Genomic DNA, 57,671 nt, shown 5'->3' on the forward strand with positions numbered 1-57,671 from the left:
TGGTGTATCCCGAGTATTCAGGGAATCGCCTCTTCCAAACATTGGGAAACATCAAGTCCGACCCTGTCGTGGGAATTACCTTTCCCGACTTCGAAACCGGCGACGTCCTCTACCTGACAGGACGGGCAGAGATCTTGGCCCGCGCCGACGCCACATCCGTGATCCCGCACAGCAAGCTCGCTGTCCGCGTACGGGTGGAGGCAGCTCGATTCGTGAAGGACGGGCTGCCGTTCCGTGGGCAACTGCTGGACCAGTCGCCCTACAACCCGCCGGTACGCAGGTTGGCTCACGAAATCAGCGGAGCGGAGTCTGGTTCAACCGACAACGTCGACGCGGACGGCCGACCGGTGGGGAAAGCGACGGCGACATTGATCCGCGCACACCATCTGACGCCGACGATCTCGCGATACACCTTCCGACTCGCCCCCGACCTGTCCACCCCACAGTCGAACGCAGAGTTCCAGCAGCTCGAACCATGGCGCGCAGGGCAACACGTCACCCTTGACTTCTCCGCCACGCTCGATCGCGGATGGTCACACATGCGCGACCACGACCCCCGGTCACTCAACGACGATTACATCAGGACCTTCACCATTTCGAGCCCAGCGCTTCCCACCCGTGAAGCACTTGAAGCCCTTGAAGAATGCACCGCAGGAACGGAACACCGTGGGCCGCTGAGCGAGGCCGAATTCGACGTCACTGTCCGGAGGAACGGGCCAGTCACGTCACTCCTGGCCAAATGGAATCCCGGTGCACCGCTTTCCGCCACCGTTTTGGGCTTCGGTGGCGAAGAAGAGGTGAGATACGCCGAGGCAGCCAACGGGTCGCGCACCGATGACGACATCATCGTGGTGGCTGCTGGAGTAGGAATCACACCTCTCATGGCGCAGGCGCAGCCCGTACTGGATTCCGGCCGGAGGGTGAGAATCCTCTGGAGCCTGAAAGCGGATGACCTGCCGCTAGCAGTCGACGTCCTGGAAAAAGTCGACGGTCTGGGAGCGGTAACGGAGCTGTTCGTGACCCGATCGGTCGACGGGAAACAAAATGCAGAAATCGACAGGATCCGCTGGCTCGGCACAGTGGTACGCACCCGACGCATCCAGAAGAACGACGTTCTGACCAAGACCACAGCGGGTCGGCGGCGGTTCTATGTGTGTACAGGTTCCGACCTGAGGAGGTCGGTCCTGGAATGGACGGCAGGAGAATACCTGCGGTTCGAGAAGTTCGACTACTGACACAGGCCCGGTCAACCTCCCCCGGAACCCGTCCACAGGGTGGGTGAGGCCAGTTGGCGCCTCGCCTTCGCCCATCCCGGGAAGACCGCAGGTGCCGTTCTCGAAACAGCAGAAAGGCAGGGTTGAGATGACTACGTCGTCGCCGCAGCCGGGCGCCCGAATCGTGGGTGTGGGCCACTTTCAGCCCCCGCGGGTGGTGAGCAACGACGAGATCGCGCGCATGGTCGATACCAACGACGAATGGATCAGACAGCGCGTCGGGATCGTCAGCCGGCGCTTCGCGGACACTGAGTCCGTCGCGGACATGGCGTCCGAGGCAGCCCGCGCCGCTCTCGCCGATGCCCGTGTCCATGCTGAAGAAGTCGACCTGGTGATCGTCGCGACCTGCTCGAATGTGAACCGCTCACCCAGTACGGCGGGGAGAGTCATCGAGTCCCTGGGCCTGACGGACGCAGCAGGGTTCGACGTCAATGCCGCCTGCTCCGGATTCGTCCACGCACTGGAGACTGCCCGGCAACTACTCGCCGGCGGCGCCACCCGCACCGCCATCGTAGTCGGCGCCGAGCGGATGACAGACGTCACCGACTTCACCGACCGCTCCACCTGCATCCTCGTCGGTGATGGCGCAGGTGCCGTTGTCCTCCGCGCGAGCGCGCACGACACATTCGGACCCATCGTCTGGGGCACCGTGCCCGGCCTCGCCGACGCGGCGCGCATTGAAGCCCCGGGAGGCACTTTCGCTCAGGAAGGCCGCAAGGTGTTCCGCTGGGCGATCACAGAAGCCGCCCCTCACGCCAGAAAAGCGCTGGAAGCCGCGAACCTCCGCCCCGACCAGCTCGCGGCGTTCATCCCGCATCAGGCAAATCTCCGCATCGTCGAGCACCTTGCCGACCAACTTCAGTTGACAGACGCGGTCATCGCAACCGATGTCCAGGAATCGGGTAACACGTCCGCAGCGAGTATCCCCCTGGCTCTGTCCAAACTACTCCACCAGCACTCGATCCCGCCCGGCGCGCCCCTTCTCCTCTTCGGCTTCGGCGGGGGCTTCTCCTACGCGGGCCTCGTCGTCGCCGCACCGCAACGTCCGTCCGAAGAGGGCAGCTCGTGACGGTTCTCCCCGTACTTGCTGCTCGTCGCTACCGCGGCCTCGTCGGCCCGCTCTGCTCTGCCGTCTTCTCCTGCGACGGCGTTTGTTGAGGACGAGTCCAGGACCTCGATGACGCCGCCGATCGGGTACCGGCTGCCGCTGCGCTGGAGGCCATCGATGAGGGCCTGGACGGCGACCGGGCACAGGCCGCGGTCGCCGCGCTGTACGTCGGGCCACAGCGGGCGGCACGTCGAGGTGACGGTCTGGAAGGGGTCGCACATGGACCAGAAGTACTTCCTGTGCAGCGACGTCAACTTCAACTGACACCAGCGGGACCCAGCTGAACGACACCACGGCACACCGGCCCCGCGAGGCACACACCTCGCGGGGCCTTCTCCCTCTCTCTCACCGGTCGGCTGCCGCGGCCGGACCGGTCGCCTACTGCCCACAACCGTGTCCATGCCGCTGCCGGGCACCGCGGAGCTCCTTCGAAACCGGGCCGTCGAGCACCGCAACTCGCCGCTATCGCAGCACCTTCAACACCGCCAGGGAGAGTCGCTCCGCGGTCGGCCGGGGGTCCCCGCCGGGGAGGATGAGGTGGCTGATGGTCATGCGTACGGCGATGTCCGCGGCCACGTCGACGAGTTCCTCGTCCCGCTCCGGGAAGCGTTCCGTGAGCCAGGCGCGGAGCAGGCTCTGAGCCGCGTCGAAGATGGGGTCCGCGCGTGCGGTGAGGTAGGGCAGCAGGCTGTCGGAGCCTTCCCGGGCGGCCATGACGACGGCGCTGACGAGCGGATTGCGATGGGCTTCGGTGAGGACGAAGTGGACAGCCGCCTCCAAGGAGGCACGGGTGTCCGGTTGCCCGGGGTTGAGCGCGCCGGCCACCCTCTCCAGGAACTCGTGGGTCTCCCTCACCACCAGGGCGCGCCCGAGACCGGCCCGGTTGCCGAACTCCTTGTAGACCGAGGGGCGGGAGACCTTGGCCGCCGCGGCGACGGCCGACAGGCTCACCTGGTCCCAACCCGAGGCACAGGTCAGGTCGCGTGCGGCGTCCAGTACGCGTTGTCTCATGTGCTTGCGCCATGCGACGCGCGGCGGATCGGGTACCACTGCACCGGTGTCAAGGGTCTTCGTCCTGTTCGTGTGCGCCGCCATGAGGCAAGTCTGGCAGGCTCGCGCGAGGTGGGGGCATGCCGGTGGGCGGGGGTCCGTTACCCGGCCGGCGTGAGGTCCGCTGCCCGGGCGGGGGGTGCCCGGGCAGCGGGGATCGGGTGGGGTCCGGAGGGGTCAGGCGCGCTTGCGGCGGATCAGGAGCATGATGCCTCCGCCGAGCGCGACCGCCGCTGCGCCCACCCCGAGGGGTACGGCCAGTTCAGCCCCGGTCTCGGCCAGCCCCTCGCTGTCGCCGGCGGCCCTGGCGTCGTTGCCCGTGCCGGTTTCCCTCGTCTCCTCCGCGGGGCTCGCCGCCTGCCCCTCGGACTGTTCGGTTGCCTGGTCTCCGGGCTCCTGCGCAGAGCCGTCGCCCTGGGCCGCCGCCGCGGGAGCGGTGCTGGGCGTCGCCCCCTTCGTGGTGGTGAAGGCGTAGGCGCCGCGGTCGGGTGCCGCCGAGGATCGGCGGGCGCCGGTGATGTCCGTGGTGACCTCGGGCAGCTGCTTGCCCGAGCCGATGGCGGGAGAGCCCTTGCTCAGCCGGAAGTCGGCTCCGGCGCCATGGCCGGGCTTGACGAACCGGGGGTCGGCGATGATGTCGTGCGGGCCCTTCACCTCGGGAGCCTTGCCGCCGTAGTAGACGTTGTAGTCGTAGGTGACGCCGACGTTCTTGCTCTTGGAGTTCGTCGCCTGGCCCGGTCGGCCGTAGGCCACGTTGTTCAGGATCCTGACGTCCTTGCTGTCGTGGGCGAAGATGTTGGCGTAGCTCTCCATGCGGGTGCTGCGGCCGTTCTGGTACGCCGTGTTGTGCAGGATGTCCACGTGCTGGCTCTTGAAGGAGTGGATGCCCGAGCCGCCGTTGTTGTAGGACACGTTGTTGGCGACCAGGACCCGTCCCTGGTAGTCGGGACCGCTCTCACCCGCCTTGGCCTTGTCCTTGAGGGTGTCGATGATGATGCCGTTACCGTCCGAGTAGCACTTGCAGCGCTCCCACTTCACCTTCGTCTCGTTGTCGTGGACGGTGTTGTTGGTTACGCGGATCTTGTACGTGCGGGAATCGCCCCGGTCGCTGTCGCGGGCGGCCAGGATCGAGATGCCGCTGGTGGCGAAGACGGTGTACCACGAGGTCGAGTAGACGTGGTTGCGGTCGATGGTCATGTGGTCGGCGCCGCGTGAGCCGATGCCCAGGCCAGGGCAGTGGTGGACGGTGTTGCCGACGATGTCGATGTGGTGGGGTCTGGCGCCCGACGACTTGTTCGGCTCGGCCCAGATGCAGTTGGTGTTGAACTTGCCGTTCTTGGTGCTCGCGCCGCGCTCGGCCTCCGCCGGCGAGATGTTGGCGCTGTTGCCCTTGACCTCCAGCCCGCGGACGACGATGTGCGAGGCTCCGCTGATGCGGATGCCGTTCCAGGCGGCGACGGGGTTGATGACCGGGCGGTGTCCGGGATGCGCCTGGAAGGTGATCGGTGCCCCGGCCTGTCCGGAGCGGGAGATCACCAAGACGTCCGCTCCGCCCGGGCGCTCCGTGTAGGTGCCGTTCATGAGGGAGACAGTGTCCCCGGGTGCCGTGCTGTCCGCGGCCTTCTGCGGGGTGCGGAAGGGTTCGGCCGGCGAGGTTCCCGAGTTCGAGTCGGAGCCGTTGGGGCTGACGTAGTACGTCCGGGAAGCGGCCTGCGCCGCCGGTGGACCGGCGAGACCCAGAGGGATCGCCGATCCGACGAGTAGCGCTGACATCGCGTATACGCCTGTGCGTTTCATTGCTGCCTTTTCTTCGAGGATTCTCGAGCGGACGCCACGGGGCCCCGTCCGGTCCCGATCGGAGCCGACGGGGAGCCGTTCGTGCGCACAAGACCTCACGAGCGGTCTTCGGGAGAGACACCGCTGCACGCGCCCGTGGCTCGCCGGAGAAGCTCCGGGAAGCCTCCCGCCCGGCGCTGCCTGGCGGTCGTTCTCCTGGGATCTCCTCCGCGCTGGGCTCGTCGGGGCGCGGTGCCGCGCGATCGTCGAGCCCGGCGGGCGCCGGTGCGCGGGATCGCGGAGCGCCGGCAGCGCGACGCGTCACGGCTGCCCACCCGCGGTGTCGCCCACCAAATGCGCTGCGTGGGGGGCGAGTTGCGTGAGTGACGGTGGCAGATCTCCACTTCGAACGCAAGACCGGTCAGGCTGTCAACGTTCTGACGGGACGTCAGCTAGCGGCTTTTTCACGAAGATGACACCAAGGGGTTGCATGCTGGCATCGTGGTATACCAGCATGCCGCTATGCCAAGCATCGAATATGAGACACCCGACGCGACGCCTCCCGCCCCCGCGGCGCTGCCTCCGCTGAGACAGCCGGCCTCCCGCACGGACCGGGTGCGCGACGCGCTGCGGCAAGCGATTCTCGACGGCGCGCTGCCTCCCGGGCGGGCGCTGGTCGAGCGTGAGCTCGCCGAGTCGTACGGCGTGTCGAAGACCCCGGTGCGTGAGGCGCTCAAGCAGTTGCAGTCGACCGGGCTGGTGGAGATCAACGCCTACCAGGGGGTGAGCGTCCGGCAACCCGACGAGAAGCTGGTGCGGGAGCTGTACGCCGCCCGGAGCGCGGCCGAACCGGAGGCGGTGCGGCTCGCCGCCGAGGAACACGGAGCCGTGGCGTACCCTGCCGCGCGGCGTGCGCTCGCCGAAGCGGCCGCGCTGATCGGTTCCGGGGAGACCCAGGGGCTCGGTGTCGCCAACCGGCGCTTCCACCGGGAGCTGTACACCGCGTGCGACAACAGCTTCCTGTGCGGGTTCCTGGACCAGTTGCAGGACCTGACCGCGTTCGTGGCGGGCCTGGGCTGGCGACTGCGGGCGACCTTCGAGGAGGAGGCGGCGGAACATGCCGCGATCCTGGCGGCCATGGAGCAGGGCGCCGCCGAGCGGGCCGAGCAGCTGACCCGGGCCCACATCCGCAAGGCTCAGCGGATCCTGTCCGGTGCGCTGGGAGACGAACGGTGATCACCGAGGTCTTCGCCCACCCGGTGTCGTTCCGCCGCGATCCGCGGGCGGAGGCCGAACGGCTGCGCGCCGCGGGCGTGGACCGGGTCCGCCTGGCCTACGCCTACCACGGAGGACGCTGGCTGCTGACGACCAGCGATCCCGCGGCCGTGGTGGACTTCCCCGCCGGCCGCTGGTTCTCCCGGCAGTTCTCCCGGCAGCGGAGGGCCGGGGACGACGAGCCCCGCCTGTCCCTGCCCGTCCTCGGCGACGAGGCGACCGCCGCGGCCGCGGCCCTGGTCGACTCCGGGGTCGGGGTGACCGGCTGGCTGGTGGGGCTCCACCAGTCACACCCGGCCACCGCCCGGCCGGGCCTGGCGCTGCGCAACGCGTTCGGCCACCCGTACCGGCACGCGCTGTGTCCCGCCCAGCCGGAGGTGGTTCACCACGCCCGCGACCTGGTCGCGGAGACCGCCGGGCAGCCGGGAGTGAGCGGCCTGGAGTTGGAGGCGTTCGGCTACCTGGGCTGGCAGCATCAAAGCGCGCACGACAAGTTCGGCGTGGCGCTGAGGCCGGTCGACCGCTGGCTTCTCTCCCTCTGCTTCTGTTCCGCCTGTGCCGCCCGGCTCCGCGAAGCGGGCGTCGACCACGCCGAGGCGGCCGCCAGAACACGGGCCACCGTGCTCGGGCAACTGGCCGATCCACGACCGGCCGGGAGCAGCATCGCCGAGGACGCCGGCACCGCGCTGGGCCAGGACCTGCACCACTCGATCGTCACCGTACGGGCCGACGTGACCACCGCTCTCGTACGGGCGGCGGCCGAGGCGGCGGCGGGGCTGCCGCTCTCCGTCCGGGCCACCGAAGACCGCTACGCGTGCGACGGAAAGTCCTCCGGCGACCTGCGGGCACTGGCCTCGGCCGCGGGCTCGCTCACGGTCACCAACCTGGCCGGCGACGGTTCGGGCCTGCTACGGGATCTCGCCGCGGCGGGCCGCACCGGGGCACGTGTCTCGGCCGGCTGGCACCTGGGCGCCGCGCAGACCCGCGGCGAGGAGGAACTCATGGACATCGCCCGGCAGGCCCGCTCGCACGGTGCGAGCGCCCTCGTCCTGTACGCCTACGACCTCTTTCCCGCACCGCGCCTGGACTGGCTCCGCCGCCTGCCGCGCGACCCGTCGGCCGGTGACACGGCCACGTTCCACAGCCCACACGACAGACAAACGGAGCCGGCAAGATGACCGGATACCTGATACGCCGCCTACTGCAACTGATACCCGTCGTCCTGGTCGTGTCGATGGTGCTGTTCCTCCTGCTGCGCCTGATGCCGGGAGACCCCACCCTGGACATCCTGGGCGAGGAGGCGAGCGCCGAGGACCGTGCGGCACTGCGTGCCGATCTCGGCCTGGACGCCCCCCTGTGGCGTCAGTTCGTCGACTGGATCGGCGGCACCGCCCGCGGAGACCTCGGCGCCTCCTGGCTCACCGGCGAGGAGGTCGGCGCCGTACTCGGCGAGCGGCTCGCCGCGACGGTGGAACTGGGCGTCATCGCCCTGCTCTTCGCCCTGTTCATCGGTATCCCCGCCGGTGTCCTCGCCGCCGTCAAGCGGCGCACGCCCACCGACACCGCGCTCAACTCGGCCGGTCTGCTGGCCCTGTCGGCACCCCACTTCTACCTGGCCGCGCTGCTCATCCTGGTCTTCGCGCTGTGGCTGGAAGTGCTGCCCCCGTCCGGGTTCGTGCCGTTCACCGAGGACCCGGTGGAAAACCTGCGGCACATGGCGCTGCCGGCGATCACCATCGGCTCCACCATCGCGGCCGTCACCATGCGCCAGACCCGCGCCGCGCTGCTGGCCGCGTTCAACGAGGACTACATCCGTACCGCGGAAGCCAGCGGCCTCTCCCGCCGCCGGATCGTCGGTGTCTACGCCCTGCGCAACGCCGTCGTGCCCGTCGTGACCGTCGTGGCCCTGCAGATCGGCGCCCTGATGAGCGCCACCGTGGTCACCGAGACCGTCTTCACCGTCCCCGGCATGGGCACCCTGATCGTCGACGGCATCTTCAGCCGGGACCTGCCCATCGTGCAGGGCGCCGTCCTGGTGGTCGTGGTCTTCGTCCTCCTGGTGAACCTGCTGGCCGACCTGATCTACGCGTGGCTCGACCCGCGCATCACGTACTGACAGGAGCGACGATGGCCACCGAAACCCTAGCGCCGGCCTCGCGCCGCCCGGTCCTCGACCGCCTGCGCCGCGACCGCCGCGCCCAACTCGCCCTGCCGATCCTGCTGTTGCTGGCCCTGGCCGCCGCGGCCCGGCCCTTCATGACCGAGCGCATGCGCGCCACCGACACCGACCGCCTCCTCACCGGGCCCAGTGCACGGCATCTGCTGGGCACCGACGAACTCGGCCGGGACGTACTGGCCCGCGTCACGGCGGGGGCACTCGTGACCGTCGAGGTCGCCACCGTCACCGTGGGCGCGGCCCTCGTGGCGGGCACCGTCCTCGGACTGCTGGCCGGATACCGCGGTGGATGGCTGGACGCCGTCATCATGCGGGTCTCCGACGGACTGCTCGCCTTCCCGCTGCTCGTGCTCGCGCTCACCGTGGTCGCCGCGCTCGGCCCGGGGCTGCGCAACGCGCTCATCGCCATCGCCGTGGTGACCACTCCCCGCTTCGCCCGGGTCGTGCGCGGGGAGGTGCTGTCCCTGCGGACCCGGGAATGGGTGTCCGCCGCCCGCATCGTGGGCGTACCGCAGTCCGCCATCATGCGCCGCCACCTGCTCCCGCATCTCGCCGGCACCCTGCTGGTCTTCGCCGCGCTCCAGGTCTCCACCGCCATCATGGCCGAGGCCGCCCTCAGCTTCCTCGGCCTGAGCGTCCAGCCCCCGCAGCCCAGCTGGGGTGCCATGGTGGCCAGCGGCACCGACCACCTCAGCGCCAGCTGGTCACTGAGCGTCTTCCCCGGCCTGGCCATCCTGCTCACGGTCGCCGCGTTCAACATGCTCGCCGACGCCCTGCGCGACGCCCTCGACACCCACCGGCCGCAGCTGACGCCGCCGCGCTGACCCACCGGGCCACGCCCTTCCCCGGCGGACTGTCTTCCCGGGCCCTCGACGGGCGGATCTCCCGCCGCCCCCCCTCCACCTCCAGCACCAGCACCCGCGATCCGCACAAGGAAGTAGCTCTGCCATGCCTTTTTCCTCCCTGCCACGCCGTGCCGTGCTGGCCGCGGCGGCCGCCACCACCGCCACCGCCGGCCTGTCCACCCTCACCGGATGCAGCAGCGGCTCCGGTTCGTCCGGCGCCTCCGCCGGCACACTGACCGCCGGGTTCGACAACGAACCGGTCACCCTCGACCCGGCGCTGAGCGCCGCCATCTCCTCCGACCGCAACGTCCTGAACCTCTTCTTCGACGCACTGCTGCGCCAGCGTCCGGACGGAACGTTCGAGCCGGCACTCGCCACCCGGTGGGAGGCCGGCGACTCCGCCGTCACCCTCACCCTGCGCCAGGGGGTGAAGTTCCACGACGGGACGGCCTGCGACGCCGAAGCCGTGGTCTTCAACCTGCGCCGGGTGATGGACCCGGCCACCCACTCCACCAAGGCCGCCGCGCTGGCCAAGGTGGCCTCCGTCGAGGCGCCGGACGCCAAGACCGTGAGGATCGCCCTCAAGTCGCCCGACCCGATCCTGCTCACCCACCTGGCACACGAGGCGGGGATGATCGCCTCTCCCGCCGCGCTGAAGAAGCACGGGGCGGACTTCGGACGGCGGCCGGTCGGCACCGGCCCCTTCACCTTCGACCAGTGGCGGTCCAAGGTGCGGCTGACCGCCGAGCGCCACGACGCCTACTGGGCGAAGGCCGCGGACGGCAGCAGCCTGCCGAAGCTGGACAAGGTCGTCCTGCGCTTCGTCACCGAGGCCAAGGTGCTGCGCGCCGAACTGTCCACCGGCGGCGTCCAACTGGTCCGCGCCCTGCCGCCGGAGGAGTACAAACAGCTCAGCGGCGACAAGCGCATCGTCATCGAGGACGGAGGGGTGCGCCGCTCCTACTACGTCGCCCTCAACGTCACGAAGGGCCCCTTCAAGGATCCCGAGGTGCGAGCCGCGTTCGCCCGGGCCGTCGACCGCCGCGCGGTGGGCAAGGCCGCCGCCGCCGGCGAGTACGACATCGCCCCGTCCTTCGCGACCTCGTCCGACTGGTTCTACGACGACTCCGTCGCGCCGCTCCCCCACGACCCCGGCAAGGCGCGCGACGCCCTGGAACAGGCCGGGCTGCGGGGCAAGGTACCCATCACCCTCGTCGCCCGCCGCCGCGCCCCCGACCCCACCATCGCGGAACTCCTGCAGAGCCAGCTCACCGAGGCCGGCTTCGCCCCCGAGGCCGAAGTGCTGGAGTTCCAGACGCAGCTGGACCGCATGAAGAACCGGGAGTTCGACGCGGCGCTGCTGGTGATCGACATCCCGCGCCTGGACCCGTCGCTGGCCTTCGACCCGTACTTCACCAGCGGCGGCCCGAACAACTGGTCCGGGCTGGACGACCGCACCCTCGACGCCCTGCTCGCGGACGCGGCCGACACCGGTGACAGACCGGCGCGGAAGAAGGCGTACGCCGACGCGCAGCGCCGCATCATCGACAAGAACTACTGGGTGTTCCTGCACCAGGCGAAGTCGCCCCTCATCCACAGCAGCAAGCTCAAGGGCGTCCAGCTCGACGTGGACGGCCAGTGGCGGCTCGCCGAAGCCCACCTGGGGGCGTGAGGAACCGCCATGTCACTCCTCGAGATCGAAGACCTGAGCGTCACCTTCAACGGCACCTCCTCCGGCCCGCCGGTACGCGCCGTGGACAGCGTCGACCTGCGTCTGGAGGCGGGTGAGACCCTCGCCGTCGTCGGCGAGTCGGGCTCCGGCAAGACCGTCACCGCGCTGAGTCTGCTCGGCCTCAACCCGGCCGAGCCCGTGAGCACCACCACCGGTTCCATCCGGCTGGACGGCACCGATCTGCGCACCCTGGACAGCAGGCAGTGGCGGGCCGTACGGGGCCGGCGCGTGGCCATGGTCTTCCAGGACCCCGGCTCCGCACTCAACCCGCTGCTCACCATCGGCACCCAGATCACGGACGCGGTGCGCGCCCACGAGCGGCTCACCCGCGAGCAGGCCCGGCGCCGGGCCGTCGAGGCCCTGGAACAGGCCCGGATGCCGGAGCCGAAGAGCAGGCTGCGGCAGTACCCGCACGAACTGTCCGGCGGGATGCGGCAGCGCGCCGCCATCGCCCTGGCCATCGCGGCCCGCCCCCGGCTGCTCATCGCCGACGAACCGACGACCGCCCTGGACGTCGCCGTGCAGGCGGAGATCATGGGGATGCTCCGCTCCCTGTGCGTCGACCTCGGCATGGGGCTGATCCTCATCACCCACGACCTCGGTGTGGTCGCCGAACAGGCCGACCGGGTGGCGGTGATGTACGCCGGCCGCGTCGTCGAGAGCGGCCCGGCCGCCCACGTCCTGAACCGGCCGAGGATGCCGTACACGCAGGCGCTGCTCGCGGCCACCCCGCGACTCGACGCCGCCGCCCGCACCCGGCTCGTGTCCATCGAGGGGCAGCCGCCGCGGCTGCGCGAGAGGCCCTCCGGGTGCTCCTTCGCTCCCCGGTGCCCGGTCGCCGTGGACGAGTGCGTCACCACCGCGCCGCCCCTGGCCGTCTTCGACGGCGACCACGCCGCCGCCTGTCTGTTCGCCGACGCCCCGGTGGAGCTGCCCGCCCCGATCCCCGCGCCGGCCACCGCGAGCGAGCCCGGTGCCGCCGCCGAGGCCGGACCCCCGCTCGTCGAGTTCGACGCGGTGGACCTGCGCTATCCGGTCCGCGGCGGGGCACTGCGCCGGGTGACCGGCCACGTCCACGCCGTCCAGGAGGTCAGCCTGCGCGTCGAGGCGGGCCGCACCCTGGCTCTGGTCGGGGAGTCGGGCTCCGGCAAGACCAGCCTGACGAAACTCCTGCTGCGTCTGGAGCGCCCGTCCGGCGGCACCGTCCGCTACGACGGCATCGACGTGACGCGTCCCGGCCCGGCCGGACTGCGCCGGCTCCAGCGGGAGGTGCAGGTGGTGTTCCAGAACCCGTACGCGAGCCTGGACCCACGGCTGACCGTCCGGCAGATCCTCGCCGAACCCCTGCGCGTGCACGGCCTGGACGCCGACGAGGGCACCCTCACCGGGCTGCTGCGGGACGTCGGCCTCGACGCCTTCGCCCTGGACCGCTTCCCCTCCGCCTTCTCCGGCGGCCAGCGTCAGCGCGTCGCCATCGCGCGGGCCCTGGCCCTGCGCCCTCGGCTGATCGTCTGCGACGAGGCGGTCAGCGCCCTGGACGTGTCGATCCAGGCGCAGGTGCTCAACCTGCTCGCCGACCTCCAGGCGGAACACGGCATGGCCTATCTCTTCATCACCCACGACCTGGCCGTGGTCCGCTCGGTCGCCCACCGCATCGCCGTGATGCGCCACGGCCGGATCGTCGAAGAGGGGACGGCGGAGGAGATCTACGCCGACCCCGCCCACGAGTACACCCGCGAGCTGCTGGCCAGCGCACCCGGCCGGCCCGCCGCACCGACCACGCAGCGCAACGAACGGAGCCCCCAGTGGCAAAGGTGACCAGGGTCGCCCTGACCTCGATCAACACACCCCGGCACAACAGCATCACCTGCGGCCACATCCTCGTCGAACTCCACACCGACGACGACTCCCTCGTCGGCGTCGGAGAGATGTCCGACCTCCAGCACCTGCCGCGCTTCCACTTCGACGTGCCGGAACTGGAAGCCACCCTCAACGAGATCCTGGTCGGCCTGGACGCTCTTCAGCTGACCGAGGTCGAGCGGCGCCTGGAGGCCAACTTCCCGCAGGCCGGGTACATCTACGACAAGAGCCGCGCCATCAAGTGCGGGATCGACATCGCCTTCTGGGACCTTGCGGCCAAGCAGCTCGGGGTCCGGGTGTGCGACCTGCTGGGCGGCGCGGTCCGCGAGTCCGTGCCCATCGCGTATCCGATATTCCGGCAGCAGCACGAGGACGACGTCGAGCGCAACCTCGCCATGGTGGAGCGGCGCGTCGGGGAGGGCTTCGAGTTCTTCCGCGTGTACGTGGGACGCCGGCCGGACCTGGACGAACGTTTCCTGCGCACCGCCCGCGAGCGCTTCGGCGACCGGATCACCATCAAGTCGCTGGACTTCTCGAACCTGCTGGACGCCAAGGCGGCCTGCGACTTCGCCGAGCGCGTCGCCGACGTGGGCTTCGACCTCGTGGAGGCGCCCGCGCCCGACCACGACGTGCGTGGGCTGGTGTACGCCCGCAACCGCCTGCCCGTACCGATCAGCGAGCACGTCTACGGGTTCCGGTGGGCGCTCGACCTGGTCGCCGCCGACGCGGTCGACGTCTTCAACGTCAGCGTCATCGCGATCGGCGGCATCACCCCGGCCCGGCGGATCTTCGCGATCGCCGAGGCCGCCGGAAAGTCGTGCCTGATCGGCACCACCCAGGAACTGTCCATCGGCACGGCCGCCGCCGCCCACGTCGCGATGGCGATGCCGCCGGTCACCGTGCCCAGCGATCCCGTGGGCCCCCTGCTCTACACCCGTGACGTGGTGACCGACCCGGTCCGCTACATCGGCGGCCGGCTGCACGTGCCGTCGGGCCCCGGCCTGGGCATGCGCCTCGATCCCGAGCTGGTGAAGGCGTCGGCGGGCCCGCTCACCTGGGCCGCCACCAGCGCCGCCGCCGTCGTCGACCGGCAGGAGGTCACGCGGTGACGGGACCCCTGGCCGACGGTGGAGCGGTGGCCGGACACTCCGGCGAGGGTCCCGCGGCGGGCGGACGGTTCGCCGGTCGGGTCGCCCTCGTCACGGGAGGCGCCCGCAACATCGGTCTCGCCATCGCCGTGAGACTGGCCGCCGAGGGCGCCGCCGTCGCCGTCAACGGCCCGGACGAGCAGGAGGCCGAAGCGGCGGCGGCGGCGCTGCGCGACGGTGGGGCACGGGCCGTCGCCTGCCCGGGAGACGTCTCCGACCCGGCGCAGGTCGACGCCTTCGTCGCCCGGGCGGTGGAGGCGCTGGGCCGCCTGGACGTCCTGGTCAACAACGCCGCGGCGGCGATGCTGGGACGCGGCGGCCTGCTCGACCTGGACCCCGCCGACTGGGACCGCAGCTTCGCGGTCAACGCCCGCGGCACGTTCCTGTGCACCGTCGCCGCGGCCCGCGTCATGCCGGCCGGCTCGGCGATCGTCAACATCTCCTCCGTCGGGGCGACCCGCGCCCACCGCTCCGCCGTCGCCTACGACGCCTCCAAGGGCGCCGTGGAGGCCACCACCCGGGCGACGGCCCTCGAACTCGCCCCACTGGGCATCCGCGTCAACGCCGTCGCCCCGGGCCCCGTCATCAACGACCGCTACGAACTGCTGGACGCCGCCCAGAAACGCGCCCGCGTCCAGCCGGTGCCCCTCGGCCGAATCGGCGACGGCTCCGACGTCGCCGCGGCCGTCACCTTCCTCGCCTCCTCGGCGGACGCCTCGTTCATCACGGGCCAGGTGCTCACCGTGGACGGCGGCCTGACGGCCCAGATCAGACCACCCGGCACCGATCCGACCCTCGACTCCCCCGCCACCTCCCCGGTGCCCGTCGGCACCGGTCAGCCCGAAGGACCCGCATCGTGACCGCAACGCCCCAGGCGCCGCTGAACCCCGACGACCTGGCCGCTCTCGGCGAGGCCGGCACCGCCACCATCACCACCCAGTTGTTCAAGCACGGCCTGCGCAACACCTTCCTCGCCGGGCTCACCCGCGTGACCCCCGACGCACCGCGCATGATCGGCGAGGCGTTCACCCTCCGGTACATCCCGGCACGCGAGGACATCGACACCCTCGACGTGTACGACGACTACGACCACCCCCAGCGCGCCGCCGTCGAACAGGTCGGCCCCGGACAGATCCTCGTCGTGGACTGCCGCGGCGAGGGACGCGCCGCCTCGGCGGGCAACATCCTCCTCACCCGCCTGTCGGTCCGGGGCGCCGCCGGACTCGTCACCGACGGCACGCTGCGGGACATCGAGGAGATCGGGCGCCTCCCGCTGCCCGTCTACGCCACCGGTGCGGCGGCGATGACCAACCTGGCCCTGCACCATGCCGTCGACCTCCAGGTCCCCGTCGGCTGCGCCGGGGTCGCGGTCTACCCGGGCGACGTACTGGTCGGCGACGCCGACGGCGTGGCCTGCGTCCCCCGCCACCTCGTCCCGGTGATCGCCCGTCAGGCGCGGGAGCAGGAGCGCCTGGAGACGTTCATCACCGAGCGCGTCGCCGCCGGCGCCCCGCTGCGCGGCACCTACCCGGCGGACGCCGAGACCCTGCGCGCCTACGAGAACAACCGGCTCTCCCCGTCCGTCAACAACTGACCACGAACTCCCGCGGCGGGGCGCACCCCCCGCCGCGGGCCGGCCACCCGGCCGCAACCAGCCTCCGAGGAAGAAGGCAGGACAGCATGGTCAACCTCTCCCCCACATCCGCCGGACGACCCTTCGCGCTGCTGATGGCCGGCGCACTCGTCGGCGGCCTGATCTCCGTCACCACCGCCGGCCCGGCCACCGCGGCGGACATCCCCGGCGACTTCGACACCACCGCGCCCGGCACCACGCCCTCCGGCTGGTCCGTCGCCGGGGCGGGCGGTGACGCCACCGCGCAGGACGTGCCCGGCACCGTCGACCGGAGCCTGCGGCTGCGGGACACCTCGACGAGCGCCCCGGTCACCGCGAGCACGTCCTTCGGCACCACCTCCTCGACCGTCGTCGCGGGCTTCCGGCTGCGCGCCGCCCAAACCTCGGCGACGGTCGGCGTCCACCTCGACGGCAGCGGGGGGCACAGCGTCACCGTCGCCATGGGCACCGACGGGCGCCTGTACACGTACAACGCGGCCCGGCGCGTCGACCTGGGCGCCTACACGGCGAACCGCTGGTACGACATCCGCGTCGTCGCCCACCCGTCCTCGGGAACCGCCGACGTGTACATCGACGGCGCCCGCAAGGCCAAGCGCCTGGCCTTCAGGACCACCACGAAGACCCTGGCCGGCATCCAGGCCGGCGTCTCCACGGCCACCACGGGCACCGCCTGGCTGGACGACGTCCGTACCACCACCGAGAGCGCCCCGCAGGGCTGGCCCCTCCTCGGCTCGGTCTCCCCGCGCACCGCCCACCAGGTCGGCACCTCGAAGCTGATCGTCGGCGCCGAGACACTGGACCGCGACTACACCGACTACCAGGCGTACTCCCCGTACCTGGGACGGCTCGGCGCGACCACCGCCCGGATCCAGGGCGGCTGGGCGAAGACGGAGAAGACGAAGGGGGTCTACGACTGGACCTGGCTCGACCGGATCGTCGACGACGCCCACCGGCAGGGCGTCAAGCCCTGGATCCAGCTCTCCTACGGCAACGGCGCCTACACCGGCGGAGGCGGCTCCGGACTCGGCGGCCACCTGCCCGACTCCCCCGAGGCCCTGGCCGCGTGGGACGCCTGGGTGACCGCCATGGTGAAGCGGTACAAGAACCGGGTCACCGAATGGGAGATCTGGAACGAACCCAACCTGGCCGGCATCCCGGTCGCCGACTACACCAACTTCTTCATCCGCACCGCCACCCGGGTCCGGGCCGAGCAGCCGAAGGCCGTCGTCTACGGCCAGGAAGCCGGCATCGACGTCCCGTATGCCAAGGACTTCCTGGCCGGGCTCGCCGGGAAGGGCAAGGCCGGCCTGCTGGGCGGCTTCAGCTACCACCCGTACAACCCCAACCCCGACGACGCGTGGACGTACGGGCAGGTGGAGAAGCTCAGGGCCCTGGTCGACCAGTACGCGCCCGGCGCCGTCGTGCGACAGGGGGAGAACGGCGCCCCCAGCAAGCCCGGCAGCTTCGGCGCCCTGGGAGAACTGGACTGGACGGAACTGAGTCAGTCCAAGTGGTTCCTGCGCCGCGTGCTCAACGACCTCGGGCGTGACATCAGCACCAGCGTCTTCGGCATCTCCGACATGCACTACCCCTGGGGCAGGACCAACACCAAGGGGCTGCTCCAGACCAACACCGACAAATCCATCCGCTACGCCAAGCCCTCGTACTACGCCGTCCAGACCGTGGCATCGATCTTCGACAGCACCGTGAAGCCGCTGCCCGGTTACCGATGGAGCGCGACGCCCGCCGCGTCCCTCAACGTGCAGGCGTTCGCGCACCGCACCACCGGTCGGCAGATCGTCGGTGTGTGGACCGGAGCGGCCAAGCCGAGCGAGAGCACCGCGCGCACCGCCACGGATCTCACCTTCACCGCCGGTGACTTCCGCGACCCGGTGTACGTCGACGTACGCACCGGGGCCGTCCACGACATCCCGGCCGCCAACTGGTCGGTTCAGGGTGGCACGTACACCTTCAAGGACATACCGGTGTACGACTCGCCCGTGCTCATCGCGGACCGTTCCACCATCAAGTTCTAGTGCCCGGCCGGTCCCCGCCCGCGCCGGGCGGGGTCCGGCCCAGGAGGCAACCGTGCAAGCCCCTGTCAGAGCCGCGCTGAGGTCGATCGTCGGCGACGCCCACTACCGCGAGGCGGACGGCGACCTCGTTCCCTTCAGCCGGGACGCCACCCCGCTGTTCACCGCCCGGCCCGACGCCGTGGTCTTCCCCGCCGACACGCGGGAGGTGTCGGCCGTCCTGGAACTCGCCACCCGGCACGGCGTTCCCGTCGTCCCGCGCGGCGCCGGTTCCAACCTGTGCGCCGCCACCGTCGCCCTGCGCGGCGGCATCGTCCTGGCCCTCACCCGCCTCGACCGCGTCCTCGAGATCGCCCCCGCCGAACTGCTCGCCCGGGTCCAGCCCGGCGTCACCAGCGCGACGCTCGCGGAAGCCGCCTCGCTCGACGGCCTTCTGTGGGCGCCCGACCCCGGCAGCCGTACCGTCGCGACGATCGGCGGCACCATCGCCACCAACGCGGGCGGACTGCGCGGTCTCAAGTACGGCGTGACCCGCGACTACGTCCTCGGCCTGGAAGCGGTCCTGCCCACCGGAGAAGTCGTCCGTACCGGCGGGCGCCTGCACAAGGACGTCGCCGGGTACGACCTCACCCGCCTGCTCACCGGCTCCGAGGGCACCCTCGCCGTCATCACCGAGGCCACCCTCGCGCTGCGGCCCGCGCCGCGGACGTCCGGCACCGGGGTCGCCTACTTCCCCGACCTCGCCGCCGCGGGCCGCGCCGTCACCGCGATCATCTCCGACGGCGTACTGCCCGCCACCCTCGAGTTCCTCGACCGGTCCTGTATCCAGGCGGTGGAGGCGTTCGCCGGACTCGGCCTGCGCACGGACGCCGGCGCGCTGCTCCTCTTCGGAGACGACGGCGAACGCGACGCCGTCGCGCGCGCCCTGGCCCGCATGGGCGACGCTTGTGTGTCGCACGGCGCGCTGGGAGTGACCACGGCCGCCCATGTCGCCGAGGCCGACGCCCTGCTCGCCGCACGCCGGTGCGCCCTGCCCGCGCTGTCCCGGCTCGGGGCGCTGACCATCCTGGAGGACGCGACCGTGCCCCGCCCGCGCATCGCCGAGATGGTGGAGCGCGTCGACGAGATCGCCCACCGGCACGACGTCACCATCGCCACCTTCGGACACGCCGGAGACGGCAACCTCCACCCCACGTGCGTGATCGGGCCCCGTGAGGACACCGAGGCCATCGCCCGGGCGGAACGCGCCTTCGGTGACATCTTCGCCGCCGCCATCGACCTCGGCGGCACCATCACCGGCGAGCACGGCGTGGGAGCGGCGAAACTCCCCTACCTGTCCACGCAGCTCGGCTCCGACCAGGTCGCGCTGCTGCGCCGCGTCAAGGGCGCCTTCGACCCGGCCGGCATCCTCAATCCCGGAAAGCTGGGTTCATGACCGACCCCGTCTTCGACCCCGACCTCCTCTCCCGGTGCATCTCCTGCGGCTTCTGCCTGCCCGCCTGCCCGACGTACGCCGCGACCGGGGACGAGGCGTCCTCACCCCGGGGCCGGATCAACCTCATGCGCGCCCTCCAGGACGGCGACCTCGACCCCTACGACCCGACCCTCCAGGAGCAGTCCTCGCAGTGTCTGGGCTGCCGCGCCTGCGAGCCGGTGTGCCCGGCGGGAGTGGAGTACGGGCAGCTTCTCGAACAGTGGCGCGATCACCAGTGGAAGGGCCGCAGGCAGCCCCTGCTCGCACGCGCCCTGATGCTGGCCGCAGGTATGCGCCGCGTCTTCCGGCCACTGGGAGCCCTGCGAAGAACCGCTGTCGGCGGCGGCCCGCGCGCCGCGCGCCAGGAGCCCGCACCTCGGGTGTCCCTCATGCTCGGCTGCTTCGAGCGGGTGCTGTTCCCCGGGGTGAGCCGGGCGGCCCGGAAACTGGTGCCCGAGCTGGAAATACCCACCGATCAGGGCTGCTGCGGCGCGCTGCACGCGCACAACGGAGACTCGGCGGCCGGTGAACGCCTCGCGCGCCGGCTGGGAGAGGATCTGCCCGGCACCATCGTGACCACGTCCGGAGGATGTGCCGCCCACCTGGCCTCGGTCCTCGGCCCGGACCGGGTACGCGAACTCTCCTCCCATCTGGCCGACCGGGGCGCGTCGGGGGAACTCCGCGTGGACGGACGTCGGGCGAGAGTCGCCCTCCAGGACTCCTGCCACCTGCGCAACGGGCTCGGTGTATGGAAGCAACCGCGCGACCTGATCGGCCAGGTCGCCGACTACGTGGAACTGCCCGCCGCCGCCACCTGCTGCGGCGCGGCCGGAACCTACTCGCTGCTCAGGCCACGCGAATCCCGCCGCATCCTCGACGCCAAGGTCCAGGAGATCGAGGCCGCCGGTGTCGACTACGTAGCCGCGGTGAACCCCGGCTGCCTGCGCCAGCTGCGCACCGGCCTGCGCCGCGCACGGTCGCGGGTGAAGGCCGTACACCTCGCCGAACTACTGGCGCGGGCAGCCGAACAGCGGCCCCAGTGACACCACCCACCGCAGTCCCCTCACCGAGAGGCAGAAAGATGTCCTCCCCCACCCCGGCTCCTCCCTCGCCACAGGGCTCCTCGGCCCCCGCCCCCACAGCCGCGGCCCGCGCCGCGGAACGAGCCCGCACGGCCGCACCGGCCTTCGGCGAACTACCCCTCCCGGAGCGCGCTTCGCTGCTGCGCGGCCTGTCACACGCGCTGGGCAAGAACGCCGCGCACCTGACGGCGGTCGCCGAGGACGAGACCCGGCTGGGAGTCGAACGCCTGCGAGGCGAGATCCACCGTACCCAGGTGCAGTTGGAGATGTTCGCCGACGTCGTCGAGGCGGGCGCGTTCCTCGACGTCATGATCGACCCGCCCGACCCCACGGCGCAGCCCGCGCCCCGGCCCGACATCCGCCGCATGCTGGTGCCTCTCGGTCCGGTCGCGGTGTTCTCGGCGTCCAACTTCCCGTTCGCCTTCTCCGTGCTCGGTGGGGACACGGCCAGCGCACTCGCCGCGGGCTGCCCGGTGGTGGTCAAGGCGCACGAAGGGCATCCCCGGCTCTCCGACCTGACCGGCCAACTGGCCTCCGAACACCTGCCGGCGGATGTTCTGACCGTCGTGCACGGCCGCGACACGGGCCGGAATCTGGTCACCGATCCCGCCATCCGCGCGGTCGGCTTCACCGGCTCCACCTCGGGCGGCCGGGCACTGTTCGACCTGGCTGCGAGCCGCCCCGACCCGATCCCGTTCTACGGAGAACTGGGCTCGCTCAACCCCGTGGTGGTCACGCCGGCGGCCTGTGCGGCACGCGGGGCCGACATCGTCCGCGAGTACATCGCCTCGGTCGCCCTGGGCCAAGGACAGTTCTGCACCAAGCCCGGCCTGCTCTTCCTACCGGCCGACCACGGTCTCGACGAGCACCTCCGGCAGGGCATCGCGGCCGTTCCCCCGGCCCCCCTGCTCGGCCGATGGATCAGCACCGCCTACCGTGCCGCCCTCGACGACCTCGCCCGCCACCCCTCGGTACGCCCCCTGCACCTCACCGCGGAACCGGACGACCCCAGAGCGTCCGCTCCGGCCCTCCTCACCACCACGGCCGAAGACCTACGAGCACACCCCGAACTGCACCGAGAGTGCTTCGGCCCCGCGTCCCTCGTCATCACCTACGCCACGAACGACGACCTCCTCGAAACCCTGCGCGCGTTGCCGGGCAGCCTCACGGCAGCCATCCACGGCCAGGAGCGGGAGAGCGACGAGAAATTCGTCCACCGCCTGACAGCTGCACTGCACGCCGGACGCCTGATCTGGAACGGCTGGCCCACCGGCGTCGCAGTGACCGCGGCGATGCACCACGGTGGACCATGGCCGGCGACCACCTCCCCCCTGCACACGAGCGTCGGCAGCAGAGCCGTCGCCCGCTGGATGCGCCCCGTGGCCTACCAGAACATGCCGGAGCCATTCCTCCCCGCCCCGCTCCGAAGCGCCAATCCAACGAACGTCCCCCAGCGGGTGGACGGCTCCCACCACAACCCGGGTACCGGCAACTGAGTCCATGGGGAGCTGCAGCGGCGGGACGAGGCGCCGGCGCGGGACACAAGCATGCCTGCCGCGAAACTTACGCAGCTCCCCGAAGGGAGGCAGGCCGGGCCCTCACCCCGGCCACGGGAGCCCCTGTGGCCAGCCCCTGACACAAAACCTGTCCGGGGCCCCCACCCAGCCTCACGGAACGACACCACGCGAAGCGAAAGGGAGTTCAGCATCGACGGCGCCTACTACGTGACTTGCCCACGGGCAGCCGGCATACCGCTTGGCCTGCCCGAGCAGGGCACCGCGCATCAACCCTCCACACAGCAAAGCCCGCCCGGCTGCCCGGCGGGCTTCGTCGTCCGTCATGGCTGCGATCGCGAATTCAGCGTCCCCGAGAACAGCGCTGGAAGACAAACTGCATGACGAGCCGAACGCGTCACGCGTGCACGCACATACGCAGCGCTCCAGGTCAAGGCCATGCCGACTCGACCGGCCCCGTTCCATCGACGCGCTGGAGCAGCCAAAACGGCGTCCTCACCATCAGACGGAATGTTGCATCCAATGCAACTCATCCCGTTTGACTGGTGTGCTGTGCTTTGGCCAGGTCTCGGCGCTGCCGTGCGGCCCAGGATTTCCGTCAGCGCCACGACGATGGCAGCGGCGTTGAAGGGAAAGGACACTGCGTTTGCCACTTCCGGCAGGTCGAAGGCACGCAGGAGGCTTGCAATGGCGGAGGTGAAGAGGAGGGCCAGCGGAAGACAGCGGCGCCACCGGGGGAGGTCCCGTATCCGGAACACGGTGACGGAGCCCCAGAGGGTGAAGGCGAACAGGGCGATGCCGAGGGCGGCGACGGCGAAAAGCATTGGGGGGTTCCTGTCGGGCGGTGGCGAGGTCGGCTTGCACGCTGTAGATCGTCGACGATGGCTCGGGGTGGGGTGCCGTGCACCCCACCCCGATCGGTCAGTGCTCAGGCATCATCCCTTGGTGTAGACGATGCGATAGCTGGAGACGTAGGTCCGTGATGTCCGAGCCCAGCTCCAGCAGCCGGTACGGGTCCACTTCTTGCCGGTGAAGGCGATCCGGTAGGTGGTGCGGTCCCGGTAGGAGTACTGGTAGCGGGTCTCGTGGGTGGCCAGGATCTTCTGCTTGCCCCAGCCGTACCAGGCCACGACCTTGCACTTGAAGACGTACGAGAGGTCCCTCACCGACCAAGGATCGGGGTCTCTGGCTGAGCCGGAAGAACGACGAGGTGCCTCGTCCTGCACCGGACCCGTTCGACGATGTCGCGCCTGCGGTGGGGACGCAGGTCATGGCGTCCGCCGGCCTCACCAGGGTGGGTGCTGCTTCCAGCGCCCGGGCAACCGGGCCATCGTCCATACCAGGGCGATGGCCAGTCCCCCGCCGACCGCGGTCATCTCCAGGCGCTGCACCGCGATCTCGGCCGTCGCGTGGGCACGGCCGGAGGAGAACAGCAAGAGGACCGTCGGCGTCAGGAACGCGGCGTAGAGAAGGTCGTCGGGCAGGAGAGCGTAGGTGACCGTGAGTACCGCGCACAGTGCCGCCAGCACGAGGCAGAGCGCCGGCGGGGCGACGACGGCGATCGCGACGGCGGCGGTCGCACCGGCTGTCGTGCCCAGCACCCGGTGGACCACGCGTGCCCGCGTACCTGTCGACGTGGGGACGAAGACCAGGCACAGGGTGAGCACCGCCCAGTTTCCACGAGGCAGATCGAAGGCCCGGGTCAACCCGATCAGCAGGACGCATCCGCACGCCAGCGCGGCGGCGTGCGTGGCAGCGTCGCGGAGGGGCGCGGGTTCGGCCGCGAAGCGCATGCGGACGGCTGCCGCCACCGCGATCACGACGGCGGCTCCCAGCCAGTTGGCGACCGCCACTGCCGGCGCGCTGTCGGGCGCGAGGATCGCGTACAACAGCAGGTTGGACGGCAGCAGCGCGGCCACCCCCACGCTGCGCCGGTTGAAGAACCACTGCAGCGCGCACGCGGCGACCACCGCGGCGAGCAGCAGGGGGGTGTTGCCCGCGACGAGTGTGCCGACCGCGGCGGCGAGCCCCGCCGACAGGCCGACGCAGACCTGTTCGACAAGGGGCAGCCGGCCGGCCGCGACCGTCATGAACGTCATGCCCAGGTAGACGGCCACGGCGATCTGGCCCTCGATCAGCCACCAGGCCAGTCCTACGGGAATCACCGCGGTCAACACGATGGCGGCGGACTTCGTCAGCAGGGCCACCGGCGGCAACCGCTCCGCGAGGTGCATACGAATCCGGTCATTGTCGGCAATAGTGGTGAGGCGATCATGGCACACGCCGTTCACCCGCCCACCCCGCCGCACGACCACGAGGACGGAGACCACACGATGGCGGCAGCGAACACGTCAGCAGATCTGGCCGCGGTCTACCGCGACCTGCACGCACGCCCCGAACTCGCCTTCCAGGAGACCCGTACGGCCGCGATCGTCGCGGACCGGCTCCGTACCCTGGGCTTCGAGACCACCACCGGAGTCGGCCGCACGGGTGTCGTGGGCGTGCTCCGCAACGGGGACGGCCCCACCGTGCTCCTGCGCGCCGACATGGACGCCCTTCCCGTTCAGGAACAGACCGGCCTGCCCTACGCGAGCACCGCCCACGCCACCGACGGTGAGGGCGTGACCGTTCCGGTGATGCACGCCTGCGGCCACGACATGCACGTCACGTGCCTCCTGGGCGCGGCCCGTGAACTGGCGGTGGACCGGTCCGCCTGGCGGGGCACCGCCCTGCTGGTCTTCCAGCCGGCCGAGGAGACCGCCGGCGGCGCCCGGGCCATGGTCGACGACGGCCTCTACGACCGCTTCGGCCGGCCCGACGTCGTTCTGGGACAGCACGTCGCCCCGGTGCCGGCGGGATTCCTGGGGCTGCGCCCCGGTCCGGCCTTCGCCGCCTCCGACTCCTTGACCGTCGTGCTCCACGGGAAAGGGGGGCACGGGTCACGGCCCGAGGCGACCGTCGACCCGGTGCTCATGGCCGCTGCGACGGTGATGCGGCTCCAGGGCGTCGTCTCCCGAGAGATCGCCGGGTCGTCCACCGCTGTCGTCACGGTCGGCGCCCTGCATGCCGGTAGCCGCGGCAACATCATCGCCGACCGTGCCGAACTCCGGCTCAGCGTCCGTACCTTCGACCCGCACGTGCGGGACGAGGTGCTGGCCGCCGTGGAGCGGATCGTGCGGGCCGAAGCGGCGGCGTCCGCGGCACCGCGGGAGCCGGACATCACGCTCACCGAGTCCTTCCCCGCCGTGATCAACGACCCGGACGCGTGTGCCCGCACCCAGGAGGCTTTCGCTTCCGGGCTCGGCCCCGGCCTGGTGGTCGATCCCGGGCCCGTCACCGGCAGCGAGGACGTCGGCACCCTCGCCACCGCGGCGGACGCACCTTGCGTGTACTGGCTCCTGGGCGGGGCCGACCCCCAGGCGTTCGCCTCCGCCCAGACGCTGGACGAAGTCAAACGCATCGCACACGGCCTGCCCTCCAACCACTCGCCCCACTACGCACCCACCATCGAGCCCACCCTCAGCACCGGTATCAAGGCCCTCGTCTGCGCCGCACACGCCTGGATGCCCGCGCAGCCCTGACCCGATGCCCGCCCCTTCGGGGTCACGGGCCGCCGGCTGGAGGAACGGCGGCCCTCACCGGCCGGTTCCGGATGTGGTCGCGCGGGATGCCGGCGCCTCCTCGTCACCCGCGCCCGCCGTACCCGGCGGCTCCTGTTCGGGAACGAACGCGATTTCTCCGTCAAGGACCTTGCGGGCGCGGTCGTGGTCGAAGGCGCGTTCCCACTTGGAGACGGCGAACACGGCGACGCAGTTGCCGAGGAGGTTGGTGGCCACCCGCATGGTGTCCATGATGCGGTCGACCCCGAGCAGCAGGGCGACGGCACCGGCCGGGATGACTCCGAGGGCGGAGGCCGTGGCCGACAGCGCGAGGAACGCCGAACCGGGGACCCCCGCCATGCCCTTGCTGGTCAGCATCAGCACGAGCACGACGGTGACCTGCTGTCCGAGTGTCAGGTCGACGCCCACTGCCTGGGCGATGAACAGCGTCGCGATGGAGAGGTAGATGGAAGCGCCGTCGAGGTTGAAGGAGTACCCGGTGGGCAGGACCAGACCCACCGAGTCGTCCCGGCAGCCCGCCTGCCGCAGCTTCTGCATCATGCGCGGCATGACCGTCTCGCTCGAACCCGTTCCGAGCGCCAGCACGAGTTCCTCGCGGGTGTAGCGGACGAACTTCCACAGGCTCACACCGGTGACCGTCTTCAGGGCGACTCCCAGCAGCAGCAGGAAGAGCAGGGCCACCGCGTAGCAGACGCCGATCAGTTTGCCGTACGTGGACAGCGCGCCGAGACCGTACTCTCCGACCAGATGTGCCGTGGCACCGAACACGGCCAGCGGAGCGAGCTTCATGATGAAACCGACGACGGCGAAGATCACTTCCTGCGCCTGATCCACGGCCGGGAGAATCGCCGGCACCTTGGTGTGGCCCAGATGAAGCAGGGCGGCACCCACCAGGCAGGCCAGGACCAGCACCTGGAGCAAGGAGTTCTCGGCGAAGGCTCCCACGGCACTGTCGGGCAGCGAGTGCAGCAGGAACTCGCTCGTGGAGGGCAGTTCACCGCCTCCGGTCTTCTCGTCGACCGCCGAAGCGTCGAGCGAGGCGGGATCCACGTTCATCCCGCTGCCCGGGCGGACGAGGTTTCCGGCGACCAGCCCGATCACGAGGGCGACGGTCGTGGCCGCCTCGAACCAGATCAGTGCCTTGAGCCCGATGCGCCCGAAGGATTTCAGATCGCCCGCCTTGGCGATACCGGTCACCACCACGCAGAAGACCAAGGGCGCGATCATCGCCTTGATCAGACGGATGAATCCGTCACCGAGCGGCTGTACGGCGGATCCCACATCGGGCCACACTCCTCCGACAACGATGCCGGCGACCAGTGCGCAGAGCACCTGCACGAACATCGATGTCCGAAGACCACGAGCGACACGACGGGCCAGGGACGGGCTGACCTTCGACATGAACCGCACTCCTCCTACTACTTTTCCGTAGCGCGGAATTGGCATTCCGTTCAATGGCCCACTATCGAGCGGCCGTCGACATGAGGGAAGAGCCAAGTGCGAGACGGCTGGAACTTCGGCAGATGGTCCAACCATCAATCAGGACCAATAGCTGTAAGAGGCACACAAGCGGGCTTGACGGACCACGCGCTCTTCGCGACACGGCCGCCGGTCCGGGCACGGGACATCCCGCGAGCGGAGAGTGGACGCCGAAGGGGGTGTGGTCGAGGATCGCATCGCGGACGGGCCGCAGGGGGGCGTGGTGGAAGGCCAGTCGGTCCGGCCGGAGCCGCTGAGCCGCGCGGACCGGCTTCGCTGTCAGGACCGCCTGCGGGGCGCCGCTCTTCGGCGTCCGCCCTGCCTGCGCCGTCGCGGCGGCGTCAGAGCGCTTCAGTTCCCGTTCGTGCTGTTGAGGGCGCGGGTGTACTGCTCGTCGGTGACGGCTCCGGCCAGATGGTGCCGTCGCCGTCGGCGTCGCCGACGACCATGGCGATGTGGGCCATGAGCGCGGTGTCGGTGCCGCCGTGCCAGTGCTCCTCACCGGCCGGGCACTTGATGACCTGTCCGGCGTTGACACGCACGACGCTGCCGTCGCGGGTGCCGACCAGGCCGATGCCGTCGGTGGTGTAGAGGGTCTGGCCGTTGGCGTGACTGTGCCAGTCGGTGCGGGCGCCGGGGTGAAGCGGACCAGGGCACTGGCGAGGCGGGCGGGTTCGGTGGGGGTCTCGATCGGGTTGAGGGAGACGTCTCCGGTGAACCGCTCGGCCGGCGCCTTGACCGTCGGTGTCGATCCTCAGGGCGGGGAGGCCGGAAGGTTCAGGTGGTCTGGCCGCCGTCGACGACGAGTGCGGTGCCGGTGGCGAAGGCGGCGTCGGCGGAGCACAGCCAGAGCACGGCGGAAGCGATCTCCTCGGGCGTGCCGAGGCGACCGACGGGCTCGTCGGCGATGAGTCCCTCGCGGCCTCCGGGGCGGGTGTCGCTGAAGCGGCGAATCATCTCGGTGTCGATGATCCCGGGGCAGACGGCGTTGATACGGATTCCCTGGGCGGCGTGGTCGAGGGCGGCGGAACGGGTGAAACCGATGATCCCGTGCTTGGCGGCGGCGTAGGCGGCCTGCCCCTTGAAGCCCTTGACCCCGGCTCCGGAGGAGACGTTCACGATCGCCCCTCCTCCGTCCTGCCGCAGCATCTGCCGGACCTGCGCCCTGGTACACAGGAACGCTCCGGTGAGGCTGACGCCGAGGATGCGGTCCCAGTCGTCCTTGGCGGTGTCGGCGGCCGGCTGGACGGGCTGCTCGACGCCGGCGTTGTTGAAGGCAGCGTCCAGGCTCCCGAAGCGCTCGACAGTCTGGTCGACCGCGGCTTGGACGTCGTCCTCGCTGGTGACATCGCAGGTGAGGGCGAGTGCTTCGCCTCCTGCCGCGTCGACGAGGCGGGCGGTTTCGCGCAGGCCGTCGCTGGACAGGTCGGCGAGGGCGACTCGCGCGCCCGCGCGGGCGAAGGCTAGGGCGGTGGCCCGGCCGATGCCGCCGGCGGCGCCGGTGACGAAGGCGGTCTTGTCGTGGAAGTCGTAGGTGACGCTCACGTGTGTTCTCCCTTCGAGAAGGCGGGCCGCAGGCATAGGGCCCGGAGGTGTGTCAGTGCCGCGGGGCACCGGCGCGCCGGCGAGGAGGCGGTCGGGGCTCAGGAGACGGCTTCGATGGTGATGCTGGCCGCCCGGCCCAACTGGTCGGCGCTGACGTCGAGGTGGCCGAGGACGAGCAGATCCGGGGAGGGAGCGGGCCCGTCCTGGTAGAAGAGGGCCAGGTTGCCCCAGGGGGCGTAGTAGGCGATGTCGCCGACGGTGGCCGCGACCGGTTCGGGGGCGCCGGCGGTGTCGAGCTTGCGCGGCAGGTCGGCGATCCGCTCGGTGCCGTGGAAGTCCTTCAGGCCCAAGGTCAGCGGCAGCAGCGCGGCGAAGTCGCGGGCGGCTGGGCTGTCGTTCAGGACGGCGTCGACGGGGCGAGCATGGCCGCGTAGGCGCTTTCGGCGGCGAACGCGATCGAGGTGCCGGCCACCTTGGGGTTCGGGCGCACGGCGCTGGCGCCGTTGACGAACAGCAGCGTGCCCCGGCCCAGCTCCCGCATCCCGGGCAGGACGGCGTGCACGCAGGTGACCGGCCCCTTGACGGAGAAGGCCAGTGGATCATCCAGGTCGGCGGCACCGGTATCCAGGACCGGCTTCATGAAGTCGCCGCGGGGCACCGGGCTGAACTGGAGGACCTCGATCGGCCCCAGCTCCTTGACCGCCGTGTCCAGAGCTGCGGTCAGGGAGGCGGGGTCGAGGACGTCGGCGGTGAAGCCGCGCGCCCGGATGCCCTCACCGTCGAGTGCACCCGCGAGGGCGTCGAGGTGATCGGCGCTGCGGGCCAGGAGGGCGACGTGGTGGCCGGCGGCGCCGAACCGGCGGGCGGCGGCCAGCCCCAGTCCGGGGCCGGCTCCGACGAGAGCGAACGTAGTCACGGTGAGCCTGCCTTTCAGATGAGGCGGTGCGGACGCGGGGCCGGGCGGACCGCGGTGTCAGTCAGTGGCCGGGGCGGCGGTGTACTCGTCGTCGGTGACCGGGGCGAGCCAGTGCACGACGGCGTGGTCGTCGTCGCCCTCGTTGATGGCCACGTGGACCATCAGCCGGTTCGGGGCGGCGCCGTGCCAGTGCTCCTCGTCGGCCTCGAACAGAACGCGGTCACCGGGCCGGATGACTTCTACCGGACCGCCGCGACGCTGGCACAGGCCGACGCCTTCGGTGACGAAGACGGTCTGGCCCAGCGGGTGGCGGTGCCAGTGGGTGCGGGCGCCGGGCATGGAGTGCACGAGGGAGGCGGTGCCCCGGGAAGGGGCGGGGGCGGCGGCGACCGGGTCGATGTAGACGTCGCCGGTGAACCAGTCGGCCGGGCCCTTGGCGGTGTCGATCGAGCTGCGGGTGATCTGCACGGGTGCTCCTTGTCCGGTGGAGGGGGTCAGGGCTTGAGGAGGGCCTTGACGGCGCGGCGCTCGTCCATGGCCTGGTAGCCCTCGGCGATCCGCTCCGGGGGCAGGGTGAGGTCGAAGACCTTGCCCGGGTCGATCCGGCGGGCCAGCACGCGGTCGATGAGGTCGGGCAGGTAGCGGCGTACCGGGGCGGGGCCGCCGCGCAGACCGACGTGGGAGAAGAACAGCTCCTGCCCGTCGATGGCGACCTCGTGGGGGACACCGACGAAGCCGACGCTGCCGCCAGGGCGGGCGGAGTGCATGGCCTGGCTCATGGCCTGGGCGGTGCCGACGCACTCCAGGACGCTGTCGGCGCCGTTGCCGCCGGTCAGCTCCTTGATCTTCGCAACGCCCTCGTCGCCGCGTTCGGTGACGATGTCGGTGGCGCCGAACTCCCGGGCGAGCTTCTGCCGGGACTCGTGCCGCGACATGGCGATGATCCGCTCCGCGCCCATCTCCTTCGCCGCGATCACCGCGCACAGGCCCACCGCGCCGTCGCCGACGAGCACGGCGGTCGAGCCGGGCCGCACCTCGGCGGCGTCCGCGGCCCACCAGCCGGTGCCCATCACGTCGGAGAGGGCCAGCAGACCGGGCCACAGCTCCTCGCCGGGCACCTCGTCGGTGGCCACCAGGGTGCCTTGGGCGTTGGGGATGCGCACGTACTCGGCCTGGCAGGTGGACATGAACTCGCGGTGCAAGCAGTTCGACTGGAAGCCGTTCCTGCAATTCGCGCAGGTGTTGTCGGACGTGGCGAACGAGCCGACGACGAACAGCCCCGGCTTCACCACGTCCCCGGCCCGCTGGGCGAGCGCCTGCGCGCGAACGCCACCCGGCTGCGCGACCTCGCTGACACCCACGACCGCACCCGCACCACCCTCCAGGACGGCACCGCATGAGCCCCGCAGCCGATGAACGCGACCGCATCCGCTCGGCCACGGACCGCATTCTGCAGGGAACCGCGCAGCACTCCAACGGCGCGCTGACGATCGTCGCCCTGGCCCAGGAAGCCGGTGTACCGCGCAACGCCCTTACTCAGCGCCACGTCGACCTCAAGAACGACTTCTACACGCTGGTCAGGGCGCGCGGACAGACACCGCACTCCGAGATCCGCCTGCGCCAGCAGATCGTCAAACTGAAGGAGCTCCGCGCCAAGGACGCCACCGAGCTCGCCCAGCTGCGCACCGACGTCGAGCACCTCGTCCGCGTCGTCAACCAACTGACCGCGCACAACCGGCAGCTGCACCACGCGCTGTCACAGACCGACTCCCCGATCCGGACGCTGCCGACCCATCCGCACCCGAACGGGAGGCACTGAGTCACTGCTCGGCTTCCCGCCCTCCGAATATGACAGTCGTTATAAGAAGCTGTACCCTGAAGCTGTCTATAACGAGTGTCATAGGAGGATGCCGTGACGATCATTACCGTCAACAGCACCAAGGGCCGCCTGAGCCTGGAGCAGCGCCGCAAGCTGGCCGAGACACTGACCGATGCCGTGCTCGTGCCCGAGGTGGGGCAGTTTGCTCCGCCCGCGCGGGTCGGGTTCCAGGTGCACTTCGTCGAGCGCGAGCCCGACATGATGGCCATCGGCGGGCGACTGCTCGCGGACATCGGCCCGGACGCCGACGTCATGGTGATCGACGTGGCGGTGATGGACGGAGATTGGCGGCAGGAGGTCAGGACCGCCGTCATCGAGCGCCTCCTGGCCGCGCTGGCCGATGCCTGCGGTCTGGCGAAGCCGTCGCCGACCTGGTGGGTCAACTTCCGCGTCATCGACGAGGGCAGCTGGGGCTCCAGCGGCGGCGTGCTGTCCGTCCCGTCCCTCCTCGAGAGCGGCGTGTTCACCGAGGAGAAGGCCAAGGCCATTCGCGCCGCGCTCGGCGCGTGACCTGGGAGCCCGTACATCCATCCTCGTCGAGCAGGGTGGATGCGCGGGCCGACGCAATGCGCGCGGTTGACTCAGCTATCCCGCCCCGCGCGACGGGGCGGCCGAGGCGCTGGACCCAAGAAAGGGTGAGCTGAACGGGCGCCTGCCGCCGACCCGTTCAGCCCTTGATCGCCGCGGCGATGAGCGCCTGCAACTGCTCGGCGGTTCGATCGAGCGGCTCCGTGCTGCGCTTGGCCCGACACATGGCCACCGTGCCCTCGACCGCGGCGACGATGAGCGTCGCGAGCTGTGTGGCCTGTCCGGCTTCGGCGCCGTGCGCCCGCAGGGAGGCGGCGAGCAGGTCCTCCCACTGTTCGAAGACGTCGGCTGCGGCCGCCAGGGCGGGCGGGATCTCGTCGGCCGGAGGTTCCTCGATGGCGACCGCCAGGACGGGGCAGCCGGCGTGGAAGTCGCTGTCGACGACGATCTTCCGCCATAGGCCGAGGAAGGCCCGTATCCCTTCGGCCGGTCCGGCCTCCAGCTCCTTGCGCAGGCTGCGGGCCACCCACTCGCCGGTGAACTGGATGGCCTCGGTGGCCAGTTGCTGCTTGCCCTCGGGGAAGTAGTGGTACGTCGAGCCGAGCGGCGCCTTGGCGTGCTTGGCCATCTCCCGGATGCTCGTGGCGCTCAGTCCGCGCCGGCTGATCATGTCGGCGGCTCCCGCCACGATCCGCTCCCGCGACGGCGTACTGCTCTTGACCATCTCCGAGCACTCCCCTCTGGCTATAACAAACGTCATAGTCTACCGTGACCGAGGTCTATAACACTCGTCATAGGAGCTGCCATGCCCATGATCCGGTTGACCGTGCCCGCTAACGCCCTCACCGCAGAGGGCCGCACCACCGTTCAGCGCGACCTCGCCGCCGTGCTGCTGCGCTGGGAGGGTGCGCCCGATACCGCCTTCTTCCGCGCCCAGGCGTGGAGCTACCTCGTCGAGCTGCCCGAGGGTGCCCAGAGGACCGCCGAGGACGACGCGCCCCGCTTCCTCGTGGAGGTGACGGTGCCGCAGGGGGCGCTGTCCGAGCGGCGCAAGACCGGCCTCATCGAGGACGCGACGAAGACGGTGCTCACGGCCGCCGGCCTCGGCCCGGACGACGCGCTGCGGGTATGGGTCCTCGTGCACGAGCAGCCGGACGGCACCTGGGGCGCGGGCGGCTCCGTCATCCGCTACGCCGACCTGGTCGCCCTGGCGAAGGGACAGCAGGCCGATGCGTGAGCTGACCTACATCGCCCGCAACACCGTCGAATGGCGTGAGGCCCCTGACCCTCAACTCCGGTCTGACCAGGGGGCGATCGTCGCCCCGGTGGCCGCGACCTCCTGCGACGTCGACACCGCGATCCTGGCCGGACACGGTTTCATCGACCCGCCGTTCGCCCTCGGCCACGAGTGCGTGGCCCGGGTCGTCGAGACCGGCGACGCCGTCACGGCCGTGGTGCCCGGCGACCTCGCCGTCGTACCCTGGTCCATCAACTGCGGCACCTGCGAGAACTGCCGCACCGGACTCACCGCCCACTGCGCTTCCGTACCGCACATGGCGATGTACGGGGCACCGATCGGCGGCAACTGGGGCGGCCTCTTCTCCGACCTCGTCCACGTTCCGTACGCGGACGCCATGCTGGTCCCGCTGGCCACCGGCCTCGACCCGATCGCGATGGCCTCCGCGAGCGACAACTGGTCGCTGTCCTGGCGCCTGGTTGCCCCACACCTCAAGTCCCGCCCCGGCGCCCGCGTCCTGGTCATGGCCCGCGGCAGCATCGGCCTGTACGTCTGCGACATCGCCAGCGCCCTCGGCGCCGCCGACATCCTCTACGTCGACCCCGACCCCGAACACCGCAAGCTCGCCGAGACCTTCGGCGCCCGCACCGCCGAGACGCTCGAACCGGTCCGCCACGGCTTCGACCTTGCCGTCGAGGCCACCGGCCGCGTCGACCAACTCGCCCTCGCCGTCAAGTCCCTTGCCCCAGAAGGCATCTGCGAGTCGGCCGGCAACCACTTCCGCCCCGGTGAACTCCCTCTGCTCGACATGTACCTCACCGGCGTCACCCTGCGCATCGCCCGCGACAACGTCCGCGCCCACCTCCCCGACGCCCTCGACCTGGCCGCCTCCGGCACCGTCACCCCCGAACGCGTCGTCTCCCACGTCCTCGACTGGGACCAACTCCCCGACGCCCTGCCCGAGAAGCACCTCAAGCCCGTCTTCGTCCGCGATCTCACTCCGTCCCGGCCCGCTCGCTGACGACTGGACCACGCACCAAGAGAAGCCTGATGACCTCGCCCCTCACCACCCCGAGCAGCACTGCCCAGGATCTGGCAGCCCAGGACCTGGCATCCCAGCGGGAGGCGGTCGCCGCCCTCGGCCACGAACTGCGGCTGCTCGTCGACGCCACCGTCCGCACCACGGCCTCCCCGGAAACCCTGTACCGCCTCGCGGACGGGGTCCGCGCCCTCACCGGACAGCTCACCGGCCCCCGCCGCCAACCGGCGGACATCCCCGAGGTCGACGAATTCCCGGGCGGAGTGCGGATGTACAGCCCCGCCGCCGGCATCGGCAGCCCGCTCGCGCCACCGATGCAGGTGACTCCCGGCGACGGCGGCGTCACGGGACAGTGCCTTCTCGGCATCGCCCACGAAGGACCACCCGGCTACGGCCACGGCGGTATCAGCGCCATGCTCCTCGACGAACTGATGGGCCGGGCCTGCACAGCCACGGGGAACCCGGGCATGACCATCTCCCTGAAGCTGCGCTACCGAAGCCCCGTCCCTCTGGAGACCCCCTTGCGGGTACTCGCCCGCGTCACGGGAACCGAGGCCCGCAAGACCTTCGTAACAGGCTCGATCACCACCGAAGAGGATCCCTCCACCGCCCTGGTGACAGCGGACGCCATCTTCATCACGCCAGACCCTGAACTCGCCCTTGCCCTCTTTCCCGCTCTGAGAGGGCGGTAAGTGACGTGATGCCGCGTTTGTCGTCGCTGGAACGTGTGGGTGAGGCGTATCCAGGCTGATCGGGGGGTGCGGTCGTGCTGGGGTGTTCTTCGTGAGCGATCGCCAGTCCTACAAGAGCGACTTTCGGACGAGCGGTGGGCGTTGATCCAGCCCGTCATCGACGCCTGGAAGGCCCAGCACCTCTCCGTCAGCGGCCACCAGGGCGCCTACGAGATGAGAGAGATCGTCAACGCTCTTCTCTACCAGTCCCGTACCGGCTGCCAGTGGGACTACCTTCCTCAAGATCTGCCCCCGGCCGGCGCGGTGAAGTCCTACCCCGCTACAGGGACCGCAGTGCCTCCGTCGGAGCCAGCCGTGAGGCCCGCAGCGCCGGGTAGAGGCCGGCGAGGACGCCGACCGCCATGGCGACGGCGGGTCCGATGACCAGGATGGTGGGTGGGACAACCATGGGCCAGCTCTGCCAGGTGGCGTAGCCGAGGACTCCCAGGGCGCCGAGCATCGCCCCGGCGATGCCGCCCACCGCGCCGAGGACTGCGGCTTCGATGAGGAATTGGGTGGCGACCTGTCCTGTGCGTGCGCCGAGCGAGCGCCGTAGACCGATCTCGCCGCGGCGTTCCATGACGCCGACGACCATCGTGTTGGCGATGCCGACACCGCCCACGAGCAGGGAGACCGAGGCCAGGGCGATGACGAGGCTGTTGAGGCCGGACACGGTTTCGTAGCGGGCCTTGAGCAGGTCGGAGGGGCGGGAGACGGCGGCGTTCTGCGGGGCGGCCGGGTTCGCGGTGGCGCCCGCCACCTTCTGCACGGCGGATACCTTGTCCGGGTTCGTGCGCAGGTAGACGGTGCTTGCGGTGCCGTTCGATTTCAGGTCCTTGACGGCGTTGTGCCAGCTCATCAGCACCGAACGGTCGATCTCGGGAGCGAGTTCGTTGGCGCGCAGGATGCCGATGACGGCGTACCAGTGCTCGGCGATCCACACGCGGGTGCCCGGCCTGCTCACGCCGAGCGCTTGCGCGGCGTCGTGGCCGAGGACCACGGTCGGCAGCTTCTGTGAGGAGGCGTCCATCCAGCGTCCGGCCCGCACTTCGCCGCGCAGCGCCGACAGCAGAGTGCGCCGGGCGCCCACCACCTGCAGGCCGCCGTCCCGGTCCTTGGGCATGTAGGGGCTCCGGTATGCCTTGGCGTCGGTCACGGTGATCGCGGTGACCTGCTCGACGGGCCCGATTCGGGAGAGCATTTTTTCGGCTTCCGGCGGCAGCGTCGTCGCTTTGCCCGTGAAGTCCTTGCCGGGAGAGACGGTGAGGAGGTTGCTGCCGAGTGTGTCGAGCTGTGCCAGCAGGTGGGCCTTGCTGGAGCCCGAGACGCCGGTGACGGCGACCAGGGCGGCGATGCCCAGGGCGATGCCGAGGGCCGAGAGCATGGCGCGCAGGCGGCGGATGCGCGGGCCCAGCGTCCCCTGCCGCAGGACGTCACCGAGCCGCAGCCGGGCGGGTCGTGGCAGGTGTTCCACCGGGCCGCTCGGCGCGCCGCCGCGGTCGGTGGGGGTGAGGGAAGAGGTCACAGCCGCGGTCCTCGCTTGTCGAAGGCGATACGTCCGTCGCGGATGCCGATGCGCCGGGGGAAGGACTCGGCGAGTTCGGCGTCATGGGTGATGACCACGACGGTCGTTCCCCGGGAGTTGAGTGTGCGCAGCAACTCGACGATCTCCTGTCCGGAGTGAGTGTCGAGGGCGCCGGTGGGTTCGTCCGCGAGCAGCAGCCGCGGTGCGCCGACGACAGCCCGGGCGATGGCCACACGCTGCTGCTCGCCGCCCGAGAGCTGGCTCGGTTTGTGGTGCAGCCGGTGACCGAGGCCAACGGTGTGGAGCACGCCGGTGGCGCGGCGCCGACGTTCGGCGGCCTCCACGCCGGAGTACAACAGCCCGGTGGCGACGTTCTCCACCGCGCTGAGTCCGGGCATGAGGAAGAACTGCTGGAAGACGAAGCCGATGTCGCGGGCACGCAGCACGGCCAGTTGTGCCTCGTTGAGCCGGTCCACCCGGTGGCCGGTGACGGCGAGGGTGCCGGAGGTGGGGCGGTCCAGGGTGCCGAGCAGAGCGAGCAGGGTGGACTTGCCGGAGCCGGACGGGCCGACCACGGCGACGAGTTCGCCCTCTTCGATGGTGAGGTCGATACCGTGCAGGACGCGCGTGGGCGGGTCGCCGGGGAATTCCCGGACGACGTCGAGCAGGTTCAGGACGGGGGCGGCGGTGGCGGTGCTCACTCGGGGATCACCACCTTGGTGCCTTCTTTGAGGTCGCCCTTGGTGATTTCGGCCCGCGCGTCGGCGACGAGCCCGATCGTCACGGGGACGAGCTTGCGCTGCCCGCCGGGCTGGACGACTTCGACGCCGTAGCCGCCCTCTGCCAGGGCCAGCAGGGCGGTGACCGGGACGGCGAGCACCCGGTGGGCCTTGTGGTCGCTCACCGTCAAGGTCGCGGGTCCCGGGCCGCCCTCCTTCACAGTCTTCTGGTCCGGAAGGGAAACGGACACCTCGGCCTGCTGTTTGGTGTCCCCACCCTGGCCCTGTCCCTCGCCGTCCTGCTGCTGTTCGGCGTTGATGCTCACGGCGGTGACCTTGCCGTTCATCGTGTTGCCATCAGGGAGGGTGACCTTGATCCGGGTGCCCGGTGACAGGCGCGACAGCTGGTCGTAGGAGACCTTGGCGGTGGCCACCAGGTCGGTGCCGGTCACCTTGAGCACGGCCGTACCGGCCAGCGTCGACCCGACGACGCTCACCGTCTTCGACACCCGCAGGCGCGGCACGTCGAGCATGACGACCGAGCTGGGGTCGACCTGCCCCGTTCGAGGGGCGCCCAGGCTCTTCTGCCACCGCTTGACGGCGGTCTCGGTGCCCGCTGTGAACTCGTCGTCGGCGGCCAGACCCAGCCCGTCTGCGTAACCGAGGTCGATCAGGTTCCGCTTCAGGTCGCGGACGTCGTCGCCGCGCATTTCCTTGCCGGCCTTGTTCTTCTTCAGCACGCGCCACAGAGGGCGGTCACCTCGGAAGTAGGGAACGCGAACCCCGTCTCGCTCCCACAGCCACTGTCCGGGGCGCACCACGTCTCCCACTTGCCGGACGGCGGTCAGTGTGCCGCCGACGCGGCCCATGGCATCGGTCTCGTGCCCGTAGCCGATGGTGCCCTTCACGTCCATGCCGGTCGACAAGGAGGTGCGTTCGACCACCGCGGTCGCCTTGGGCTTGGCGAGGCCGTCGCCCCCGCTTGCGTCCCCGTCGCCCAGCCAGTCCTGCTGCTGCGCGACGAATCCCATGGCGGTCACGGCGGTGAGGGTGACCACCGCTGCGGTGACACGCCGGGTGCGGCGCTTGCGGCGCCTGCCGTCACGACGACTGTCGGCGGGGGGTGCGTCCTCAAAGTCGGTACTGTCGCTCGGCCGGTCCACGTGCCCTGCCTCGGGCGTCGTGCTCACTGGTCGTTCCCCTTCGGCGGGTTGATCATGCCCATGCCGCCGACCATGTGCTCCGTGCATTTCTCCAAGACCTTGCCCCAGATCTCCGGGCCCACTTCGGGCATGTTCATCTGCGGTACTCCGTCGACGACGGTCGGATCTGCCATGTCGGTGATGCCGTTCTTGCGGGCGCAGGCAGTGAAGTCCCGGGCGTTCTTCACGGTCCTTTCTTCCTGCTGGGCGCGGAGCTGCTGCATACCGGGCACCTTCTTCTGGCACACCTCCATGGCCTTGTCGATGGCCTGCGCATCGCTCTGCCCGCCCGAGTCGTCGTCGTCTTCGCCCGCACCGGATGCGCCGAGTCCCACACCGTTGTCGTCGACCGTCACCCCGGAGATGCCCTGGTCCCGCAGGCAGCTTTCGAACTGCCGATAGATCGTCTCCTTGTCAGCCGGGGGCGCCGACGTGCCCTTCTTGTCGACGGAGGCCACGTCCTCCTTGCCGCCGTCTCCGTCCGAACCGCCGGCGCAGCCGCCGACCAGCAGGACACCGGAAACAGCCAGCACCAGGGATGACACCTGCGTTCGCACCAGCATGGAAACCTCCGTACGAGAAGGGGCGGCACGTCCGCCCCGACACGACAAGAGGTACGGCAGGTGCGGTGTCGGCCCGGTAAGACCACGACTCACCCATGACTCACCGGATGATCCCCAAGGGCCTGGCGGGTGGTGACGCTGTCCCGCATCACCCATGGCTCACCGAACGGTGCCTAGGGTGACGCCCAGGGCCAGTCAGGTCACGGCCACCCGAGGACACCCGCCGCCCGCCCGGCTACCCGCATCCCCCGCGGACGGGCGGTGGGCCGGACACCTAGGCAGGCACCCGGGGGGAACCCACCCCTGCCGGCCCCCGGCTTGCTGCGAAACCGGGCGTGATCAGGCAGCGGTGAACCGGTCGGGGAGGCTCACCCGGATCTCCAGGCCGCCGCTCTCGCGGCACTGTGCGTCGACCGACCCTCGATGCGCCTCCGCCACCGCCTTGACCACGGACAGGCCCAGTCCGCTGCCTCGGGGGCCGCCCGAGCGGGGGGTGCCCCGCCTGAACGGTTTGAACAGGTCCGTTGTCGTGGTGCCGTCGAGTACCGGACCGGTGTTGGAGACGATCAGCTGGCTGCGTCCCTCGGCGCGATCATGTCGGCTTGCGAGGTGCAGCTCTCCATGCGGCACGTTGTGGCGGACGGCGTTGGTGACGACATTGCTCACCAGCTGGGCGAGCAGCGAGGCGTCGCCCTCCACGGGCGCGGGACCCAGTTCCGTGCGGACCCGGAGGGAGAGCCTCCGCGCTTCCGGGGCGACATCGGTCAGCGCGGCGGCGACGAGATGACTCAAGTCGGTGCGGGTGGGAGACAGGGCCCCGCTCTCCCCCTTGGCCAAGGCCAGGAGGGAGGTGATCAGCTCTTCGCTGCGGCTGGTCGCCGCCAGCGCCTGACGCAGCGCCGGTAGCAGGTCGGCCGGTACCCGGCCCTGCGCGAGCGGCACCTCCAGAGCGGTTCGTTGCAGGGTGAGCGGGGTGCGCAGCTCATGGGACGCCTGCGCGGTGAACACCCGCTGCGCCGCGTGTGCCTTTTCCAGCCGGTCGATCGAGCGGCCGGCGATGCTCCGCCCCAGCCATGCCGCACAGACGGTCAGCAGCACCAGGGCGATACCTGAGCGCAGCAGCAGCTCGTTGAGGACGGCGCCTTCGAAGGAGTCGAAGTACGTGGCAGGCGCACCGGGGGTGACCTGGGAAGTGGTGTCGTCCGGGACGGTGTCGAACGGAGGCACCTCGAGAATACCGGCGTGTGCGCCGATGACCTGGCGAACCGAGAGCCAGTTGAGTGTGAGCAGCACCCCGCCGGCCAGGAGCATGGCCCCGCTGTAGAGGAGGATGAGCCGGTTGCGCAGCGAGACGTGCCGCAGGGACACGTGCCGCAGGGCGGCGGCCGCCTTCCTGACCCGCGTGACCTTCACAGCCGGTACCCGAACCGGGGCACGGTCTCGATCAGCGGCGGATCGCCGAGCTTCCTTCGCAGCTGGTAGACCGCGACCTTGACCGCCGTGGTCTCGGGCGTCAGGTACGGATCCCACACCTGCTCCAGCAGGTCCCGGGTGGTGACGATGCCTCCGTCCGCCGCGAGCAGCACCTCTAGGACGCTGAGTTCCTTGCGGGTGAGGCCCAGCGGGCGGCCCTCGCGTTCGGCGAGCCGGCGAGCGGTGTCCAGCCGCACTCCACGCCGCTCCAGCACCGTGGGCGACCCCGGCGTGCCGCGCCGACGGGCCAGCGCGTGAACACGGGCCACCAGTTCCACGTAGGCGAACGGCTTGGCGAGGTAGTCATCGGCGCCCAGAGTCAAGCCGTCCACGCGGTCGGAAATGGTGCCGGCCGCGGTGAGCATGAGAATGCGGGCAGGGTGACCCGAAGCGACCAGCGTGCGGCACACGGCGTCGCCGCTGATGCCGGGCAGGTCCCGGTCCAGAAGCACCACGTCGAAGTCGGTCGCGGCGGCCAGTTCAAGAGCGCGGGCGCCGTCATGGGCGACACGCACGTTCATGCCTTCGCCGCGCAGCCCGTCGGCGACCATCTGCGCGAGTTCCGCCTCGTCCTCGACAAGCAGTACGTCCATGTCAGCCAGTATCCACTCGCGGGGGTGAGTCTCAGGTGAGTCTCGGTCTTACCGATCCGGCACCGGGAGTGCCGTACCAGTGGACGAGGCGGTCTCGGTGCGTCTCCGGCGCAGCACCATGCCCACCGACCACAACCGGCGGGCAGCTCACTGGCCCGGTGACCCCATACGTGCCGACCTGTGGACCGGGCCATCGGTGGCTTCTGGCAGCGATGCGCCCGGCAGCCCTTGAAGACACCGGGGTGGACCTGCGGTTTCCCACAGACGGGCGCTACTATCACCTCCGGCTGATCCCTATCCCGGACGGGCTGACGGTCTACCTCACCGATGTCACGGAGATCCGCCGCATGGAAGCGGAGCGTGCGGCTGCGGTGCCGTGTACCCGCGCGGCGGGGCGTACTCCAGCGAGATCACCAAACAGCACTGGGCCTTGGTCAGCGCGCTGGCCGACCAAGGCGTCCAGGTCGAGGTGCCTCTCTACGGCTTGGCCCCGCAGCACACCTACCGCGAGGCATATCCACTTGTGATCGACGTGTTCCGGCAGCTCCATAGGCGGTGACGCTCGCCGGTGACTCAGCGGCGCCGGTCTCGCGCTCGGCATCGCCCAGGAGACCCCAGCAGATCTACCGCAGCCCCGCCGTACCATCCGGATCTCCCCCTGGCTCGACCTCACGCTCAGCCAACCCGCCGTGCAAGCCGTCGCACCGCGCGACCCATGATTGTCCCCGTCCGGCCTCGTCGAGATGGGCCGCGCCTGGGCAGGCGGCGACGATGCGGCCAACACATGCCTGAGCCCGATCAACGGCCCACTGACCGGTCTTCCGCCTGTCTCAGTGTTCATCGGCACCCGCGACGTCTTCTACCCGGATGTATTCCGCTTGCGCGAGCGCGCCGCCGCCGAAGGGGCACCTCTCGACGTGACGGTCTGTGCGGGGCGCCGTGTACGTCTACCCGCTCACCCCCACGCCCGAAGGACGGGCCGCAGCCACCCGCATCGTGAAGGACATCTCTTAGTAGTGAGGGTGGCATGTCCGGGGAGTCATAGTGATGGCCGGTGGCTCTCTATGAACTCAACACGCTGGACTTGGCAGGGAACGGACCTGGTCCGATGAGACGACCCACGCCATCTACGAATCGCAGACCCTACGCATCGAGCGCGTCCACGAAACCCATGCCCGCGAGACCGCCTGGACCATAGCCGCCTACGAGACACCCGTCTCCGACCGCATGTGGCACCTGGCCGCGACCGGCGCCACCCCCGTCCCGGTGCTGCAGAATCTGTTGTTCCACCTCGCCGACGGCGATGGCTGGGACACTGCCATCGGTACCGCGGTGGACGAGAGGGTGGACCACACCCGCTTCCCCTACCTGTTCCTCGACGCCACCTACGTCAAGGCCCGCGTCGACCACTGCATCGCCTCCCAGGCCATCGTCATCACCACCGCCGTCACCCAGGACGGCGGCCGCGAAGTCGTCGGCGTCATGGTCGGCGACAGCGAGACCCAAGCCTTCTGGACCCAGTTTCTGCGTCACCTGCGAGAACGCGGCCTGAGCGGCGTCCGCCTGGTCATCTCCGACAGCCACAGCGGTCTGGTCAAAGCGATCCGCAAGGTCATGCTCGGCGCGGCCTGGCAGCGCTGCCGGGTCCACTTCGTCCGCAACGTCTTCGCCGTGATCCCGAAAGGCTCGGCGGAGATGGTCGCCGCGACGATCCGCACCGTCTTCGCCCAGCCCACCGCGGACGCCGTCCACACCCAGCTCGACACCGTCGCCGACATGCTCGGCCGGCAGTTCCCGAAGCTCAGAGAGATGCTGCTGGAGGCCAAGGAAGATCTGACCGCGTTCGCGGACTTTCCCCACCTGCACTGGAAGAAGATCCAGTCGACGAACCCGCTGGAGCGGCTGAACCGGGAGATCAAACGCCGCACCGACGTCGTCCAGGTCTTCCCGAACCCGACCGCCGTGCTCCGCCTCGCCACCGCGGTCCTCGCCGAACTCCACGACGAATGGATCGCCTTCCCTCGCCGCTACCTCTCCAACGAAAGCATGGACGCCCTCTACGCCGACACCCCGACCGTCCTACCAGCCGCGTCAGACGACTGATCACCTACACCACAGCAAGAGGCATGACCGAAGCAAATGTACGAACGAGGATAAAACGACTTTTCGGGGCGTGTTCGAAAGGTGCCGTGCAGGTGGGGACGGCGGCATCGTCTGACCGCCACGGTTCCGCACCGGCCGGTGCGGAACCGGGTCATTCGAAGGTGCAGCGGGCGTTCGCGGGCGGGGAGGTGAGGTTCACGAGGTAGTCGGCGACGGCGTCGTCGACGCAGGTATTGCCAGCGATCAGGGCGGCGCCGTGCTGCTCGCCCTCGACGGTGAGTAGGCTACCTTCCAGCGCCTCGGCCAGGTGGGTGCCTTCCTCGTACGGGGCCACGGGGTCGCCGGTGACGGCGACGGTCAACGTGTCGGGCAGGCCCTTGATCTCCGTGGCGTAGGGGTAGCCCAGGGTCGGCTCCACGGGCCACGCCTCACACATGTTCCGGGTGTCGTCCAGCGGCTGGCCGGTGTCGAGGAACGGGGCGATCTTGGTCATCGTGCGCCTGAGCTTCGACTCCTGTTCCGGGGTGTGCCGTTCCTCGTCCAGGCAGTTGATGACCTCGGTGGCTTCGAGGGCATTGCTGTAGGTGCCGTCGGCATGCCGCTGATAGTAGGCGTCGTGCAGTCCGATCAGGGCGTCGCCGCGTCCGTTCCGCACCTCGCGGATGCCCTTGATGATCGTGGGCCAGCTCGCCTCCGAGTACAGCCCTGCGACGACCCCGTCGATCGCGTCGGAGAAGCTGAGGACTCGCCCGTCCCCGGCCGGGACCGGCTCGTCGATCAGGGGCTGGACGATCTCCTGGAACCGTTCGGTCACCGCCTCGGGGTCGGAACCGAGCGGGCAGTCCGGCATTTCCGTGCACGAAGCGCCCATCAGCTCGAACGAGCGCTGCACGCCGGTGTACTGCTGCTTACGCCGCTCCATGGTGCCCGCGTAGGGGTCCATCGGCCCGTCGAGAACGAGCGCGCGGACGTTCTCGGGGAACATCTCGGCGTAGACCGCTCCCAGCCGCGTGCCGTAACTCGCGCCGAAGTAGCTCAGCTTGTCGTCGCCCAGCACCGCCCGCAGCACGTCCATGTCACGCGCGGCGTCGCGGGTGCCCACGTGGGAAAGGAACTCCTTACTCCCGGTGCGCTCGGCGCACTGCTGCATCCACTGCCGCGTCTCCTCCTCTGTCCAGCTCGCGACGTTGGTCGTCTTCTCCGACATCTCGTCGCTCTCGCGTTCGGCGTCGGTGTAGCAGTCCAGCGTGGGGGTGGACGCGCCGACGCCGCGCGGGTCGATGCCGATCAGGTCGAACTGCTCCAGGACCGGGCTGTCGTGCGCCATCGCAGCGATCAGCGGGGCGAAGCTCATGCCCGCGTATCCCGGGCCGCCCGGATTGGTCATCAACGACCCGACCGGCTCCCCGCCCTTCGCCGGCACCCGCAGCAGCGCGATCGACACCGTCTCGCCACCCGGGTCCTCATAGTCCATTGGCGCCTCCATGCGGGCGCACTCGAACTGGTCGTTCGCGAACAGCTCCGCATCGGTCTCGTTGCTCGCATAGGGCTCGCACGGCTCGAAGGTCAGCTCCTGTTCGTAGAAGCGCCGCAGCTCCTGCGAGGTCTCCTGCGACGACTTGTCCGCGCTCGACGACGTGCAGGCACCGAGCATTCCCACCAGCAGCAGCGTCACACCGACCGCTGCTGTTCGATGGACGCGGGCATGGGTACGCATGCTTCTCCTTAAACGGCGAGTGCGCGAGAACGGCCTCCCGCTCGCCAAGGGGGGTTACCTAGAAATCCATGGTCCCCAGGCGCCGGGGCCGTGACGAGTGACGTCCGTCAGCGGTGCGAGTGACGGATGTAATGGGGGAGCGATGACAGCGCGCACGACTCGCTGATCTACACAGAGAGGGAGCAGTTACCGGCAGACGGTGCACCCAAGGGAGCAGAACCGGCGCACTCAGACGCGGAGATCGCCTACACCACACAGCGGGACGCCATCTCGGCGCCTGAGCCAGTGACGAGAAGGCCCCGCCAAGCACTCGGCGGGGCCTCGTCTTCGCACTCGCGCTAACACGGACGTCCCCAGCGGCTGCGATCGCAAATCCGTCGTCCTCGCAAGTGACGCAGGAACCTGACTGAGTGAGGAGCTGAACGCGTCCTGCGCGCCGAGGCGTTCGAACTCACGGCGAAGCCGTACCGGAGCGCCCCGGTACGGCTTCGCCGTCTCACGGATCCGTCCAGAGGTCCCGTCAGGACAGACCTCGGTGGCGCCTCGCCCTATCACCGACGCCCCCTATAACGTGGGGGTGCGGGAAACCGGTCTGACCAGGTTGAAGACCTCGCGGGCTGCGTATCGCTTGAGGCATCGGATGATCTCGCGGCGGGTCTTGCCCTCCTGGGTACGGCGTTCGTAGTACGCCTGAGTGCGCGGGTCGTGGCGTAGCCCGGCGCACCGCCCCCCCCGTTTGCGGGCCCAGACGAGCAGCTGCCGGTAGCCGGCCGCCGTCGCTGGGAAGGACTCGGTGGCCAGGATCTTTCCCAGCGGGGTGATCACGGCCGCGACATGGACTTCGCCGTGCGTGTCCACGCCCAGGACGACCTCGCGCCGAACGGGCGGATCCGTATCGGAGGAGGAACTGTGCTTTCTACTCGTCCTACTGGTCATGGTGGTTCATCTTCCGCGTCATGACGTGCTGAGTAGCCGACACTGGCCCGGGCGGTCTGAACTGTGATGGCGCCTGATCATCGGCAAAGCCCCTATGGGGACACGCCCTGTGGCTCGGTGACAGCAGGCACCATCCCGCAACGACAGTCGACAGGCCCGTGACTGGACACTGCGGTCAGATATCTCAAGAGTCAGACCCCCGAACGGGACGGCACTACACAACCGTCCCATCGCCCCCGGCACACCAGCGTGCTCCGACCACAGCCGGATGACTTCGTCCGAACCAGCGCCCAACCTAACCTGGACGGGCTGTCGTGAAGTCGGCTTCTCGGCTACTCGTGACCGGCGTTGAGAGACAGTCTGTGGTGCGCCTCGCCAGCAGTGCTTCATCGGCCGCCGCACGAACGGCCGCGAAGCCATCGTGCTCGGCGCCACGGCGATCGACTCGTGCGTACGGCGGGGGCTGTCACTGCGTTCAGGCACAAGAACGGCTGGGCGCTGGTTGTGATGGCCGGGCACGACATTCCTTCGGAAGCCGAACCGGAATGAGTGGAGTCGCGACGGGGTCTGGACAATATCCGCTCACTGGGCCTCACGGATGCACTTCTCATGCCTGCGTCAAGGTCGCTCTCGATAAGCCTTGTCGAGTGCGGCCAAGGCCCCTCCAATGTCCGTGGTCCCGGAGAAGAGAGCTTCGACCTGGGCAAAATGTGTTTGCTGAACAGCGGAGTTCGGCCAGCGCTGATCCATGAAGGGAACCGTGGTTCCAGCCTTCTGCCGCTCCGCGACTTCCCTGATCGCGGAGTCGACGGTGAAGGAGGCGTTCGGGATGGCGGGCAGGGTGGCGCCGGAGCGGTTGTACAGGTTCTGTCCGCGAGCGGATCCCAGGAAGTCGATGAAAGCGAAAGCCTCCTTGCGGTGTGGAGTGTCGGGGTTGAGGCCATAGGCGGCCGATACGGCACCCGGCATCCGTGTGTCGTCGGGGTCATCTGTGGCAGGCAGTGCGGTCATGCGCAGAGTCAGGCCAGGGGCAGCGGCGCGTAGCTCGGACAGTACGCTCGCGACCTGGACGACTCCCACGGCCCGGCCCGTGGCCACCTGGTCGAGCGTTTCCTCGTACGTGGTGTCCAGTGGGTCGGCGTTGAAGCAGCCGCGCCCGTCCATCTCCATGTATTTGCGCAGGGCGGTTCGCCAGCCGGAGTCGGCGAATGTCTCCTTGCCAAGTTCCATGTCGCTGTCGAACTCCGGTTCGTCGGCGTAGACAGTTGTCGCGACCAGGGCGTAGGTGACGAGTTGGGTGACCCAGGGGGTGGCGTTGCCCAGGGCGAGGAGAACCTTGCCGTGGTCGCGGGCCTTGTCGCAGAGGGTCAGGATTTCTGTCCAGGTCCGGGGAGGTGCTCCTCCGATGGCGTCCAGAGCTTCCGTGGAGAAGACCGTTCCGATGCCACTGAAGGTCACAGGTACCGCGAACGTGCTGCCGTTCACCTCAGTGACCGGTTTGACGCCTATGGGCATCGTGAGGTTGAAGCGGCGAAGGCTCAGGTTCTCCAGCAGGTCGTCGTGCTCCAGCGCGGTGACGGAGGCGGGATTGCCGTTGCCGGGCCAGACGGTGAACACGTCGGGGCCGTCACCCGCGCGGAGCTGGCCTGGCAGTTTCTGCTGGAGGTCGCCGGTGTCGGAGTAGTCGACCGTGACGTGTGTGTCGGGGTTGAGGCGGTGGAACTCGGCGACAACGGCGTCCATCGCGGACCTGTCGGTGACGCTTGCCCTGACCGACAACTCGACCGGCCCGTCCTGTTCGGTCCCGAGCGGGCCGCATCCGGTGGTCGTGGTGGCCGCGAGCGCCAGGCTGACGGCGAGGCCGAGCAGGTGTGAGGTGCGTGTCACGGACGGTCTCCGGGCGGGAAGGAGGAATGAGGTTGGCTGGCGCGAGGCGTGGGGTGTCAGGACCGGGTCGGCCGGCGGCGGCTCGTGTGACGTTCACTCGACCGCGCAGCGGTCACACGAGCCGCCCGCGACCCAGGGGGCCGACGGTGGTCAGCCGAGCGTGAGGGCACGCTGTGCGGTGACGACGCGGGAGGAACGCGCCGTCGCGAAGGTGTAGACACCCGGGGTGAGCGTCATCGCTCCCGACGACCAGACGCTGAGGTCCTGGACCGGGATCGTCAGGCTCAGTCGCTTGGAAGCGGCCGCTGGAAGGGTGACCTTCTGGAACGCGACCAGGCGGCGAGGCTCCGCCGCCGCCGAGGTAGGAAGGATGGCGTACACCTGGAGGACCTCGGTGCCCTCGCGCCGTCCGGTGTTGGTCACGGTGACCTCGACGATGACCTGCTGCGCGGCCTTGTCGTAGGTGGCTTCCAAAGAGCCGTGCGCGAAGGTCGTGTAGGACAGACCGTGGCCGAAGGGGAAGCGGGGTTCCTGGTTCCTGGCGTCGTAGAAGCGGTAGCCGACGGCGATGCCCTCGTCGTAGGCGACGGTGCCGTTCGTGCCCGGGTAGGTGGCGGGGGTGGCGCCGGGGCCCTGGGTGGCGTCGGTGGGGAAGGTCACCGGTAGGCGGCCGGTCGGGTCGCTGTCGCCGAAGAGGACGGCGGCGATGGCGGTGCCGGCACCGCGGCCCGCGTACCACGCCTGCACGACGGCCTCCACGTCGTTCAGCCAGGGGGTGGCGACGGGACCGTCGGTGTTGAGGACGACGATCGTGCGGGGGTTGGCGGCGGCGACGGCGGTGATGAGCTGATCCTGGTCTCCGGGCAGTGCGTATCCGTCGTGGTCCATGCCCTCGCCGGCGACGCGGTTGACGAAGACGACGGCAGCGTCGGCCGTGCGGGCCGCTGTCACGGCGGCGGGGATGAGGGACTCGGGTTGCCAGCCGAAGGTCAGGCCGCACGTTCCGGGTTCCGCGGTGGCGTTGTTGTAGGTGATCTCCACGGTGACGGCGCGTCCGGCGGTCAGTGCGGCGGTTCCCTGGAGCGGGTAGTCGTAGGGGCCGAGGAAGAAGCGGGCCATCTGGCGGGTGCCGGAGACGACCGTCCTGCCGTCGATCTTCAGCGTGGTCGTCCCGGACGGCAGCAGGGAGAAGCGGTGCAGGCCGGTGGTGGTCGGCGTCAGCGTGCCGGTCCACTTGGCCGACCACACCTGCGGCAGGCCCTCGACGGGGGCGGCGGTGAAGTCGACGGTGGTGTCGGTGCGGGTCGTGACCGGTGTGCCGGTGCCGTCGGCACTGGCGTAGTAGCTCGCCGTCAGGCCGGCCGCCCCGGTGGGGGTGCGCAGGACGGTGGAGGGGACCGTGGTGAGGGGGAGGTCGCCCTTGGTTCCCTGGGCGTGCGTGATCTTGACGGAGCTTCCGGCGCGGGCGCGGGCGCGGATCGCGTCGAGCGGGGTGGTCCAGGTCCCGGGGTCGACGTAGGTGGAGCCGGACACGCCGGTGAAGGTGTCGGACCCGGCCGGGCCGATGACGGCGAGCGACTTCACCGCGCTGGTGAGCGGCAGGGCCGCGGAGCGGTTGGCGAGGAGCACCGTCGAGGCAACGGCCGCCTCGTGCGCGAGGTCCTTGTGCGCCTGGGTGCTGACGTTGCCCGCCGGGGCGGGGACGGGGTGGTCGAAGAGGCCGTTCGCGAACATGGTGACGAGGATGCGCCGGGCCGCGTCGTCGAGCCGGGCGGCCGGTATCGCACCGCCGGTGAGGGAACCCGCCGGGATCTGAACACCGCCGGGGCCGAGCCCGGCGAGGTCCATGCCGGCCCGGGCGGCGGCGACCTGGTCGTCCCCGGCCCAGAAGTCGGGCACGGTGTAGCCCTGGAGGCCCATGCCCTTCTTCAGGTCGTCGAACAGGCCGGTGTGCCGTGTCGCGAACGTTCCGTTGATCTTCGGGTACGCCATCATTACGGAGGTGGCGGGGGCGGCGGCGATCACCCGACGGAAGGGCGCCTGGTAGTACTCGTGGAGCGCTCGGTCGGACACTTTGGTGTCGATGAAGAAGCGGTCGACTTCCTGGGTGTAGGCGGCGAAGTGCTTGAGGGTGGCCGCCATGTGCTGGGACTGGATGGCCACGGTGAGGGCGGCGCCCAGCCGTCCGGCGAGCACTGGGTCCTCGCCCATGGCCTCGGCCTGACGGCCGAAGTGCCAGGTGCGGGTCAGGTCGATGGTGGGGCCGAGGGCGTTGTTGTACCCCTTGGCCCGGCCCTCGGTGCCGATGGCCTTCCCGATCCGGCCGGCGAGCGTCTCGTCGAAGGTGGCCGCCTGGGCGACCGGCGCGGGGAAGGCGGTGACGCCCGTCTCTCCGCGCAGCCCCGCAGAGGCGTCGACCATGGTGAGGGCGGGGATGCCGAGGTGGGCCACGGCCGCGAAGTCGCAGCGTATGAGGGCCTCTTTCTCGCCGGCCGTCATGCGGGCGAGCAGTTCGGCGGCCCGGTCCTGCGCCACGGACCGCGGCGCGGCGACCGCTCGGTCGGTGACCGCGGGGGCCATGCTCGCGGCCAGGGCCGTGAAGGCTGCGGCAGAGAGGAACGTTCGTCGGTTCACAGCGGCTCTCCGGACTGAGATGGCGGCAGTACGACGCGCCGCCGCGGGTTGGGGGAGGTGAGGCCGGCCGAGGGGTCAGGTCACGGCCGGCCTCGGCTCGATGGGGCTCTGGGAGCAGCCGCGTGGTCGCGGAGCCCCGAGGGATCGCATTTCCCTTTTCTCACTTCTCGGCGGCAGAGTGCTCGCCGCGTCCCACGGTGAACTCTCGGCGCCACGGCCGTATTCGGCCACGAAGTTCTTCCCAGCAGGCTGGAAACTATGGCCTCCTCCGATGCAAGGTCAACCCTCCGGGACCTCCTCTTTAAAATAGGCTCTGACCAGCAGGTTCCTGCCTTGGAATTTTAATGGCGCCCTGAAATTTCAATTGAACGGACCGATGGAATTCTCTGCCATCGACGCCCTGGATGATCTGAATTCTCAAGACAAATAGCAGACACATAGCAGCCCGACGCATCGCGTGATGCGTCGGGCTGCCCTCTTCGCGTACGGGATACGGTCAGGCCGCCGCTCCGAGTTCTGCGGTGTCCAGGACATGGTCGCCCGGCCCGAGGGCGAGGGGTGCGCAGCCGGGGAGTTCCACGGTGGCCGTACAGCCTTCCGGCACCGTGATGTCGGCCTTCATGCCGGTGGCGGTGAGCTCCCAGGACAGTGCGGCCGTCCCGTAGGGAGTGTCATGGCGGACACGGGCCCAGTTGATGCCGCCCCCCGGGCGGGGCCGGAAAGAAAGCCGGCGGTAGCCCGGGGCGGTGGCGCTGATACCGCCGACCACCCGGTGCAGCCAGTCGGCAACGGCTCCGAGCGCGTAGTGGTTGAAGCTGGTCATGCCGCCCGGGTTGAGGGTGCCGTCGGGCCGCAGGCTGTCCCAGCGCTCCCAGATCGTGGTGGCGCCCATGGTGACGGTGTAGAGCCAGGAGGGGCACTCGGTCTGCAGCAACAGCTGGTAGGCGACGTCGAGGTGACCGTTATCGGTGAGGGCGTCGCAGATGAGCGGGGTGCCGACGAAGCCGGTGGAGATGCGCGCGCCGTCGGCGAGCACGATCTCGGCGAGGCGGTCGGCAGCCGGTCCGCGCTGTTCCGGCGTGAGCAGGTCGAAGGCGAGGGCGATCGCGTACGCGGTGGCGCTGTCGCTGGTGAGGCGGGCCGAGGGCAGGACGTACCGCCGCCGGAAGGCGTCGGCTGCCTCGGCGGCGAGTGCCGCGTACCGTTCGGCGTCAGCGTCGAACCCCAACTCCGCAGCGGCCAGGGCGAGATGTCGTGCGGAGTGGGCGAAGTAGGCGGTGGCGACGAGGTAGCGGTCGGTGCGGCCCGCGGCCGGGTCGTCAGGTGGGGCGGCCGGGTCGAGCCAGTCCCCCAGCTGGACGCCGGTGTCCCACAGGCGGGTAGGGCCGGCCAGGCGTTCGACCAGCTCGACCCATGCTTTGGCCATGGGGTAGTGGCGGCGCAGGAGTTCCAGGTCGCCGTAGCGCTGGAAGAGCGTCCAGGGCGTGAGGGTGGCGACGTCTCCCCAGGCGGCGCCGGGGTGGATCGGCGTCCACATCGGCTCGCCCGGGATGACGGGGACGTACCACGGGATCGTGCCGTCCGGGAGTTGTTCGATGCCGACGTCGGTGAGCCAGGAGTCGAGCAGGCCGGCGCAGTCGTGGAGGAAACTCGCCGTCGGGGCGAAGACCTGGATGTCGCCGGTCCAGCCGAGGCGTTCGTCGCGCTGGGGGCAGTCGGTGGGCAGGTCGACGAAGTTGCCGCGCATGCTCCACACGACGTTCTCGTGCAGGCGGTTGACGAGCGGATCGCTGCACTCGAACCATCCGGTGCGGCGCATGTCCGTGTGGTACACGCGGGCGGTCACCTGCCTCGCCGTCAGGTCGCCCGGCCAGCCGCTGACCTCGGCGTAGCGGAATCCGTGCAGGGTGAAACGGGGCTCCCAGGTCAGCGGTCCCGCGCCGGAGAGGATCAGGGTGTCGACGGACGTCGCCTCGCGCAGGGGGCGAGTGGCGAGCTCTCCGTCCTGGAGGACTTCGGCGTGCCGCAGGGTGAGGGTGGTACCGGCCGGTCCGTCGACGGTGACCCGGAGACGGCCGACGAGGTTCTGCCCGAAGTCGAGCAGGTGGCGTCCGTTGCCGGTACGGGTGACGGTGACCGGGGTGATCTCCTCGGTGCAGCGCACGGGCGGCCCGAGAGGTGCGACGAGGGTGCCGGCATCTCGTGCGCCCGTGCGGACCGGCGTCCAGTCCCCCGTGCCGGCCGCAGTCGGTGTGGCCCAGGCGGGATCGTGCAGGCGGGCGTCGAAGGTCTCCCCTTCGTACAGGCCGCTGGCGAGGATCGGGCCGGGCGCCGCTTCCCAGGTTCGGTCGGTGGCGACGACCTGCGTGGTGCCGTCGTCGTACTCCACCTCCAACTGGGCGATGAGGGACTGGTCGGTGCCGTAGATGTTGCGGGTGCCGCCGTCGAAGCCGTACCTGCCGCGGTACCAGCCATCGCCGAGCCAGGCACCGACGGTGTTGGCGCCCTCGGTGAGATGGGCGGTGACGTCGTGGGTGCGATACCGCAGCCGGTGCGGATAGACGGTCCAACCCGGTGCGAGCGCCTCGTCGCCGACGCGGCGTCCGTTGATCTCCACCTCGTACAGGCCGTGAGCGGTGACATAGAGGCGTGCGCGGGCGACGGGCCGGTCGAGACGGAAGTCCTTGCGCACGCGGGCGGGGCGGCGCTCGCCCTCGGGGTCCTCGTCCCAGTCGGCGCCCACGGGTACGGCCTGCCAGTCGGCGGCGTCGAGGAGTCCGGCCTCGACGGCTGCCGGTGTGCTCCACTCCGAGGGGTCCGCGGCGTCGGGAGTCCAGACGCGGACGCGGACGGTGGCGCGTTCCCGGGATGTCAGGGGGTCGCCGGGCCACGGCACGAGGACCTGCTCGGCGCTGTCGACGCGCCCGGTGCGGCGGATACCGCCACGGCGTTCAACTTCCAGCTCGTACGACACCTGGCGGCCGGTGCCTGCGGGCAAGGTCCAGGTCAGCCGGGGGGAGGCGACTCCGATGCCGAGTCCGTCCGGCAGGTGTTCGAAGCTGACCGGGGAGGGCTGAGCGGGGAGCAAGGGGAGAGCCTTCTTTCACGTGTGGTCACAGTCGGCAGCGTGACGGGTGGGCGCGGCGAACTCCCTGGAGCCGAGGGCCGGGAGACGGCAGGCCGGGGTGAGGACCGGGTCAGCCCTTCAGCGCTCCCGAGGTGAGGCCCTTCATGACCTTCTGGTTGAGGAAGAGGTAGATCAGGAGGGTGCCGAAGACGTTGATGCAGATGGCCGCGAAGAGGGGGCCGTACTGGGTGGCGCCGAAGTCGCCGGTGAAGTTGAGCAGGCCGACCTGGATGGTGCGCAGGTCCTGGTTGTTGGTGAAGGTCAGCGCGATGAGCAGGTCGTTCCAGATGAAGAAGAACTGCACCAGGCCGACGGTGAGCAGGGCATTGCGGACCAAGGGGAGGCTGATGGTCCAGAAGGCGCGCAGGATGCCGGCGCCGTCGATGGTGGCGGCCTCGAACAGCTCGCGGGGGACGCTGCGGTAGTAGGTGGCCATCATGAAGACGGTCAGGGGCAGGCCCGTGCCGGTGTAGGTGAGGATCAGCGGCCACAGGGTGCCGGACAGGCCGGTCTGGAAGTACACCGTGAACAGGGGCAGCAGGATCATCTGCGGCGGGACCATCATGCCCGCGAGGAAGACCAGCAGAGTGAGGCTGCGGCCCTTCCACACCATGACCTGCAGGGCGAAGCCGGCGGCGGTGCCAAGCAGCAGCATCAGCGCGAGTGCGGGGACGACGGCGAGCAGGCTGTTCTGTACGTAGAGGCCGATGTTGCCGGTCGTCCACGCCTCGGTGTAGTTGCCCCACTCCCAGGTGGTGGGCAGGCTCCAGGTGGAGTTGTTCAGGTAGTCGTCGTTGGACTTCAGGGAGGTGAGGAACATCCAGATCATCGGGTAGACCTCGACGACCAGCAGGAGAGCGACGACGACCTTGACCCAGAGGCGGCTTCCCGGACGGCCGCGCCGGGCCCGCGGGGCACGCACGGGCGCGTGCCCGGAGCCGCCTGCGGAGGTCTTCACGGGTGTGTCGATGGTGGCCATGACTCTCAGCCCTCCGTGAGGTCGCGCCGCGAGACGCGGTAGACGACCAGGCTCACCAGCAGGCACACGACGGTCAGCAGCAGGGCGATCGTGCTGCCGTAGCCGTAATCGCTGTAGGTGAACGACGTCTGGAACATGTACAGGGTCAGCGGGGTGGTGCCCGTGCCGGGGCCGCCGTTGGTCAACGCGACGATCGAGTCGAAGACCTTCAGCGTGCCGTTGATGCTGAAGATCAGCGAGGACATCAGTACAGGCAGGGACAGCGGCAGCACGATGTGGCGGACCAGCCTGAGTCCCGTGGCTCCGTCGAGGCGGGCCGATTCCAGGACCTCGTCGGGGATGTCGACGAGGCCGGCGAAGAGGAGTACCGCGTAGAAGCCCATGGAGCGCCAGATGTCCATGACGATCAGGACCCAGAATGCGCTGCCGGCGCTGCCGAAGAAGTCGACGGATTCGATGCCGAAGGCGTTGAGAAGGGAGTTGACCGGGCCGGTCTGTGGGGCGACCTGGAAGAACTTCTGGAAGAGCAGGCCGACGGCGACGGTGGGCAGCACGACCGGGAAGAACACCAGGGTGCGGACGAGCGCCGAGGCACGTTTGAGGAAGAAGACGTAGAGGAGCGCCAGGAGATACCCAGCGACCACCTGCCCGGCAGTGACGACGACGACGTACTTCAGGGTGAACCACAGGGCGTCGTGGACAGCCGAATCGTCCAGGAGGCGGGAGAAGTTGGCGACGCCGTTGCCGGTGAAGCCGTTGATCGTGTTGCCCTTGGTGAAGGAGTACCCGAGCGACCACATCATCGGGACCAGCATGATCAGGGAGTAGACGAGGAGGGCGGGACCGAGCAGGAGCACGATGGCCCTGCGGTCACCGAGTACGCGGTGCATGGGTGGTGTCCACTTTCTTCGGAGGGACGGGGACGGCCCGCGCGCGGCGGGGCGGGCAGGAGCGAGCGGGCCGTCCCCGGCCGGTCACTGGGCGGCCAGCGCGTCCTGAACGGTCTGCATGAACTGCTCGGGGCTCGTGCTGCCGCTGACCAGACCCGCCGCGTTCTGCTGGCTGACGGTGGTCGCCTTGGTGCTGAACAGGGCCTCGAACCACAGCACGTTCTGCTTCGAGGCACTGATGGTGTCCCGCACCTGGGTGGTGACCTCGTTGGCGTCCTTGACCTCGGTGTTCACCTTGAAGCCGGAAATGGAGCCGTGGTCCTTCAGCGCGGTGGAGCCGTAGTTCTTCGCGATGCAGGACACCCAGTCGCCGGTCTTCTTGTCGAAGGACTTCGAGGCGAAGGTGATACCCAGGCCGACGTTGGACGGGTACTGGTCCACGGAGCCCTTGCCCCCGGTCACCGCCGGGAAGGGCATGAAGCCGGTGTTCTCCGCACCGATCTTGTTCTGCTTGTCGTCGGAGATGTTCGCCAGTGCCCAACTGCCCATGTAGAACATGGCGGCCTTGCCGGTGAGGAACTGGTTCATCGCCGTGTCGTAGTCGATGGAGCCGACGCCCTTGCCGAAGTAGCCCTTCTTGCCGAGGGCCGCGACCTCCTCGGCGGCCTTCACGTACTCCGGGTCGGTCAGCTTCGCCTTGCCGTCCGCCACCTTCTGCAGGGCGTCGGGGCCGAGGCTGCGGTAGAGGTAGCCGCTGATGAGACGGGTGAGCGGCCAGCCCTGCTGACCGGATGCGGAGAACGGCTGGACGCCCTTCGCCTCCAGCTTCGCCGCGGCCGACACCAGCTCCTCCCAGGTGCCCGGCACCTTGATCCCGTTGTCCGCGAAGACCTTCTTGTTGTAGAAGATGCCCTCGATGTTGTACTCGTACGGCAGGACCTGGAGTTCCCCGCCGTACAGGGCCTTGATGGTGGAGACGGCGGCCGGCTCCAGCTGGTCGAGAGCGCCCAGCTCCTTGAGCTTGGCCTCCAGGTCGGCGACCTTGCCGGACTTGGCCAACTGCTGGGTGAGCGCCGGGGCGTTGCCCGCGGCGAACTGCACCGGCAGCGCGTCCTGGCCGGCCAGCAACTGGAGCTTCTGGTCCAGGCTCGCCTGCGGAACGGTCTCCACCTTCAGCGGCAGGGCGTCGTTCGCGGCCTTGCACTCGCCCTTGGACATGGTGGTCAGCGCCGTCTTCACGGTGGTGTTCTCGGTGACGCTCAGGTAGTCGAAGTTCTCGGGGGCGGAGGAGGAGCCGCCGGCCCCGCTGCCGCCGCACGCGGTGGCGAGCAGCGCGAGCGAGGCGGTGCCGGCGGTGAGCAGGCTCAGTCGCGCACGACGGGCGCGGGAGGTACGAAGGGGCACGGAGGACTCCCAAGGATCATGACGAGCGGGGCGAGGTGCGGGAAACAGCGCCAGGGGCGAAGTACGGGGCCCGGCAGCACGTGGGCAGCGACCCGGCAGAGCCGTGTAAAACGTTCTTCACAGCGAGTGGGCAACACCCTGCACCGCTCCCCCGCCACCGTCAAGACACAAGCAGGTAACACCGTGGTGATCAACGAAGGGCTTGACGGATAGCGGGGAGTAGCGTGTAGACCGTTACACCTACGACTACTCACTTCGGGACGTGGACCATGGACGGGGCTTCCGCAGCCAAGCCGAACAAGCGCGTGACCATCACCGATGTCGCCCGGCACGCCGGGGTGTCCACGGCTGCCGTCTCCAAGGTGATGCGCAATGCCTACGGCGTCAGCGAGGCCATGCGGGAGAAGGTCCAGGCGGCCATCGCCGACCTGGGCTATCGTCCGCACGCGGCGGCGCGAGGGATGCGCGGCCGGACCTACACCATCGGTGTACTGCTGGACAACGTCCGCAACGCGTTCTTCGCCGACATCCTCGACGGCATCCGGGACGAACTCCGCCACACCGACTACACGGTGCTGATCGGTGCGGCCGGCTTCGACCCCGAGGAACAGGCCCGGACCATCCGTTCCCTGGTGGACCGGCAGATGGACGGACTGATCCTCATCGCCCCGGGGACACCGCGCGCGGAGGTGCTGGAAACGGCCGCTTCGACGCCGACCGTGGTCATCGGGCACCACGACGCCTCCGACACCTACGACTCGGTCGTCGACGCCGACGACCTCGGCGCCGGTCTGGTGGTGGACCATCTGGTCTCGCTCGGCCACCGTGACATCGCCCTGGTCTCGGCCCCGGGCACCCGGGCCAACAAGTGGAAGCGCACACCGGAGGCCGTGCTGAGCGAGGGCTATCTGCACGCGATGCGACGGCACGGACTCGACCGGCTCGCGCGGGTCCACCACACCGCC

At 70.0% G+C, this 57,671-nt stretch carries 48 protein-coding genes and 6 pseudogenes (2 of these 54 running past the window's edge); 27 read left to right on the top strand and 27 right to left on the bottom strand.

Annotated elements, in window-relative coordinates; all coding sequences use genetic code 11:
* The 3 genes and pseudogenes from ACZ4V1_RS08080 to ACZ4V1_RS08090 form a co-directional block, all read left to right on the top strand.
* Positions 1–1,235, top strand: partial view of a hypothetical protein gene (locus tag ACZ4V1_RS08080; RefSeq protein WP_468331157.1) — the 3' portion only. 841 nt of this gene lie to the left of the window's left edge; the window shows 1,235 of its 2,076 coding nt (coding positions 842–2,076); its start codon lies off the left edge, out of view; its stop codon occupies positions 1,233–1,235.
* A 127-nt stretch (positions 1,236–1,362) separates the two neighbouring features.
* Positions 1,363–2,343: a beta-ketoacyl-ACP synthase 3 gene (locus tag ACZ4V1_RS08085; protein ID WP_468332291.1), complete on the top strand. Its 981-nt coding sequence runs from the start codon at positions 1,363–1,365 to the stop codon at positions 2,341–2,343.
* A gap of 195 nt (positions 2,344–2,538) precedes the next feature.
* A pseudogene (locus ACZ4V1_RS08090) lies at positions 2,539–2,646 on the top strand (cellulose-binding protein); the annotation flags it as partial.
* 198 nt (positions 2,647–2,844) lie between these two features.
* Here the strand turns inward: ACZ4V1_RS08090 and ACZ4V1_RS08095 are convergent.
* A complete protein-coding gene (locus tag ACZ4V1_RS08095) occupies positions 2,845–3,393 on the bottom strand; it encodes a TetR family transcriptional regulator (protein WP_468331160.1) in 549 nt (182 codons plus the stop codon).
* 216 nt (positions 3,394–3,609) lie between these two features.
* The gene (locus ACZ4V1_RS08100) at positions 3,610–5,229 is read right to left on the bottom strand and encodes a right-handed parallel beta-helix repeat-containing protein (protein WP_468331163.1); all 1,620 of its coding nucleotides are present in this window, start codon (positions 5,227–5,229) and stop codon (positions 3,610–3,612) included.
* A gap of 501 nt (positions 5,230–5,730) precedes the next feature.
* On the opposite strand from ACZ4V1_RS08100, the gene ACZ4V1_RS08105 reads away from it, so the two are divergent.
* The 13 genes from ACZ4V1_RS08105 (at position 5,731) to ACZ4V1_RS08165 (ending at position 21,962) form a co-directional block, all read left to right on the top strand.
* Positions 5,731–6,444: a GntR family transcriptional regulator gene (locus ACZ4V1_RS08105; protein WP_468331166.1), complete on the top strand. Its 714-nt coding sequence runs from the start codon at positions 5,731–5,733 to the stop codon at positions 6,442–6,444.
* Positions 6,441–7,661: a hypothetical protein gene (locus tag ACZ4V1_RS08110; RefSeq protein ID WP_468331168.1), complete on the top strand. Its 1,221-nt coding sequence runs from the start codon at positions 6,441–6,443 to the stop codon at positions 7,659–7,661. Before ACZ4V1_RS08105 ends, ACZ4V1_RS08110 begins: the two co-directional genes overlap by 4 nt.
* Entirely contained in the window at positions 7,658–8,599 is a 942-nt protein-coding gene (locus ACZ4V1_RS08115; protein WP_468331171.1) for an ABC transporter permease, read from the top strand. Before ACZ4V1_RS08110 ends, ACZ4V1_RS08115 begins: the two co-directional genes overlap by 4 nt.
* A gap of 11 nt (positions 8,600–8,610) precedes the next feature.
* Positions 8,611–9,483: an ABC transporter permease gene (locus ACZ4V1_RS08120; RefSeq protein ID WP_468331174.1), complete on the top strand. Its 873-nt coding sequence runs from the start codon at positions 8,611–8,613 to the stop codon at positions 9,481–9,483.
* Positions 9,484–9,607: 124 nt separating this feature from the next.
* A complete protein-coding gene (locus tag ACZ4V1_RS08125; RefSeq protein WP_468331177.1) occupies positions 9,608–11,176 on the top strand; it encodes an ABC transporter substrate-binding protein in 1,569 nt (522 codons plus the stop codon).
* Between the two features lie 9 nt (positions 11,177–11,185).
* The gene (locus ACZ4V1_RS08130; protein WP_468331180.1) at positions 11,186–13,054 is read left to right on the top strand and encodes a dipeptide ABC transporter ATP-binding protein; all 1,869 of its coding nucleotides are present in this window, start codon (positions 11,186–11,188) and stop codon (positions 13,052–13,054) included.
* Positions 13,042–14,205 (top strand): mandelate racemase/muconate lactonizing enzyme family protein, encoded by a 1,164-nt coding sequence (locus tag ACZ4V1_RS08135; protein WP_468331183.1) that lies wholly within the window; start codon positions 13,042–13,044, stop codon positions 14,203–14,205. Before ACZ4V1_RS08130 ends, ACZ4V1_RS08135 begins: the two co-directional genes overlap by 13 nt.
* Positions 14,202–15,104 (top strand): SDR family NAD(P)-dependent oxidoreductase, encoded by a 903-nt coding sequence (locus tag ACZ4V1_RS08140; RefSeq protein ID WP_468331186.1) that lies wholly within the window; start codon positions 14,202–14,204, stop codon positions 15,102–15,104. Before ACZ4V1_RS08135 ends, ACZ4V1_RS08140 begins: the two co-directional genes overlap by 4 nt.
* The gene (locus ACZ4V1_RS08145; RefSeq protein WP_468331189.1) at positions 15,101–15,838 is read left to right on the top strand and encodes a ribonuclease activity regulator RraA; all 738 of its coding nucleotides are present in this window, start codon (positions 15,101–15,103) and stop codon (positions 15,836–15,838) included. The genes ACZ4V1_RS08140 and ACZ4V1_RS08145 overlap by 4 nt, the downstream gene beginning before the upstream one ends.
* 86 nt (positions 15,839–15,924) lie before the next feature.
* Positions 15,925–17,913: a GH39 family glycosyl hydrolase gene (locus ACZ4V1_RS08150; protein WP_468331192.1), complete on the top strand. Its 1,989-nt coding sequence runs from the start codon at positions 15,925–15,927 to the stop codon at positions 17,911–17,913.
* Between the two features lie 52 nt (positions 17,914–17,965).
* The gene (locus ACZ4V1_RS08155; RefSeq protein WP_468331195.1) at positions 17,966–19,345 is read left to right on the top strand and encodes an FAD-binding oxidoreductase; all 1,380 of its coding nucleotides are present in this window, start codon (positions 17,966–17,968) and stop codon (positions 19,343–19,345) included.
* A complete protein-coding gene (locus ACZ4V1_RS08160) occupies positions 19,342–20,427 on the top strand; it encodes a (Fe-S)-binding protein (RefSeq protein WP_468331199.1) in 1,086 nt (361 codons plus the stop codon). Before ACZ4V1_RS08155 ends, ACZ4V1_RS08160 begins: the two co-directional genes overlap by 4 nt.
* Before the next feature lie 38 nt (positions 20,428–20,465).
* Positions 20,466–21,962 carry an aldehyde dehydrogenase (NADP(+)) gene (locus ACZ4V1_RS08165; RefSeq protein WP_468331201.1) on the top strand — a complete coding sequence of 499 codons (1,497 nt, stop codon included), beginning with the start codon at positions 20,466–20,468 and terminating at the stop codon, positions 21,960–21,962.
* Between the two features lie 341 nt (positions 21,963–22,303).
* Here ACZ4V1_RS08165 and ACZ4V1_RS08170 read toward each other — a convergent pair whose 3' ends face one another.
* The 3 genes from ACZ4V1_RS08170 to ACZ4V1_RS08180 form a co-directional block, all read right to left on the bottom strand.
* Positions 22,304–22,804 carry a hypothetical protein gene (locus ACZ4V1_RS08170; RefSeq protein ID WP_468331204.1) on the bottom strand — a complete coding sequence of 167 codons (501 nt, stop codon included), beginning with the start codon at positions 22,802–22,804 and terminating at the stop codon, positions 22,304–22,306.
* Positions 22,805–22,915: 111 nt separating this feature from the next.
* Positions 22,916–23,146: a hypothetical protein gene (locus ACZ4V1_RS08175; RefSeq protein WP_468331206.1), complete on the bottom strand. Its 231-nt coding sequence runs from the start codon at positions 23,144–23,146 to the stop codon at positions 22,916–22,918.
* Between the two features lie 120 nt (positions 23,147–23,266).
* Positions 23,267–24,214: an FUSC family protein gene (locus ACZ4V1_RS08180; RefSeq protein ID WP_468331209.1), complete on the bottom strand. Its 948-nt coding sequence runs from the start codon at positions 24,212–24,214 to the stop codon at positions 23,267–23,269.
* 99 nt (positions 24,215–24,313) lie between these two features.
* On the opposite strand from ACZ4V1_RS08180, the gene ACZ4V1_RS08185 reads away from it, so the two are divergent.
* A complete protein-coding gene (locus tag ACZ4V1_RS08185) occupies positions 24,314–25,561 on the top strand; it encodes an amidohydrolase (RefSeq protein ID WP_468332294.1) in 1,248 nt (415 codons plus the stop codon).
* Between the two features lie 54 nt (positions 25,562–25,615).
* On the opposite strand, the gene ACZ4V1_RS08190 is transcribed toward ACZ4V1_RS08185, so the two are convergent.
* From ACZ4V1_RS08190 to ACZ4V1_RS08220, 7 genes and pseudogenes are all read right to left on the bottom strand, one after another.
* The gene (locus tag ACZ4V1_RS08190) at positions 25,616–27,001 is read right to left on the bottom strand and encodes a cation:dicarboxylate symporter family transporter (RefSeq protein WP_468331212.1); all 1,386 of its coding nucleotides are present in this window, start codon (positions 26,999–27,001) and stop codon (positions 25,616–25,618) included.
* A gap of 429 nt (positions 27,002–27,430) precedes the next feature.
* Positions 27,431–27,830, bottom strand: a pseudogene (locus ACZ4V1_RS08195) ((R)-mandelonitrile lyase); the annotation flags it as partial.
* Positions 27,831–27,856: 26 nt separating this feature from the next.
* Entirely contained in the window at positions 27,857–28,624 is a 768-nt protein-coding gene (locus ACZ4V1_RS08200; protein ID WP_468331215.1) for a glucose 1-dehydrogenase, read from the bottom strand.
* A gap of 98 nt (positions 28,625–28,722) precedes the next feature.
* Positions 28,723–29,025 carry a cyclophilin-like fold protein gene (locus tag ACZ4V1_RS08205; protein WP_468332297.1) on the bottom strand — a complete coding sequence of 101 codons (303 nt, stop codon included), beginning with the start codon at positions 29,023–29,025 and terminating at the stop codon, positions 28,723–28,725.
* A 17-nt stretch (positions 29,026–29,042) separates the two neighbouring features.
* Positions 29,043–29,540: pseudogene (locus ACZ4V1_RS08210) on the bottom strand (SDR family oxidoreductase); the annotation flags it as partial.
* A gap of 57 nt (positions 29,541–29,597) precedes the next feature.
* Positions 29,598–30,008 carry a (R)-mandelonitrile lyase gene (locus tag ACZ4V1_RS08215; RefSeq protein ID WP_468331219.1) on the bottom strand — a complete coding sequence of 137 codons (411 nt, stop codon included), beginning with the start codon at positions 30,006–30,008 and terminating at the stop codon, positions 29,598–29,600.
* Between the two features lie 26 nt (positions 30,009–30,034).
* Positions 30,035–30,949: a zinc-binding dehydrogenase gene (locus ACZ4V1_RS08220; RefSeq protein ID WP_468332300.1), complete on the bottom strand. Its 915-nt coding sequence runs from the start codon at positions 30,947–30,949 to the stop codon at positions 30,035–30,037.
* Here ACZ4V1_RS08220 and ACZ4V1_RS08225 point away from each other — a divergent pair.
* Entirely contained in the window at positions 30,937–31,359 is a 423-nt protein-coding gene (locus tag ACZ4V1_RS08225; RefSeq protein WP_468331222.1) for a hypothetical protein, read from the top strand. The genes ACZ4V1_RS08220 and ACZ4V1_RS08225 overlap by 13 nt on opposite strands.
* Before the next feature lie 93 nt (positions 31,360–31,452).
* Complete coding sequence (locus ACZ4V1_RS08230; protein ID WP_468331225.1) at positions 31,453–31,929, top strand: tautomerase family protein; 477 nt, start codon at positions 31,453–31,455, stop codon at positions 31,927–31,929.
* A 157-nt stretch (positions 31,930–32,086) separates the two neighbouring features.
* Here the strand turns inward: ACZ4V1_RS08230 and ACZ4V1_RS08235 are convergent, their stop codons facing one another.
* Entirely contained in the window at positions 32,087–32,671 is a 585-nt protein-coding gene (locus tag ACZ4V1_RS08235) for a TetR/AcrR family transcriptional regulator (protein WP_468331228.1), read from the bottom strand.
* Positions 32,672–32,752: 81 nt separating this feature from the next.
* Here ACZ4V1_RS08235 and ACZ4V1_RS08240 point away from each other — a divergent pair, with 81 nt between their 5' ends.
* From ACZ4V1_RS08240 to ACZ4V1_RS08255, 4 genes are all read left to right on the top strand, one after another.
* Entirely contained in the window at positions 32,753–33,184 is a 432-nt protein-coding gene (locus ACZ4V1_RS08240; protein ID WP_468331230.1) for a tautomerase family protein, read from the top strand.
* Positions 33,177–34,205, top strand: coding sequence for a zinc-dependent alcohol dehydrogenase (locus tag ACZ4V1_RS08245; protein ID WP_468331233.1), 1,029 nt, complete (start codon positions 33,177–33,179; stop codon positions 34,203–34,205). Before ACZ4V1_RS08240 ends, ACZ4V1_RS08245 begins: the two co-directional genes overlap by 8 nt.
* A gap of 29 nt (positions 34,206–34,234) precedes the next feature.
* Positions 34,235–34,915, top strand: coding sequence for a PaaI family thioesterase (locus tag ACZ4V1_RS08250; protein ID WP_468331236.1), 681 nt, complete (start codon positions 34,235–34,237; stop codon positions 34,913–34,915).
* 66 nt (positions 34,916–34,981) lie between these two features.
* A complete protein-coding gene (locus tag ACZ4V1_RS08255; RefSeq protein WP_468332303.1) occupies positions 34,982–35,338 on the top strand; it encodes a transposase in 357 nt (118 codons plus the stop codon).
* On the opposite strand, the gene ACZ4V1_RS08260 is transcribed toward ACZ4V1_RS08255, so the two are convergent.
* The 6 genes from ACZ4V1_RS08260 to ACZ4V1_RS08285 all read right to left on the bottom strand — a co-directional run bounded on the left by ACZ4V1_RS08260 (position 35,235) and on the right by ACZ4V1_RS08285 (position 41,029).
* Positions 35,235–36,479 (bottom strand): ABC transporter permease, encoded by a 1,245-nt coding sequence (locus ACZ4V1_RS08260; protein WP_468331239.1) that lies wholly within the window; start codon positions 36,477–36,479, stop codon positions 35,235–35,237. The genes ACZ4V1_RS08255 and ACZ4V1_RS08260 overlap by 104 nt on opposite strands.
* The gene (locus tag ACZ4V1_RS08265; protein WP_468331242.1) at positions 36,476–37,180 is read right to left on the bottom strand and encodes an ABC transporter ATP-binding protein; all 705 of its coding nucleotides are present in this window, start codon (positions 37,178–37,180) and stop codon (positions 36,476–36,478) included. The genes ACZ4V1_RS08260 and ACZ4V1_RS08265 overlap by 4 nt, the downstream gene beginning before the upstream one ends.
* On the bottom strand, positions 37,177–38,229 hold the full coding sequence (locus tag ACZ4V1_RS08270) for a peptidoglycan-binding protein (protein ID WP_468332306.1): 1,053 nt from the start codon (positions 38,227–38,229) through the stop codon (positions 37,177–37,179). The genes ACZ4V1_RS08265 and ACZ4V1_RS08270 overlap by 4 nt, the downstream gene beginning before the upstream one ends.
* Before the next feature lie 155 nt (positions 38,230–38,384).
* The gene (locus ACZ4V1_RS08275) at positions 38,385–38,963 is read right to left on the bottom strand and encodes a hypothetical protein (RefSeq protein ID WP_468331245.1); all 579 of its coding nucleotides are present in this window, start codon (positions 38,961–38,963) and stop codon (positions 38,385–38,387) included.
* Positions 38,964–39,302: 339 nt separating this feature from the next.
* Positions 39,303–40,376: a sensor histidine kinase gene (locus ACZ4V1_RS08280; RefSeq protein WP_468331248.1), complete on the bottom strand. Its 1,074-nt coding sequence runs from the start codon at positions 40,374–40,376 to the stop codon at positions 39,303–39,305.
* Positions 40,373–41,029, bottom strand: a complete 657-nt coding sequence (locus ACZ4V1_RS08285; protein ID WP_468331251.1) for a response regulator transcription factor — start codon at positions 41,027–41,029, stop codon at positions 40,373–40,375. Before ACZ4V1_RS08285 ends, ACZ4V1_RS08280 begins: the two co-directional genes overlap by 4 nt.
* A gap of 743 nt (positions 41,030–41,772) precedes the next feature.
* Here ACZ4V1_RS08285 and ACZ4V1_RS08290 point away from each other — a divergent pair.
* The 3 genes and pseudogenes from ACZ4V1_RS08290 to ACZ4V1_RS08300 form a co-directional block, all read left to right on the top strand.
* Complete coding sequence (locus tag ACZ4V1_RS08290) at positions 41,773–42,141, top strand: hypothetical protein (protein ID WP_468331254.1); 369 nt, start codon at positions 41,773–41,775, stop codon at positions 42,139–42,141.
* An 82-nt stretch (positions 42,142–42,223) separates the two neighbouring features.
* Positions 42,224–42,280 (top strand): annotated as a pseudogene (locus ACZ4V1_RS08295) (hypothetical protein); the annotation flags it as partial.
* Positions 42,281–42,355: 75 nt separating this feature from the next.
* Positions 42,356–43,132: pseudogene (locus ACZ4V1_RS08300) on the top strand (IS256 family transposase); the annotation flags it as partial.
* Between the two features lie 151 nt (positions 43,133–43,283).
* Here the strand turns inward: ACZ4V1_RS08300 and ACZ4V1_RS08305 are convergent.
* The 8 genes and pseudogenes from ACZ4V1_RS08305 to ACZ4V1_RS08340 form a co-directional block, all read right to left on the bottom strand.
* Positions 43,284–44,849 carry an alpha/beta hydrolase gene (locus ACZ4V1_RS08305; protein WP_468331257.1) on the bottom strand — a complete coding sequence of 522 codons (1,566 nt, stop codon included), beginning with the start codon at positions 44,847–44,849 and terminating at the stop codon, positions 43,284–43,286.
* Positions 44,850–45,413: 564 nt separating this feature from the next.
* A pseudogene (locus ACZ4V1_RS08310) lies at positions 45,414–45,563 on the bottom strand (IS110 family transposase); the annotation flags it as partial.
* 840 nt (positions 45,564–46,403) lie between these two features.
* The gene (locus ACZ4V1_RS08315) at positions 46,404–47,672 is read right to left on the bottom strand and encodes an ABC transporter substrate-binding protein (protein ID WP_468331260.1); all 1,269 of its coding nucleotides are present in this window, start codon (positions 47,670–47,672) and stop codon (positions 46,404–46,406) included.
* Between the two features lie 150 nt (positions 47,673–47,822).
* Entirely contained in the window at positions 47,823–50,306 is a 2,484-nt protein-coding gene (locus tag ACZ4V1_RS08320; protein ID WP_468331263.1) for a beta-glucosidase, read from the bottom strand.
* 496 nt (positions 50,307–50,802) lie between these two features.
* Entirely contained in the window at positions 50,803–53,394 is a 2,592-nt protein-coding gene (locus ACZ4V1_RS08325) for a family 78 glycoside hydrolase catalytic domain (RefSeq protein WP_468331265.1), read from the bottom strand.
* 109 nt (positions 53,395–53,503) lie between these two features.
* Positions 53,504–54,412, bottom strand: a complete 909-nt coding sequence (locus ACZ4V1_RS08330; RefSeq protein ID WP_468331268.1) for a carbohydrate ABC transporter permease — start codon at positions 54,410–54,412, stop codon at positions 53,504–53,506.
* Positions 54,413–54,417: 5 nt separating this feature from the next.
* Positions 54,418–55,302, bottom strand: coding sequence for a carbohydrate ABC transporter permease (locus ACZ4V1_RS08335; RefSeq protein ID WP_468331271.1), 885 nt, complete (start codon positions 55,300–55,302; stop codon positions 54,418–54,420).
* A gap of 84 nt (positions 55,303–55,386) precedes the next feature.
* Positions 55,387–56,706 carry an ABC transporter substrate-binding protein gene (locus ACZ4V1_RS08340; RefSeq protein ID WP_468331274.1) on the bottom strand — a complete coding sequence of 440 codons (1,320 nt, stop codon included), beginning with the start codon at positions 56,704–56,706 and terminating at the stop codon, positions 55,387–55,389.
* A 269-nt stretch (positions 56,707–56,975) separates the two neighbouring features.
* Here ACZ4V1_RS08340 and ACZ4V1_RS08345 point away from each other — a divergent pair, with 269 nt between their 5' ends.
* A protein-coding gene (locus ACZ4V1_RS08345) for a LacI family DNA-binding transcriptional regulator (protein WP_468331277.1) crosses the window boundary here: on the top strand, positions 56,976–57,671 show its 5' portion. It continues 354 nt past the right edge of the window; only the first 696 of its 1,050 coding nucleotides appear in the window; the start codon lies at positions 56,976–56,978; its stop codon lies beyond the right edge, outside the window.

The sequence above is a fragment of the Streptomyces sp. NPDC028991 genome (assembly GCF_055564775.1).

What these genes read in the sequence shown, in the direction of transcription:
- ACZ4V1_RS08160 (WP_468331199.1), top strand. Translation starts at nt 19,342, where the DNA reads ATGACCGACCCCGTCTTCGACCCCGACCTCCTCTCCCGGTGCATCTCC.
- ACZ4V1_RS08105 (WP_468331166.1), top strand. Translation starts at nt 5,731, where the DNA reads ATGCCAAGCATCGAATATGAGACACCCGACGCGACGCCTCCCGCCCCC.
- ACZ4V1_RS08165 (WP_468331201.1), top strand. Translation starts at nt 20,466, where the DNA reads ATGTCCTCCCCCACCCCGGCTCCTCCCTCGCCACAGGGCTCCTCGGCC.
- ACZ4V1_RS08115 (WP_468331171.1), top strand. Translation starts at nt 7,658, where the DNA reads ATGACCGGATACCTGATACGCCGCCTACTGCAACTGATACCCGTCGTC.
- ACZ4V1_RS08095 (WP_468331160.1), bottom strand. Translation starts at nt 3,393, where the DNA reads ATGAGACAACGCGTACTGGACGCCGCACGCGACCTGACCTGTGCCTCG.
- ACZ4V1_RS08120 (WP_468331174.1), top strand. Translation starts at nt 8,611, where the DNA reads ATGGCCACCGAAACCCTAGCGCCGGCCTCGCGCCGCCCGGTCCTCGAC.
- ACZ4V1_RS08330 (WP_468331268.1), bottom strand. Translation starts at nt 54,412, where the DNA reads ATGGCCACCATCGACACACCCGTGAAGACCTCCGCAGGCGGCTCCGGG.
- ACZ4V1_RS08190 (WP_468331212.1), bottom strand. Translation starts at nt 27,001, where the DNA reads ATGTCGAAGGTCAGCCCGTCCCTGGCCCGTCGTGTCGCTCGTGGTCTT.
- ACZ4V1_RS08290 (WP_468331254.1), top strand. Translation starts at nt 41,773, where the DNA reads ATGGGCCGCGCCTGGGCAGGCGGCGACGATGCGGCCAACACATGCCTG.
- ACZ4V1_RS08245 (WP_468331233.1), top strand. Translation starts at nt 33,177, where the DNA reads ATGCGTGAGCTGACCTACATCGCCCGCAACACCGTCGAATGGCGTGAG.
- ACZ4V1_RS08270 (WP_468332306.1), bottom strand. Translation starts at nt 38,229, where the DNA reads ATGGGATTCGTCGCGCAGCAGCAGGACTGGCTGGGCGACGGGGACGCA.
- ACZ4V1_RS08130 (WP_468331180.1), top strand. Translation starts at nt 11,186, where the DNA reads ATGTCACTCCTCGAGATCGAAGACCTGAGCGTCACCTTCAACGGCACC.
- ACZ4V1_RS08240 (WP_468331230.1), top strand. Translation starts at nt 32,753, where the DNA reads ATGCCCATGATCCGGTTGACCGTGCCCGCTAACGCCCTCACCGCAGAG.
- ACZ4V1_RS08335 (WP_468331271.1), bottom strand. Translation starts at nt 55,302, where the DNA reads ATGCACCGCGTACTCGGTGACCGCAGGGCCATCGTGCTCCTGCTCGGT.
- ACZ4V1_RS08250 (WP_468331236.1), top strand. Translation starts at nt 34,235, where the DNA reads ATGACCTCGCCCCTCACCACCCCGAGCAGCACTGCCCAGGATCTGGCA.
- ACZ4V1_RS08125 (WP_468331177.1), top strand. Translation starts at nt 9,608, where the DNA reads ATGCCTTTTTCCTCCCTGCCACGCCGTGCCGTGCTGGCCGCGGCGGCC.
- ACZ4V1_RS08235 (WP_468331228.1), bottom strand. Translation starts at nt 32,671, where the DNA reads ATGGTCAAGAGCAGTACGCCGTCGCGGGAGCGGATCGTGGCGGGAGCC.
- ACZ4V1_RS08275 (WP_468331245.1), bottom strand. Translation starts at nt 38,963, where the DNA reads ATGCTGGTGCGAACGCAGGTGTCATCCCTGGTGCTGGCTGTTTCCGGT.
- ACZ4V1_RS08185 (WP_468332294.1), top strand. Translation starts at nt 24,314, where the DNA reads ATGGCGGCAGCGAACACGTCAGCAGATCTGGCCGCGGTCTACCGCGAC.
- ACZ4V1_RS08225 (WP_468331222.1), top strand. Translation starts at nt 30,937, where the DNA reads ATGAGCCCCGCAGCCGATGAACGCGACCGCATCCGCTCGGCCACGGAC.
- ACZ4V1_RS08170 (WP_468331204.1), bottom strand. Translation starts at nt 22,804, where the DNA reads ATGCTTTTCGCCGTCGCCGCCCTCGGCATCGCCCTGTTCGCCTTCACC.
- ACZ4V1_RS08180 (WP_468331209.1), bottom strand. Translation starts at nt 24,214, where the DNA reads ATGCACCTCGCGGAGCGGTTGCCGCCGGTGGCCCTGCTGACGAAGTCC.
- ACZ4V1_RS08150 (WP_468331192.1), top strand. Translation starts at nt 15,925, where the DNA reads ATGGTCAACCTCTCCCCCACATCCGCCGGACGACCCTTCGCGCTGCTG.
- ACZ4V1_RS08085 (WP_468332291.1), top strand. Translation starts at nt 1,363, where the DNA reads ATGACTACGTCGTCGCCGCAGCCGGGCGCCCGAATCGTGGGTGTGGGC.
- ACZ4V1_RS08285 (WP_468331251.1), bottom strand. Translation starts at nt 41,029, where the DNA reads ATGGACGTACTGCTTGTCGAGGACGAGGCGGAACTCGCGCAGATGGTC.
- ACZ4V1_RS08305 (WP_468331257.1), bottom strand. Translation starts at nt 44,849, where the DNA reads ATGCGTACCCATGCCCGCGTCCATCGAACAGCAGCGGTCGGTGTGACG.
- ACZ4V1_RS08100 (WP_468331163.1), bottom strand. Translation starts at nt 5,229, where the DNA reads ATGAAACGCACAGGCGTATACGCGATGTCAGCGCTACTCGTCGGATCG.